This is a genomic window from Pelagibacterium nitratireducens, from assembly GCF_037044555.1.
Taxonomy (GTDB): Bacteria; Pseudomonadota; Alphaproteobacteria; order Rhizobiales; family Devosiaceae; genus Pelagibacterium; species Pelagibacterium nitratireducens.
Window position 1 is genome coordinate 662,501 of the sequence record NZ_CP146275.1, and the last position, 56,046, is coordinate 718,546.

The window sequence follows — 56,046 nt, forward strand, 5'->3', positions numbered from 1 at the left end:
TGCACGAATGGCGTAACGACTTCCCCACTGTCTCCAGCATCGACTCAGCGAAATTGAATTCCCCGTGAAGATGCGGGGTTCCTGCGGTCAGACGGAAAGACCCCGTGCACCTTTACTATAGCTTCACGCTGGCATTCGTGTCGGCATGTGCAGAATAGGTGGTAGGCTTTGAAGTGGGAACGCCAGTTCTCATGGAGCCGCAATGTGAGATACCACCCTTATCGTCATGGATGTCTAACCGCGGTATAACAGTACCCGGGACAGCGTGTGGTGGGTAGTTTGACTGGGGCGGTCGCCTCCCAAAGAGTAACGGAGGCGCGCGATGGTGGGCTCAGACCGGTCGGAAATCGGTCGTTGAGTGCAATGGCATAAGCCTGCCTGACTGCGAGACTGACAAGTCGAGCAGAGACGAAAGTCGGTCATAGTGATCCGGTGGTCCCGCGTGGAAGGGCCATCGCTCAACGGATAAAAGGTACGCCGGGGATAACAGGCTGATGATGCCCAAGAGTCCTTATCGACGGCATCGTTTGGCACCTCGATGTCGGCTCATCACATCCTGGGGCTGGAGCAGGTCCCAAGGGTACGGCTGTTCGCCGTTTAAAGTGGTACGTGAGCTGGGTTTAGAACGTCGTGAGACAGTTCGGTCCCTATCTGCCGTGGGTGTTGGAATATTGAGAGGAGCTGTCCCTAGTACGAGAGGACCGGGATGGACGAACCTCTGGTGGACCTGTTGTGGCGCCAGCCGCAGTGCAGGGTAGCTAAGTTCGGACGGGATAACTGCTGAAAGCATCTAAGCAGGAAGCCTCCCTCAAAACCAGTATTCCCTATCAGAGCCGTGGAAGACCACCACGTTGATAGGCTGGGTGTGGAAGCGCAGCAATGTGTGAAGCTTACCAGTACTAATAGCTCGATCGGCTTGATCGTTCTCATTTACCTATAACCGCAACACCCAAACGTGTTGCAGATCAATAAAGACCAGTTTCCCCAGCGAGTTTTATCGATCTGGTGGCTATGGCGAAGTGCCCAGAACCCGATCCCATTCCGAACTCGACCGTTAAACACTTCAGCGCCAATGGTACTGTGTCTTAAGGCACGGGAGAGTAGGTCGCCGCCAGATCTATAAAACCCGCTGGAAAACCCTTCTCAATACACAATCACAAAAAGCCCCCGGTCACCCCGGGGGCTTTTTGCGTTCCAATAAGACCACCCAGTCCCAAACAAACCGAGCAAGCCATCAACGCCCCGTTTCATTTGCGTGCATCGCGCACCGCAGCGCGAGGCGGTACGATAGTGAGGTTGGCAATGGCGGAAAACCGGCTTATTGCGGGCCTACGAATGAGACCACCCAGAGGACATACAATGGCCCGCTACCATTCCTACGACCCCGCCGAGGGCCATGGACTGCCCCATGATCCGATCAAGGCCATCATCGCTCCACGGCCGATCGGCTGGGTATCCTCGCTCGACAAGAATGGGCACCCCAACCTCGCGCCCTACAGCTTTTTCAACATCTTCTGTTCGGCGCCGCCCATCCTTATCTTCGGCAGCGAAGGGCGAAAGGATTCGATCAACAACATCGAGGCCACCGGGGAATTCGTCTACAATCTGGCGAGCCGGAGGCAGGCCGAGGCGATGAATATCAGTTCGGGGTCGTTTGCTCCCGGCGTCGATGAGTTCAACGAGGCCGGACTTGAAAAGCTTGCGTCCGAGACCGTCGGGTCGCCACGGGTTGGTGGAGCGCCGGCGAGTTTTGAATGCAAGCTGCTCGAGGTCAAGGCGCTGGTCGATCTGGATGGAAACCGTCTGGAGCGCGAACTTGTGATCGGGCAGGTGGTGCGGGTTCATATCGATGCAGACTACCTCACCGATGGCCTGTTCGACATTGAAAAGGCAGGGACAATCGCCCGGTGCGGCTATCGTGGCGACTATGTGGAGGTCACATCGGTCTTTGAGATGCTGCGACCGGTAGTCGGACGGTAAGGCTTCCTTAAGCGCTGTGGCCGCACCTGCCCTTATCCTGTCCAAAATTGGTCGCGATCGTGCGGCAGGACAGGCACTCGATACAGTTTTCTTCAAATCATCACGGCTGCAATGAAAGTTTCACGTCGCCATTTTATGGGCACCGCTGGTGCGTTTGCGCTCGCCGGAGGCCTGTTCCCAAGCGCAGCGCAGGCCGTATCTCTCATGGATCCGTTCAACCTGCCTACGGCGGTCGATGGCGGGGTGATGAAAATGGGGGATGGTATAGCCTATGCCGGCGGCCCGCGTGGCAAGCTCGATGTGTATGTGCAGCAGAACCCCAAGGGCAACGCACCGGTCGTGATGTTCATCTATGGCGGCGGCTGGAGCCGGGGAGAGCGTTGGGAATATGATTTCGTGGGTCGCGCGTTTGCGTCGCGGGGCTTTGTTACGGTCATTGCCGATTATCGGCTGGTTCCCGAAGTCACCTATCCTGCCTTTCTCTACGATATTGCGGTCGCGGCCAAATGGGTGGAAGACAATATCGCGACCTTCGGGGGTAATCCCGACAAGCTGTTTTTGGCCGGACATTCGGCGGGAGCCTATAACGCGGTGATGCTGGGGCTCGATCCGACCTTCCTGCGCGAGGCGGGATCGACCCTCAAGGTGCGCGGCATCGCCGGTCTTGCCGGCCCCTACGATTTCTATCCATTCGAATTCAACGAGGTGCGAGAAGCGTTCGGCTATGCGCCCAACCCCGAGGGCACTCAGCCGGTTCGGCTTGTAACTCCAGCAGCACCGCCGATGTTTCTGGCGGCGGGAAATCTCGATCTGATCGTCAAGACCGACAACACGACGGCTCTTGCTGCAAAGCTGCGCGAAAACAACGTGCCGGTCGATGAGCGCTATTATGACGGGATCGGGCATATGGAGATCGTTACCGCTCTGGGGGCGATGCTGCGCTGGCGCGCGCCGGTGCTCGACGATGTCGTCAACTTCTTCTCCAGCCTCGGGGCGCTCGACGCTTAAGGCGGTCAAACCGGCTTGGGGACCAGACTGAATGAAACCATGTGGCCCGTTCAAACGTAACAAGGGCATGGATTTCAAAACGCGTGCCCTTGTCTGGGCGGGAGCACTGATGATGGGGGCGATTTCGGGGCTTTTCGGATTTGCCAATGCGTTTTCGCCCGTCGGTGTCTTCAACGCGCTGGTTCCCAAGGATGGCGGTGTTACAATCGAGCGCAACATACCGTTCGGTGTTCACCCGCGGCAAAAGCTCGATATCTATCGGCCCACCAATGACGCGACCGGACTTCCGGTCATCTATTTCAGCTATGGCGGCGGCTGGGAATCCGGCGACAAGGAAGAGTACAGCTTTGTCGGCCGGGCGCTGGCGGCCCGTGGCTATGTGACGGTCATCGCCGACTATCGGCTGGTGCCCGACGTTGTGTATCCCGACTTTGTCGCCGACAACGGGTTGGCCGTTCAATGGGTCACCGACACGATCGGGAGCTATGGTGGCGATCCGGGCCGAATGGTTCTCATGGGGCATTCGGCGGGCGCTTATAATGTCACGATGCTGGCGCTCGATCCCAAGTTCGGGGTCGATCTGTCAAATGTCAGGGCCATAGTGGGGCTGTCCGGGCCGTACGATTTTTATCCCTTCGACGTGTCGCAATCGCAGAACGCGTTCGGCGATTTTCCACAGCCCGAGCAAACCCAGCCGGTCAACCTTGTGTCGCGAGATCTGCCGCCGGTTTTTCTGGGGCACGGGGACAAGGACGAGACGGTTTTTCTGCGCAATTCGGTGACACTGGCCGAAGAGATGACCGAGTCCGGTATCGATGTGTCACTCCAAATCTATGAGGGCGCCAATCACGCCGATACGCTGGTCTCAATGGCGATGCCACTGCGCTGGCGATATCGGGTGCTTGATGATGTGCTGGCGTTTCTCGACGCCAACGCCGTCTCGGGCCCGATTTCCTAGCGTTTGAGGAAGCGCTCCAGGCGCTCAAGTCCCACAGCGATCTTGTCGGGCCCGGCGGCAAAGCACCAGCGCAGCCAGCCCTCCCCCTCCGGCCCGAAGGCGCTGCCGGGCGCCAGACCCAGGCCATAATCGGCGACGAGGGTTTTGGCCGTCGCCATGTCGTCGGGTTCGCCGTCGATGCGGAAAAAGGCGTACATGGCGCCATCCGCCTCGGGGATTTCGATGCGGCCCATATGCGAAAGGCCATCGAGCAAGGCGCTGCGCGATGCGGCCAGGCCGGACCTGAGCGCGGCGACCGTTTGTTCTCCTCTCGGGTCGGTCAGCGCGGCAAGGCCGCCCCTCTGGATGAAGGATGGGGCACAGGAGGTATTGTATTCAATGACTTTGGGGACGTCGGACATCATAGCCTGGGGCAAGGTCAGCCAGCCCAATCGCCAGCCGGTCATGCGCCAGGACTTGGAAAAGGAATTGACGCGGACGATGCGGTCGTCGGGCTCGGCGTGCCGGAGCATAGACGGCGCTGCGTCGCTGCCGTCAAATATCAGCCGTTCGTAAACCTCGTCGGTGAGGACCCAGATCCCGTGCTTGCGGCAATGCTCGAGGATGGTTTTCTGCGCCTCCCGATCAAGGGTGAACCCGGTTGGATTGTTGGGCGCATTGATGATCACCATCCGTGTTTGGGGGGTGAGCGTATCGAGCAGGCGCTCGATATCCAGAGACCATTTTCCATCTGCAACGCTCAAGGGAAAGCGGACGATTTCGGCACCCAGAAGCCGTGGGGCTTCGGCGATATTGGGCCAGATGGGAGTGATGACAACGACCCTGTCCCCGGGCGAGACGATGAGCTGGTTTGCGATCATCAGGGCCGACACGCCCGAACCGGTAATGGCGATCTGTTCGGGGCTGGAAGGTATGGCTTGCAGCCTGCTTTCATAGCCGGCAACGGCCTCGCGCAGTTCTGGAAGGCCAAGATTGTGAACATAGAAGGTCTCGCCATCGGCCAGCGCCTTCTGTGCCGCCTCGCGGATGAAGGGCGGCGTGACCTCGTCGCCTTCGCCGAACCAGAAGGGTGCGATGTCGGTCCGGCCCATGCCGGCGTTGGCGATATCGCGGATACGCGAGGATGAGAGGGCCGAAACCTGCGGTCGGGCAGTGGCGGACATGGTGGTCTTTCGCTCAGGTGTTGGTTTGACGGCGGGCACCGATGATGGTGGCGGCGACGACGCCGATGGCAACGATTGCAATGATGATGGTGGCCAGTGCGTTGACGTCAGGAGAGACGCCGAGGCGGATTTTCGAGAAAATCACCATGGGCAGGGTGGATGACCCGGGCCCTGAAACGAAACTGGCGATTACCAGATCGTCGAGCGATAGCGTGAAGGCCAGGAGCCACCCCGAAATCAGCGCGGGCGCGATGATGGGCAGGGTGATGTCAAAGAAAACCCGTAAGGGTGTGGCGCCCAGATCCATTGCCGCTTCGTCGAGCGAGCGGTCCATGTCCACGAGGCGTGAGCGCACGACCACGGTGACATAGGCCATGCAGAATGTTGAGTGGGCAATGGTGATTGTCGTAAAGCCCCTTCCGCCCGGCCAGCCAATCAGGGCTTCCATGGAAACGAACAACAGCAGGGCCGAAAGCCCGGTTATGACTTCAGGCATGACAAGGGGCGCTGAGACCATGCCGGTGAGCGCCGTCTTGCCGCGGAACTTGCCGAGCCGGGTGAGGGCGATGCCGGCCAGCGTGCCGAGCACCGTGGCGATGGTGGCGCTGACGGCAGCGATCTGCAGGCTCAAGAGCCCGGCCGCGACAACCTGGGAATCGCCAAACAGCGAGGCGTACCAGCGCAGGGAAAATCCCGTCCATACCGTCACCAGCCGGCTTTCGTTGAACGAGAAGACAACCAGCGAAACGATGGGCGCGTAGAGGAACACAAAGCCGATAACCGCCATAATCGTGGTGAAATATCCGCGCTTCATGCGTCCTTCTCCACCACGGCATTTTGAGCACGGCTCAAGAGCATGATCGGGACCACGAGGATGACCAGCATGACGATGGCGACGGCCGAGGCCACGGGCCAGTCGCGATTGGCGAAAAACTCGTCCCAAAGCACACGGCCGATCATCAGCGTATCGGCGCCGCCCAAGAGCGAGGGAATGACGAATTCGCCGATGGCAGGAATAAAGACCAGCATGGAACCGGCAATCACGCCGGGCATGGAAAGTGGAAGCGTGACCGTCAAAAACGTCATAAAGGGCCGCGCGCCCAGATCGGCCGAGGCTTCGATCAGGCTCTGATCGAGTTTGACCAGAGCCGTATAGATCGGGAGGATCATGAAGGGCAGGTAGGTATAGACGATGCCCACAAAGACAGCGCCTTCGGTCTGGAGCATGGTGATCGGTTCATCGATGATGCCGAGCCCGACCAGCGCGTTGTTGATGATGCCGTTGCGGCCCAGAAATCCCATCCACGCATAGACCCGCAAGAGGAACGACGTCCAGAAGGGCAGGATGACCAGCATGAGCAGCAGGTTGCGGTATTTGTCGTCGGAGCGTGCAATGAACCATGCCATGGGGTAGGCAAGGACCAGCGAAATGGCTGTCGAGATTGCGGCGATGCGCACCGAGTTGATGTAGGCGTTGGCGTAGAGCGCGTCCTGGAGAATGAACAGAAAGTTCGAAAAATGCAGGGTGATCGAAAGCGACCCGTCGGCGCCCCAGATGAACATCGGCAGATAGGGCGGCTGGCCCAGTGCAAAAGCGCTGAGCGCGATCTTGAAGACCACCAGGAGCGGAATGAGGAAGAATACCGCCAGCCACAGCGTCGGCGCGATAATCACTGCGGAGCGTCCGGAAATGCCCAGCCGGTACAGGCCGTTGGCAATGAAGGTCCACGCCCTGCGCCGGGGCTGCATTTCCCCCATGCTCACGAAGTCAGCACCGCGCCGGCATCAGCCTCCCAGGAGACGAATACCTTTTCGTCCCAGCTGATGGATTCGGGGGCGTAGCGGGAAGAATTGGTCTGAGAGACGTGGATGCGCTTGCCACTGTCGAGAACGATGCGGAAAACGCTCATATCGCCGAGATAGGCAACGTCTTCGACTAGCCCGTGGGTGATGTTTGCACCGCCTTCGGGGCGTTCACGCGAGAGCACCATCTTTTCAGGGCGGATGGCGTACCACAGGGTCTGCTCGGGAGCGCAATCGACGCCGTGCGACACATAAATATCGCAGCCGGCCTCGGCCGAGGAATCGATGCGGATATGGTCGTCCTCATCTTCGGTGACCACGCCTTCGAACATGTTGACCGAGCCCACAAACCCCGCGACGAAGCGGGTGTTGGGAAACTCATAGATTTCCTGAGGTTCGCCGATCTGGGCGATCTTGCCATCGTTCATGACACCGATGCGGGTCGAGAGCGTCATGGCCTCTTCCTGGTCGTGGGTGACCACAATAAACGTCACGCCGAGGCTTTCCTGGATCTTGACCAGTTCATACTGGGTCTCCTCGCGCAGCTTCTTGTCGAGCGCGCCGAGGGGTTCATCGAGCAGGAGCAGTTTGGGGCGCTTGGCCAGCGAGCGGGCCAGGGCGACGCGCTGACGCTGGCCGCCCGAGAGCTGGTGGGGCTTGCGTTTGGCGAAAGGCTCGAGCCGGGTGAGCTTCAAGAGCTCGGCCACGCGGTCGGAGATGTCGGAGCGTCCCATGCCCTGGCGCTTGAGGCCGTAGGCTATGTTGTTTTCGACGCTCATATGCGGAAAGAGCGCATAGGACTGGAACATCATGTTGATGGGGCGGTGATAGGGGGGCACGTTGGCCATGTCCTGACCATCGATCTCAATGGTGCCCGTGGTGATCGATTCAAAGCCGGCCAGCATGCGCAGAAGCGTCGATTTTCCCGATCCCGATCCGCCGAGCAGGCAGAACAGCTCGCCCTTGTAGATGTCGAGGGAGACGTCCTCGACGGCATAGACGTCGCCGAAGGTCTTGGTGACGTTGCGGATGCGCACAAACGGCTTGGCGCCCGCATCGCGCCAGGGGCGCGCATCAGCGGCGATTTGAGGCTTTTTCAAAAGAGGATTTCCCCATCCCCGAACAAGAAGAATTGGCAGGGCACCATAATGCGCCCTGCCATGCAAGATATCGTCGCTCAGACGCCGGTCTTGATGCGGGTCCAGGCGCGGGTCAGAAGCCGATCATATGAGGGCGAGCGGGCCTTGAGCGGGAAGAGATTGGCCATCACCTCTTCGGTCGGATAGATCGCCGGGTCATTGAGGACTTCCGGATCGACGAGTTCATCGGCCGCTGCGTTGGGATTGGCGTACCAGACGTAGTTGGTGATGTCGGCGGCGATCTGTGGCTCGAGGATGAAATTTATGAAGGCGTGAGCCGATTCGGGGTTCGGCGCATCGGCGGGAATGGCCATCATGTCGAACCAGATCGAGGCACCTTCCTCGGGAATGACGTAAGCGATTTCAACGCCTTGGTCGGCCTCGGCGGCGCGATCTGCGGCGATGAAGATGTCACCGGAATAGCCCACTGCCAGACAGATTTCGCCATTGGCGAGATCGGAGATGTACTGGGAGGAGTGGAAGGAGCGGATATGGGGGCGGATCGAGCCGATCAGCTGCTCGGCCGCTTCAAGGTCTTGGGGGTCTTCGGAGTTGGGATCGAGGCCGAGATAGTTGAGTGCGGCAGCGACCATTTCGACCGGTGCGTCGAGGACCGAGATGCCGCAATCGGCCAGCTGGGCGGCGATTTCGGGGTCAAAGAGCAGGTCCCAGCTTTGAAGCGGGCCGTCTTCGCCCAGACGCTCGGTGATGGCGCCGATGTTGTAGCCGATGCCGGTGGTGCCCCACATGTAGGGGACCGAATACTGGCTGCCGGGATCGTGCGCCTCGACGATTTCCATGATGGCGGGGTCGAGGTTTTCGATGTTGGGGATCATGGACTTGTCGAGCGGCTGGAACAGGCCGATGGGGATCTGGCGCTCGAGGAAAAAGCCCGAGGGAACAACGACATCGTAGCCCGATGAGCCAGCCAGAAGCCGGGCTTCGACGATTTCGTTGGAGTCGAAGACGTCGTAATTGGTGGCGATGGAGGTCTCGGTGGTGAACTTTTCGAGGGTGTCCTCGGCGATGTAGTCGGACCAGTTGTAGATGTTGACCGTCTGGTCCTGCGCAATGGCGGCGGTGGCCAGCAGGGAAGCGGTAAGGCTAAGGAAAATCAATGGCTTGTGCATGGTGACGGAGGTCCCTTTCGAAAAGAAAAAGAGATGGTGACAATGTCGTGCGACTGCTCCGGAGTTCGCTCTTGGCGGCGTCAACCACACGGCACTCCCTTCGCCGCTTCACCAATCGGATACGAGGATCAAACCCCGCGCGCGGACCCGACCGCTAGGCATAAAAAGGTCGATTTCCGCATTACAGGCAAGCGCGATCCCTGAAAAGCGAAATTGTGGGCAATGGACGTCTCAGGCACCGAAATCTTTCCATGCATGCATCGTGGGGTCAACAATTGGCGCAAAAGCTATGGACTTGAGCGTTCGGAGCCACAAGATTGCGAAACATTGACACCTTAATGACGGTGCATGAAAAAGCCCCCGCACCGGAAGCGATGCGGGGGCATAAAATGCCAATCGATTTGTCGCCTATTCGGCTTCGTTGGCTGGTTTGGCGTTGAGCTGGCCGTATTTTTCCACGCCGATCTTGTCGAGCAGATCGAGCTCGGTTTCCAAAAAGTCGGTATGGCCTTCCTCGTCGGTCAGCAGGTCTTCGAACAGGCGCTGGGTGACGTAGTCGCCGAGGTCGTTACACAGCTTGCGGCTCTCGCGATAGGAGGCGATGGCGTCAAGTTCGCCGGCCAGATCGGCCTCGAGCACTTCCTTGATGTTCTGGCCGATGCGCAAGGGCGCGACGCGCTGGAGGTTGGGATGACCCTCAAGGAAGATGATGCGGTCGATAAGCTTGTCGGCGTGGTGCATCTCCTCGATGGATTCGGCCCGCTCCTTTTCGGCCAGGCGCTTGAAGCCCCAGTCGCTGAGCAGACGGTAGTGAACCCAATACTGGTTGATGGCTCCCAGTTCGAGAAAGAGCGCTTCGTTAAGCCGCTCGATGATCTTTGCGTCGCCTTTCACTTTCACCTCCTTGGCGCGTGGATTTGCGCAGGGTTTTCATTTTCGACCTGACGTCTACCAGATTGGCGGCGTTCCCGGCCAGTTTGAGGTGATAAGTTTCGGTGACCTTCCCGATAATGTCCACAATGTTCGGCACGCAGCCGCAACATTGTCCGCGCTTGCCCAACTCGCGATAGATGTGAGCGGGCACCACGAGCTGCCAGGGGTCCTCGTCGAGAATGTCGACGACGATGTTTTCGATGTCGGTTGTCGATATCAGATTGCACTGGCAAACAAGCATGGCGAACGTATTGTGAGGTGAACACTCAGGTTTGACCCCCCATACATACGGCCTTAAAGGTGATTGTCAACGTCAGCTTTGGTCGCAGGGGTGAAAAATACCGTTCACTCCTGCGTGTCGTCGGGTGCCTTGGGGCGGTCCTTGTTCCAGGCGATGAAGAAAATATAGACCGCGTATGCGCCCAGCCCGCCAAACATCAGCGCCCAGCCGAAATTGCCGTGATAGATGTCGACCGCGGCAATGGTGGCCGGGATGGCGACCATGAGCACGCGGCGCCACATGGGGCGAAACCAGGGATGGTCGGCGTCATTGTTCATAAGGGCCTCCAGATGGGCGTTCCTGCGCCTTAACCTTCAGGGTTGAGATAGCGCCAAAGCGTCTCGGCGCGCCGGGCGGTTTCATCGAGCATGCAGCTTGCGTGCGCAATGGAGCGCATGGAGCCGTTGCCCCAGAAATCATACTCAAATCCGCAGCTCTGGTCACGATAGGCGATCCAGGTGCGTTGAGCCTGTTGAAGCGTGGTGAACAGGTCTGCGTCGAGGGTTTCCCCGAGCTTGGTGTAGCTGGTGTTGAGCCGGCTGTCCCACCAATCGGTTTCGCGTGCCGTGCATTGGACCATGCCGATGGTCGAATAGCCGCCCTCCTCGGTGTCCATGCACACATTCGATGCGGCGCCGATGCAATCGGTCTGTTTGCTCGAAGGATCGGAGAGGTCCGCCAGACATGCCGTCATCAGGTCGGCATCCGCAGTGGTGAAAGTGGTCGAGTCCTGAGCGGTGGCGGGCAGGGCGACGAGCATAAAAACGGCAATGGTCAGTGCCTTCATGGGATTGTCCTGTCAGTTCGTTGTCAGCAGATGTGGTGGGGACCCTAGTGCGGTGTTATGCGGGCGACCAGCCAGCGGGCGTTGGAAAAATATTCGCGGTGGAGCAGCAGCCCGACTGTGCCGATGGTGACGATGATGGCGAGCCAGCTCGAAACGAACCAGGCGACCATCGGAATGGCGAAATAATAGGACCGGATGCCGGAATTGAAACGCTGGGCGGCCATGGCGTTGATGCGGGCGACGGTTCTGATTTCCTCGGCCGGAGCGGGCTTTGTGTGATCGAACGCGCCGATCAGGATGCAGAAATGGTTGAACTGGCGCAGCGACAGGGTGAAGGCGAGAAACGCGTAAACGAACAGGAACAGCAAGACCACATTGTGCATCTGCAGGTCCAGCTCGGTATAGGCCGGGCCCAAGGTTATCGATGACAGCGCGGGCAGAAAGTCCTGCAACTGGCCGATGACGGTAAAGAGCGCCAGGATCAGGAGCGCGGTGGTCGAGGCAAAAAACGAGACCGAACTCATGATGTTGCCCGACAGGATGGCATCGAGCGGGGAATCGCGGCGGGCGGCCTGGGTGACCCAGTTGAAGCGCTGCTCGTTCATCAACGCCGACAGCGACGGGCGGCTTTGGTCCAGTAGGCGCGACGCAAAACCGTAGAAATAGAGCGCCAGAAGCGGAAGCATGGACGCGAAAAGCGCAAAGCCGTTTATCTGCACCAAATCATCACTCCCGTTGTCTTTTGGGCTGACGATAGCGTCTGTGTCGCGCTGTGGCGACAGCAAATCATCGCAAGGTTGGGTCAGGGGTTGATCCGGTGACATCGCCCCAGGAGGGGATGGTGCAAATTCCGGTGCGGTGTGACCGCGAGGTCCGTGGGCAACCATTTCCGCGGTGCCAGTTGCGAGGCAGCGGATCCCCGGGTCAAGCTCGAGGATGACGATGGGGGTGGGGTTTGCGGCGGGGATGGAGCCGAGAGGGGGCAAGCCTCATATGACAGTGGAGTGAAGACCGAGCCCGACCACCATCGCTGTCCCGGACGCGATCCGGGACCCAACAGCCTTGCCGGTGCTCCGGTGCCGGTGGCAAGGCACATGGACCCCGGCTTTCGCCAGGGCAGCGCAGGGAGATTTTGGTCAGTCGGTGCGGTGGCGCAGGCGGGCGAGCAGGAGGATGACGAACAGCGCGGCGGTGGCAAGGGCAAGGAGCGTTGCGGGCAGCGGTGAGAGGGTGGCAGGGGATAGCCCGGCCATTTCCCCGATCCAGAAGGCGGGCACGATGGCGGCGAGGTAGCGCCAGGGTGGGGCTATCAGCGCAGCCAGGGGGGCGAGCAGGGCCAGATTGATCAGCTTGGTCAGGGCGAGCCCTTCGACCCTGTTGGCGGAAAAGGCGAGAAGGAAAAGGGCGGTGAGAACGGCGTGGCTGGCGGTTATTATCGCCATCAAGAAAGCCGTCGTCCAAGGCAGGTCGGGCAACACGAAAAACCCGATGCCGGCGGACACGATCAGCGTGAGGATGATCGTTACGACAAGGCGGTAGGCGATGAAGCCGTTGCGACCGACAGGGGTGGTTTCGAGCGCCATCAGAACCGCCTCGTCGCGATCTTCAAGCAGCATGAAGCCGGTGACCCAGCCGAGCATGGCACCGGGCATGAGAACGGCCAGGGCGCCAAGCATGCGGGCCACGCCCGTTATGCCGAAGGTTTCGTGCGCCGCCGTCTCGGCCAGCGGACCGAAAATCACGATCAGGGGGACGGGCAGCAGGCTCATGACGATGCCGATCATGAGCATGGGATCACGCGAGACGTTGAGCGCGTCGGCGCGCAGCAGACCGGCGATGGTGCCAGGGAAGAGGTTCATTTGCGGCCCAGCTCGGATTGAAGCACCTGGTGGGCGTAAAAAAGGGCGGCGGTGGCTGCGAGCAGGGCCGAGGCGTACATGGCGACAAGGTCAAGGCGGGTGGCACTGCCATAACCAAGGGCGGTCAGGGTCAGCCGGAACTGGGCCACCGGAGGGAAGGCGAGCAGGGGCGCGGGCAGAGGATCGACAAGCGCCAGCCCCGCGGGAACGAGCACCGGGCCCAAAAACAGTGCCGAGCCCAAAAGGTAGGCGTTGACGGTTTTGAATCGCAGGGCAATGGGCACCCCGATGCCGATGTAAAACAGTGAGGTGAGGACGACGGCAACCAGAAGCTGCGGCCAGTTCACGGCTCCCGATTTTGCCACCCCCAGAACGATGACGGCAGCAAGCGCCAGAGCGGTGAGCGTTATGGTTTTGGCCAGCAGATAGGTGTGGGCCGAAACCGGGGAGATCGACAGAGCGGCACGAACCCCCTCGCCCTTTTCGAGCAGCATGAGGCCGCCGAGAAAGAAAAAGCCCAGAGCCGAAGGATCGGAAAAGATCACGAGCGCTACCGCCCAGTCGGGCAAATGAGGACCGGCGAAAACGAGAAACGCGCCATAGAGCGCGATGACCGTGCCGTAGGCGGCGTGAATGCCGTAGCGGTATTGCAGCCGCAAATCATGGGCCACAAGGGTGGGGATCCCGTTCATTGTCTGCCACCGGCGACGGCGACGAAAATATCGTCGAGGCTGGCTTCGCGCGTGTGCAGCGAAACGATGTCGCCGGTCTGCAAAAGGGCCTGGAAGGCGGAATCGGTTGCCAGCCCGTCCATGGCAAAGGTCTCGGTGACCAGGGTGCCGTTGCGGCGGGCGGTGGCCACCAGTTCGGGCTTTCCAAAGCGCACCATGAGATCGGCGGGGGTGCCTTCGAGCGCTATGGCTCCATCGACCAGAAAGCCCACGCAATCGCAGATCTGTGCGGCCTCGCTCATATTGTGGGTGGTGAGAAACACCGTCTTGCCGCGGGCGCGCAGGTCCGAAATCAGCTGGCGGGTGACGCGGGCGCGGGCCGGGTCCTGCCCGGTGGTCGGCTCGTCCAGAAACAGCAATTGAGGGTCGTTGAGCAGGGCGCGGGCGAGATTGAGCCGCATCTTCATGCCCTTGGAAAAGCCCTCGACGCGCTGGTCGGCGGCATCGCGCAGATCGACCATATCGAGCACCGCCTCGGGCGCGAGCGGGGCATCGGCATAGAGGGCTGCGAAAAGGGCAAGGTTTTCGCGCGCGGTGAGCCGACCATAGAGCGCGGGCAATTCAAAGCTCACGCCTATGCGTTCGTAAAAGGCGCGGCCGGAGCGGGCGGGCGCTTCGCCGAACACGTTGGCGGTGCCGCCATAACCACGCAGCAATCCCATCAGGATTTTCTGGGTGGTGGATTTGCCGGCGCCCGAAGGGCCCAAAAGGCCATAGACCGAGGCGGGGGGAACTTCAAACGAGACCCCGTTCAGGGCCGGGGCCGAGGCGCCCTTATAGGTAAAGCTCAGGCCCGAGACCGAAATCATGGCGCGCTGGCGGTGAGTTTTTGCACGAAGATTTCGCGAAGGATTGTGCAGCTTGCCGCGAACTGGCCGGCGCTGAACAGGGACTTTTGCAGCACCAGGCTAACCAGAAGGGTGAGGATGGCGGCGATATCGTGCGGGTCGACGTCCCCGATCAGACCCTCGGATTTGAGCCCGGCGCAGAACGTTTCGATAAAGCGCAGGTCCTTTTCTTCCTCATGGGCCAGGCGCGCTGGGGGCGTTTTGCGCAGGAGTGCGGCAAAATCGTCGGGAACGGCGATGATGGCCACCAGGGGATCGGACATGAGCTTTTCGACGAGCTGATCGAAGAACCGCCCCGCCCGGTCGGCGACCGGACCGTCGCATTGGGAGAAAAAGGCAATGATTTCTGCCTTGTGCATCTGGTCGCGCTGGTCGGCGATGGCCAGAAACAGCGCTTCCTTGTGCTCGAAGAATTTATAGAAAGTGCCTTTGGCAACGCCCACGTCCTTGCACACATCTTCGACCCGCATGCCGCGCAGACCGTATTGGGTGAAATGGGCAAGACCGGACGCGAGAAGCTGGGTGCGGATCAGCTCATTGTCGGCGGCTGTGAAATGGCGGGGCATGGTGAGTCGCTATGACGAATTGCGTCATTTGGTCATAACATGAAAACCCACAAGCGGCAAGCCGGGAGCGGCCGGCCGCCCGGGGTGCGTCAGGCGACGGTGCGCGGGTACAGGCGGTGAAGGTCTTCGATGGCCGCAATGATCTGGGGTGAGAGCACCAGATCGTGGGCGGCGATGTTGGATTTCAGCTGGTCCATGGAGGTGGCGCCGATGATGACCGAGCCCATGAAGGGGCGGGTGAGACACCAGGCGATCGCCATCTGGCAGACATCGAGGCCGTGCTGTTGGGCGAGCTCGATATAGGCCTTTGTGGCGGTTTCCGATTGCGGGTTGAGCCGCCACATGGTGCCCAGGGCGCCGCGCGTGCCGGCCGGCATCTGCCCGTCATTGTATTTGCCGCTGAGCAGGCCGCCCGCAAGCGGGGAATAGGCGAGCAGATCGACATCTTCAAAGGCACAGATTTCGGCCAGGTCGTGGTCGAAATGGCGGCGCACAAGATTGTATTCGTTCTGGATGGTGGCCATGCGCGGCAGGCCGTGGGTTTCGGCGAGCTTTATGTATTCGGACGTGCCCCAGCTGGTTTCGTTGGACAGGCCGATGGCGCGGATTTTTCCGGCCTTGACCTGGGCGCCCAGCGCTTCGAGGACTTCGAGCAGGTTGTCGCGGATGGCCTGACGGTCCTGGCCATAGGGATCAAAGGTCCAGGATTTGGAGAAATTGTAATGCTCCCTGTTGGGCCAGTGGAGCTGGTAGAGGTCGATGTAATCGGTCTTGAGGCGTTTGAGGTTGGCTTCGAGGGCGAGAACGATCTGTTTGCCGTCCATGGGGCGGCCATCGCGGATCCAGGCATTGCCCGGCCCGGCGATCTTGGAGGCGAGCACCCAATCGGCGCGGCGGCCGTTGGCGGCGAACCAGTTGCCGATGATGGTTTCGGTCGACCCTTGCGTTTCGGCGCGGCCGGGCGTGGAATAAAGCTCGGCGGTGTCGAGAAAATTGACGCCGTTGTCGAGCGCATAGTCCATCTGCGCGTGGCCCTCGGCCTCGGTGTTCTGTTCGCCCCAGGTCATCGAACCAAGGCAGATGCGGCTCACGGAAATGCCGGTGCGACCGAGCGTGCGCTGTTGCATGAGGGAAATCCAGGTGGTTGAAAACTGCAGAAAAAACGAAAGGGCAGAGCCTCTGACCCATGTGTAACCGGGGTGAATACAAAGCGCAATCTCGGGGACAGACGAACGCAGTTCGGCGCGTGTCAAAAAAATGTCGTGTTGGCGATCACAAGGGGTATGCAAACGCAATTTGCACCCCTATATAGGCGGCGTCCAAGCGGTTCGCCCGGCGCACCGCATTCGACGGACATCATTGGCGCGGGGTGGAGCAGCCCGGTAGCTCGTCAGGCTCATAACCTGAAGGTCGCAGGTTCAAATCCTGCCCCCGCAACCAATTTGACTTGCCATGACCCCGCCCGACCGGCGGGGTTTTGTCGTTTGGGGCAATGGAAAGGGATGCCGGCGAGATTGCCGAGCCTGCACCCCCGGCCTGCGGCCTTGATCCGGGCGCAGGTCCATGGCGGCCCTTGTCCACGAGCAAACAGCAAGCCGTGCACCTTTGCAGCAGTCTGCGCGCCGCGCGGAGCGGCTCGACGCGCTAGCGTGGGAAAAGGACAAGCATTTTCATGGATCCCCAATGAGCAACAACGCTGGACCTGAACACGGCGACCACGGCTATCCGACGGGCATGATGGTCTGGCTGTTGCGAGCGGAAGCGCTGGCGATCCTGGCGGCAAGTACCGCACTTTTCTTCCTGCTTGGCGGAGACCTCTTGATATTTGCCGTGCTGTTTTTTGCTCCCGACCTCGGTTTCCTCGGATATGGGGCTGGCAGGAAGGTGGGCGCGGTACTCTACAATACGGTCCACAGCTACGCGTTGCATTCGGTGCTGGCCGTCGCCGGCGTTCTGAGCGGCCACGAAATCTTATGGCAGGTGGCCCTTATATTTGTGGCTCATGCCGCCTTCGACCGGAGCCTTGGCTATGGGCTGAAATATGCCGCCGGTTTTCGCTACACCCATTTGGGGACGATCGGCGCAAGCGGGAACTGAACCCTGGATCGCGACCGCAAAGCCGGCTCCGCTTTGTTGGACACACCCCAGAGCCCGCAAGATCGGCACCTTGAGGGCAGCTTCCGCGCCGCAGCAGGTTCGCCGATCCGCTAGATTTTCTGACGTGAACGGCCGGCGCGTGTTCCGACCAGATGCGATCGCGGCTGCGCACATCCATGGATTTCAAGATCCGCTCAACCTGGCTTGCAAGGAGACATCCAATGGCAACCATCACAACATCTGACGGCACCACCCTGTTTTACAAGGACTGGGGGCCGAAAGACGCGCAGCCCGTCGTGTTCCATCATGGCTGGCCGCTCAGTGCCGACGACTGGGACAATCAAATGCTGTTCTTCCTGTCCGAAGGCTATCGCGTCATCGCCCATGACAGGCGCGGTCATGGCCGGTCCGACCAGACCGACACCGGCAACGACATGGATACCTACGCGGCAGACGTAGCCGAACTGGCCAAGGCGCTGGACCTGCGCGACGCCATCCATATCGGTCATTCGACCGGGGGCGGGGAAGTGACGCGCTATGCGGTGCGGGCCGAACGCGGCCGGGTGGCCAAGATCATCCTGATTGCCGCCATCCCGCCGGTGATGGTCAAGTCCGACACGAACCCCGACGGCGTGCCCATGGATGTCTTTAACGGGCTGCGCTCGGCCCTCGAGACAAACCGCGCACAGTTCTATCGCGATCTGCCGAGCGGACCCTTTTATGGCTTCAACCGGGAGGGCGCGACGGTCAGCCAGGGCCTGATCGACAATTGGTGGCGCCAGGGCATGAATGGCGGCGCAAAGGCGCACCATGACTGCATCGCGGTGTTTTCGGAAACCGATTTCACCGAAGACCTCAAGGCCCTCACCATTCCCGTGCTGATCATCCACGGCGAGGATGACCAGATCGTGCCGATCGAGAACGCAGCGCACAAGGCCATCAAGCTGGTCAACGACGGCACGCTCAAGACCTATCGGGGGCTTTCGCATGGCCTGTTCGCCACGCATCCCGAGGTGGTGAACCCCGACATGCTGGCCTTTATCCGCGCCTGAGACGGGCTGGCCGAGCCCGATCGGCGGCCGCGCCGTTCTTTGCGACCGCCGAGAGCCCGCTTCCGTGCCTGCCGCGCTTGCCGCCGGTAGTGCGAGGCTTGCATTGCGGTATAGTCTTGGCCTTCAAGGCAAATGTGTTCGGTGCACACGGAAGAATTGGCATGCGGTGCTCGATGCTGGGAGATAACGCGTGCAAACCATGAATGTCATCGGGGTCGCGATCGCCGGTCTGGGGGGCGTGGGGCAGGCTACGGCCAATTTGCTCCTGGCCCGCCGGCAGCGATACCGCGAGGTCCATGGCGTCGAAATCCGCCTTGTCGCGGTCTGCGGATCGCGATCGGGGCTGGCCGATCCGGACGGGCTCGAGCCGGAGCGCCTGGACAGGCTGGAGCCCGGTCTGACCGGTCCCGATTTCATCGCGGCGAGCGGCGCGGACATTGTCATCGAGGCGGGGCCGAGCGATTTCCGGACCGGTAGCCCCGGACTTGGGTATCTTGGTTCCTCGCTTGCCGCCGGGCGCGACACCATCGTTGTTTCGAAGGGTGCGCTGGTCCACAGCGGGCCCAAATTGCGGGCCCTGGCGCGTTCTTCGGGCGCGATGCTCAAACTCAGTGGCGCAGCGGCGGCGGCGCTGCCCACGATCGACCTTTTGGAGCACAGCCTGAAAGGGAGCGCGGTTCTTGAAATCGAGGGCATCGTGAACGCCACCACCAACTATCTGCTCGATGCGATGATGAACCTCAATCTCGGCCTGGAGGACGCGCTGGCCCGCGCCCGGGCCGGCGGGTTTGCCGAAGCCGACCCGCGCAATGACATCGAAGGTTGGGACACCGCCAGCAAACTCATCCTCATCGCAAATTTCGGTCTCGATGCCGACCTGACGATGGACGATCTGGTCGTCGAGGGCATCGGGTCGGTTGGGGCGAGCGATATCGAGACGTGGCGAAAGCAGGGTCTTGTTCCCAAGCTTGTCGGAAGGCTTACGCGCGCGGACGGCACGATGCGGGCGGGGGTCGGTATCGGGACATATCCGCTGAGCGATCCGCTCGCGCATGTGTCGGGAAAGAACAAGGCGATCCGGATCACCACCGACGCGATGGGCGAGACGATCGCCATCGGATCGGGAACCGAGCCTCTCGCCACCGCGGCCGCTGCGCTCAAGGATCTCGAACACATCCTGAGCGCAAGAAGGGCTCGGACCACCGGCACCTGGAGAGGCGCGTCATGACACCGAGGACAGTTCAGGCCATTCGCCATATAGGCTTTGAGGATCTGGGCAGCTTTGCGGACCCTTTGCGGGCGGCCGGCTACGACATCGAATACATCGATGTGGCCGAACGCGATCCGGCAGGGCTCGACCCTCTCGCGGCCGATCTCCTCGTGGTTCTGGGTGGTCCGATCGGCGTTTACGACCACGATGGCTATCCGGTCGTCACCGACGAGATCGACCTGTTGCGGGCGCGGCTGGCGGCCGACCTGCCGACGCTGGGTCTGTGTCTGGGCGCGCAGCTGATGGCGGCAGCTCTTGGTGCGCGTGTCTATCGCGGGCCCGTCAAGGAGATCGGCTGGTCGGCGCTCGATCTGTCGGACGCGGCAGCGACCGGTCCTCTTGCCGTGCTGCACGAGGTGCCCGTGCTTCACTGGCATGGCGACACGTTCGAGCTGCCCGACGGCGCTACCGTGCTTGCATCGACGCCGCTCTGCGCCAATCAGGCCTTTTCGCGCGGACCGAACGTGCTCGGTCTTCAGTTCCATCCCGAGGTCCAGGGCGCGCGGTTCGAGCATTGGCTCCTGGGTCATGCAAGCGAGCTGGCCACAGCAGGAATCGACCCGGGCCCGTTGCGCCGGGATGCGCAGCGATATGCCAGCAACCTGGAACAGGCCGGCGCTGCATTGCTGAGCGACTGGCTGTCGCGCCTGAGGCGTTGACCCGACCGGCAATCCCTGGCGCCGCATGGGGTGCCGCCGCCCGTTACCGGGAAGCGGCGAAACGCACCTGGTCGCGGACCGCCCGACGATACTCGGTCGGGCTCATGCGCTGGTGCTTTATGAAAACGCGGGCAAGCACCTGGTTGGATGAATATCCCACCTCCTGGGCGATCTCGGTGACCGAGAGATCCGTCGTCTCGAGCAGTTGGCAGGTTTTCTCCATCCGCAATTGGGTCAGATAGACCCGGGGCGGAACGCCGATGCTCTGTTTGAACATGCGCGCAAAATGGAATGGCGAGAGGCGTGCCTCGGCGGCCAGCTCGTCAAGGCTGATGTCCTGGGAAAGCCGCGCCCGCATCATTTCCAGACAACGCCTTTCCGCCCACGGGGCGAGGCCGCCCCTTGCCGGAGCGAACGGTGCCCCGCCCAACCGGCTCAGTTCGGCGAGGATCTCGCAGCCTGCGGCCCGCATCCAAAGACGCGATGGCGCACCTTCGTCTTTGCAGAGCCCCCACAGGTTACGCAGCGCTGACCGGATCGGCGACGAGTCGAACACTCGGCCATAGTTAAAGCAGGTGTCGAAGGAGAACCGGCCGTCGGTGGCCTCGTCAAGGACGCCCTGCCAGTGCGCCAAGGGAAACGTCAGGCTGCGAACCTGATGGCTTTCCTCCATGACCGCCGTGGTGGCAAAGTTCGGCGCAGCCAAATTGAGGAGGCCTTTTCTGCTGGTCACATCAAAGCGACCTCCTCCCAGATCTGACCTGACACGGCCATTGCCAAGTATGTCCTCATACAGAACGATATCGGGAAGGGCCGGGCGCGACATGTCCCCGGCGGGCTGGGCCACCTCAAGCATTTCAAGGACTCCGCCTGGGGATTTCAGCGTGCGTACGTAGGATGCATGCAGGCCTTTGCTTTGCAGCTGGGTGAAAGACGAATGGGCCGACACGGTCATTGTGGCGTCTCCGATGCTGCAATTGCCGTTCCCGGCGCCTGGCGCACCGGATCGCGGACCGCCCGACGGTAATCGGTCGGGCTCATGCGCTGGTGTTTCATGAAGACGCGGGCGAGCACCTGGTTGGATGAATACCCAACCTCCTGGGCGATCTCGGTGACCGGAAGATCCGTCGTCTCGAGGAGCTCGCAGGTCTTGTCCACTCTCAGCCGTGTCAGATAGACCCGGGGCGGCACACCCAGGCTCTGTTTGAACATTCGCGCGAAATGAAACGGGGATAGTCGCGCTTGCGCTGCGAGGTCATCGAGGCTGATGTCCTGGGAAAGCCGGGCGTGCATGAATTCGATGCATCGTTTCTGAGCCCAGGGGGCCAGGCCGCCGCGCGTCGAAGCGAGTGGCGTTCCGGCCATCTGGCAAAGTTCGGCCAGGATCTCGCAGCCCGCGGCCTGGGCCAGCAGGCGCGAGGGTGCACCTTCCTCGTCACAAAGGCGCCAAAGCTGGCGCTGCGCGGACCGGATTTTTGAGGAGGTGAACGTCCCACGGTGGAGGGCGCCGAACTCGAGACGGGATGGCTGGCCCGCACCGTCGTCCAGGAGCCGGCTCCAGTGGGCGATTGGAAACGCCATGGAGCGAATCCGGTGGTTGCTGTCGACGCTGATCGAATTGGCGAAGTTTGGCGCGGCCAGCAAAAAGTCGCCCGCCAGGGTCCTGGTGCTGAACCGCCCCGAGCCCAAATCGGCGTTCAAGCCGAAGCCGCCGATCAGATCATAATGGAGGACAAGCTCGGGCACGGCGGGGTCCGACATTTCGACCGCAGGCATGGCGGTCTCCATCAGATTGAGGAAGCCGCCGGGAGATTTGATCATGCGTATATAGGGCGCAAAGGGGCCCTCGCGGAACCACTGGACAAAGGAGGAATAGGCAGGCACGGTCATGCTATGTCTCCCATGCGTCTTGCAGGCTTCAGTCTGAGTCCGTCGCCGGTTGCGCTCCGCGCGGATCGATCGGCGGCCGCGCGGGTCGATACAACCGTTCCGCATCAGGACACTCGACACAGATCTGCAAATACCAGATGAACGTCGTTTCAACCCCTTTTCATGCACCGGTCGAAACGCTACCGTTCCATCCATAATGAAGAGATAATGGATGGAGCGCAAGTCTATCGACCAAATCAAGAGACGCAAGCCGAGCGGGGCGGCGGTCATCCGGCCCGAACTGACCAAGGCGCTGTTCAGGGCGTTGTTCGAGGAGTGGGCACAGTGCGGCTATGGGGCGGTGAGCCTGGAGCGCGTGGCGGCGCGCGCGGGTGCCGGCAAGGCGGCCATCTATCGGCGGTGGCCCTCAAAACTCGAGTTCGTGTGCGAAGCGATCCAACGCGTCGGCCTCACTCTGTCCGACTTTGACGATCACGGCTCGCTCGGTGCCGATATCAATGCCTATCTTCGGACAACACGGGCAGCGTTTCGTCATCCGCTGGCCCGCAAGATCATTCCAGACGTCGTTGCCGAGCGCATGAGAACGCCCGAAATTGCGGTGACGCTGAACAGTCTGGCGGCCGCACGTCGGGCGTTTGGAAGTCGAATGCTCGATCGCGCCATTGCCCGCAAGGAGCTGCAACCGGCGCTCGACAGAGAGCTTGCGCTCGATCTTCTCATATCGCCTCTGTACATGCGCATGATCGTTCATTCGAAAAACACGGCAATGGCCGAGATCGACAGGCAGGCAATCGCAATCGAGGCCGCAATCAAGGCCTGTTGAGCCGGCGGCCCCATCAAGCCAGTGCGGCCGAGCGGCCCATGGATCCGGCCGGTCTGGAACGAGCGGCCATCGATCTCCGATCTCTGAGCAAATCATCGCAAGAACGGCATCGTCGCCGCAGGGGCTGCGACGCCCTGTCGGCGCAGTTCGCTAGCCTGTCGGGCGAACGGACGGCACGCGGTGTGGACCAAGGGAAGGATTTGCGATGCCTGGGCACGATGAGCGGAACTCACGCCTTACGACAACGGCCGGCGCCCCGGTTGCCGACAACCAGGACAGTCTGACGGCCGGCGATCGGGGCCCGGTTCTCATGCAGGACTGGCAGTTGATCGAAAAACTGGCCCACCAGAACCGCGAGCGGATTCCCGAGCGGGTGGTCCACGCCAAGGGCTGGGGTGCGCATGGCGTTTTCACGGTGACGGGCGACATTTCGCACCTGACCTGCGCCAGGGTGCTGCAGCCGGGGACACAGACCCCCATGATCGCGCGGTTCTCGACGGTCGCCGGCGAGATGGGAGCGGCCGATCATGAGCGCGATGTCCGTGGCTTTGCGCTCAAGTTCTATACGGAAGAGGGGAACTGGGATCTGGTGGGCAACAACACGCCGGTGTTTTTCGTGCGTGATCCGCTCAAATTCCCCGACTTCATCCACACCCAGAAGCGCCACCCGCGCACCAATCTGCGCTCGGCGAGGGCAATGTGGGATTTCTGGTCGCTTTCGCCCGAAAGCCTGCATCAGGTAACGATCCTGTTTTCCGACCGCGGCCTGCCGGCCAGCCCGATGCACATGAATGGCTATGGCAGCCATACCTACAGCCTGTGGAACGACACGGGCGATCGGGTCTGGGTCAAATTTCACTTCAAGACCTGTCAGGGCCATCGCCACTACACCAACGCCGAGGCGGAGACGGTCGTGGGGAAAACCCGTGAGGGGTATCAGGAAGCGCTGTTCGGCGCGATCGAGGACGGCAACGCTCCGCGATGGATCGTGCAGGTCCAGATCATGACACAAGCGCAGGCGGACGCACTGGCCTTCAATCCGTTCGACGTGACAAAGGTCTGGCCCCATGCCGATTTTCCGCCGGTCGAGATCGGCATGCTCGAACTCAACCGCAATCCCGACAACTACTTTACCGAGATCGAGCAGCTGGCCTTCAGCCCTTCAAACGTCGTGCGCGGCATCGGCCACTCGCCCGACAGGATGCTCCAGGGCAGGATTTTCGCCTATGCGGACGCCCATCTCTACAGGCTGGGCACGCATTACGAGGCCCTGCCGGTCAACCGGCCCCGATGCCCCGTGCACCATTATCACAAGGACGGGGCGATGCGATTTTTCGAGAACGCGCCCAACTCCGACGCCTATTATGAGCCCAACAGCTTCGGCGGCCCGATCGAGGAGCGCTCGTTCGCCGAGCCGCCGCTCAGGATCGAAGGGCCGGCCACCCGGTTCGATCATCGGGCGGAGAACGACGATTTCAGCCAGCCCCGCGCGCTGTTTGTGCTGTTCGACGACGGCGAGAAGGTCAGGCTTTTCGCCAACATCGCCGCGGCGATGAGCGGCGTTCCCGATTTCATCATCGAACGCCAGATCGAGCTTTTCGCGCAGGTTCATCCCGATTTCGGCGCCGGCGTCTGTGCCGCTCTGGATGCGGTGGATCCCCAATTCTGACCACGTCCGGCGGGTCCACCCCGCCCGCCGGACCGTGCGCCGACGAGAGCGCAAAGCCCGCCCCGCGCTCTCGTCGGTCCCCAAGGGGACGGACAGGCTCTGGTGGTCAGCTTCTGCGCATCAGGATCATCTTTTCCTGGGTCATGTCGCGCATGGTGTAGGGAATGCCGCCGGTGCCGTATCCGGATTCCCTGCGACCGGCGAAAGGCATCCAGTCGGTGCGGAAGGCGGTGGGATCGTTGATCATCACCGCGGAGGCATCGAGACGGTCGGCAGCGCGCAGGGCAACATCGATGTCCTGTGCGAAAACGCTTGCCTGGAAGGCGGTCGGCAATGCGTTGGCCTGACCGATAGCCGCGTCAAGGTCAGTGTAGCGATAGACCGCGACCATCGGGCCGAACACCTCCAGCACCGACACCCTGGCGTCCGCGGCCGGATCGAGCAGGACCGTGGGCTCAAGGGTCGTCCCGGAGAGGCGCTTGCCGCCGGCGGCCAGCGTGGCCCCGCCCTCGAGCGCTTCAGCGATCCACCGTTCGACCCGGTCGGCTTCACGCGGCAGGATGAGCGGGCCGACTTCGGTATCGCCGAGGGCGGGGTCGGCGGTGCGCAGTTTTTCCACGCGGGCGACGAGCCTTTGGGTGAAATCATCGGCAATGTCGGCATGGACGAAGATGCGCTGCGTCGACACGCAGACCTGTCCGGCATGGTAGTAGCCGCCTTTGACGATGGGCTCGATCACCCTGCCGAGATCGGCGCTGCGGTCGACGATGGCGGGTGCGGCGCCGCCATGCTCGAGCGCCGAGCGCGTGCCGGGGGCAAGCTTGGAATGCAGCGACCAGCCGACCCGGGACGAGCCAATGAAGCTGAGGAAGGCGATGCGGCTGTCGGTGGCCAGACTTTCGGCCAGTGCGTTGTCTTGCGTGATGAAGGTCTGGCACCACGGCTCGGGCAGGCCCGCCTCGCGGACGAGCGCCACGAAGTCGATGCAGGAGAGCGGGGTCGTGGCGGCCGGCTTGACGATGACCGGGCAGCCCACCGCGATGGCCGGGGCGACCTGATGAACGATCAGGTTCAGGGGATGGTTGAAGGCGGAAATCGCCGCGACGATGCCGATGGGCTCCCTGGTGGTGAAGGCCCAGCGGTTCTCGGCGGCGGGCGAGAGTCCCATGGGGATCTCGCGGCCGGCGAAATTGCGCAGCTCGTCGGCAGCGTTGTGGACCCCATCGATGGCGCGGTTGGTCTCGATGATGGCATCGGGCAGCGGCTTGCCGCCTTCGCGGGCGATCTGCATGGCAAGATGATCGCGCCTGCCTTCCATCAGCGCGGCCAGCTTGCGCAGGATTGCGATGCGCCGGTGGGGCTTCAGCCAGCCGTCGCGATCGGCAAAGACCCTTCCCGCCGCCTGCAGTTTGCGCTCCAGCGCGGCGGCATCGTCGGTTTCGATTTCGGCGATCGGCGCGCGATCGAATGCCTGCACGACTGTCAGCATTGTTGGTCTCCCTTCGCTCGATTACGCGAGTTGCACATCGGGCCTGCGGTTGCGCAGCTCGTCGACGAGAACGCGGGTGTTCTCGGAATAGTCGATCGGCACATCGACCAGGTGGACGCCGCCGCCGGCAAAGGCGGCCTCGAGCGTGGGCACGAGATCCTCGACCGCGCTGACGCGGGAACCCTTTGCACCATAGGCCTGGGCGTAGCGCACGAAATCGGGATTGCCGAAGCTCATGCCGAAATCGGGAAAGCCGTCGACCGCCTGCTTCCAGCGGATCATGCCATAGGCCTTGTCGTTGAGGATGACCACCACAAGGTTCAGCCCGAGCCGCACCGCCGTTTCCATCTCCTGGGAGTTCATCATGAAACCGCCATCGCCGCACACTGCCATGACGCGTCGGTCGGGATAGAGCATTGCCGCCATCATCGCCGAGGGCAGGCCGGCGCCCATCGTGGCGAGCGCATTGTCGAGCAGCAGTGTGTTGGCGACATGGGTGCGGTAATTGCGGGCGAACCAGATCTTGTACATGCCGTTGTCGAGGCAGACGATGCCGTCTTCCGGCATCACCTGTCGGACATCGTGGACGATGCGCTGCGGCGTGGGCGGGAAGCGCTCTTCGGTGGTGCGGTCGTTGATGCGGGCGAGGATACGCTGACGCAGTTCGAGCATCCCCTCGTCGGGCGAGAGTTTTCCCTCGAGCCGCTCGGCAAGTCCTTCGATCGTGGCCCCGATATCGCCGATCACCTCGAAATCGGGATGGTAGACCTGTTCGACCGTGGCGGACTGGTAGCCGACATGGATGACCTTCGGTCCGCCCGCGCTTTTCATGAGGAAGGGCGGCTTTTCGATGGTGTCGTGACCTATCGCGATGATCAGGTCGGCACGATCGACAGCCTCGTGCACATAGTCGCCTTCCGAAAGCGCCGCAGTGCCCATGTAGAGGTTCGAGCCGCCGGTGACCGCGCCCTTGCCCATCTGGGTGTTGAAGAAAGGCAGCCTCGTGCGTCTCACGCATGCCGAAAGCGCTTCGACCAGCGCGGGCCGGTTGCCCACCGCGCCGATCATCACGAGCGGGCGCTTGGCGGAAAGGATCATTTCGGCCGCGCTCTCGAGTGCGGCGGCGCTGGCTACAGGGCGGTCAACCGTGTGGCGCGCCATGACCGAGATGTTTGCGACCTCGGCGCCCGCAACATCCTCGGGCAGTTCGAGATGCACCGGTCCCGGCCGCTCCTCCATGGCGACGCGAAAGGCGTCGCGCACCGTCGAGGGTATGGCGGCGGCACTGACGATCTGGCGCGTCATCTTGGTCAGCGGTTTCATCGAAGCGACGATATCGACGATCTGAAAGCGGGCCTGCTTTGCGCTCATCACCGGCTTCTGACCGGTGATGAGGATCATCGGCATGGCACCGAGATGGGCGTAGGCGGCGCCGGTCGAGAAATTGAGCGCCCCCGGGCCGAGCGTGGCGAGGCAGACGCCGGGCTTGCCGGTGAGCCGACCATGGGTCGCCGCCATGAAAGCGGCGGCCTGCTCATGGCGGGTCAGAACCAGCTCGATGCCGGAGGTCCGCAACGACTCCAACAGGTCGAGATTTTCTTCGCCGGGCACGCCGAAAATGCGTTCAACGCCTTCGTTTTCGAGCGCTGCGACAAGAAGGTCCGATCCTTTGGGCATTTTTGGGTCCTTTATGTTGGCCGTTTGGAGGGAACGCACGGCAAAAACGGGTAGCCAAAGCGGTTTAGAGCCAAGGGTTTGATTGACTCAAATCCCTGGCTCTAAACCCTTGTCTTGTCGCGTGTCGGAACCGCAAAACCCTTCTCACTCTTGCTGGACACGCTCTAGCCGACAACGATGTCGGAATATTGAGGGTGGCGGGCATAATAGGCACCCATGAAAGAGCAGCGCAGGACGACTTTGTCGCCGCGCGCCCGGATCGTATCGAATACACCCCGGGCGAGCCGGGAGCCGACCCCCTGGCCCGTGAACCGGTACGGCACATCGGTATGGGTGAGGATCAACCGGCCATCCTCCATGCGATAATAGGCGGCTGCGATTTCACCATCGCTGCCCTCTATCGGCAACTCGAAACGATGTGCGGCGGGATTGTCTATAACGGTGCTCATGTGTTGCCCCGGGCCTGTGGATCGCCGGCGTCCTGAGGGCTATCGGACATTTGCGACGTCTTGTGGGCATCCTGGACGATGGAGGCGACTGGCGCGCCTGTCCGACCATAAACTAGTCAACGCCGCAGGCTCTGCGGTGCAGCATCTGCCTGGTTGGTGCCGTTCTTGCTTCCTTCTTGCGCCTTGGCAGGGACCAGGCTTGAGTTGGTCCGGCAACTTGGAGACGGTGCCACCAAAGCGAATGCGTGACGCCAAACTGCCTGGAATTTATACAATGGCATTGCTTTCGGCGGCACGCTAGAGCGCGCTCCAGTTACACTGCGTAGCGAAACGGGGAACGCTGGATGGACACTGACGATTTGCGGATATTTGTGGAAGTGGCCGATGCCGGAGGCGTATCGGCTGCCGCGCGTCGGCTTGGCGTGTCCAAGTCGGTGGTCAGCCGTCGCCTTTTCCGGCTCGAGGCGGAGCTTGGCGTCCAGCTTCTTGCCCGAACCACGCGCGGCGCGGCGCTGACCGAAGCGGGGGTTGCGTTTCGCGACCATGCGGCAAGAGTGGGCGCGGAGATCGATGCGGCCAGGGAAACGATCCAGCCTTCCGGTGATCTTACCGGCCGCCTGCGTATCGCAATGCCCCTCACATTCGGTCCGACCCATCTCGCTCCGGTTCTGGCGGATCTGGCGCGCCGCCATCCAAGACTTCACATTCACTCATCTTACAGCGACCGCTTTGTCGACCTCATCGCCGAGGGTTTCGATTGCGCGATCCGGGTCGGCTATATGCAGGACTCCAATCTGGTTGCCAGGCGTGTGGGCGCGATCCATGGAAAGTTTCTCGCCAGTCCCAGCTACATTGCCGAGCATGGCGCACCTGAGGCGCCGGCAGAGATCGCTTATCACCAAGCGCTGATGCAGGGCACCGAAGCCTGGCAATTTGTGGACGGCGACAAAATCGTCACCATCAATCCGCAGGGACGCTACAAGGCGGACAACGGCATCGCGCTCGCGGCGGCGGCTGCTGCCGGGTTGGGGGTCGCGTGGCTGCCCGACTGCGTCACCGACACCTATGTCGCCTCGGGCGCTCTTGTTCCGATCATGACACGCTACCCGGTGCCTTCGGCAGGGGTTTTCGTCATTCGGCCGCCAGGGCAGCACCCCTCGCGAAAGATAAGGATATTGACCGAGTTGTTGATCGAGCGCCTTGGTGAAGACCCGTGCCTTGTGGCCGTCGCGCGCTGACGATGGATTGGCGCGTGGGGAGCCTGGCGTTGCATTTGCTGCGACACAGCTCAGCGGGTCACGGCGCTAGCGGCAAGGCTGACTGCCAGATACCACGACGTCCAGGCCAGATCGGACCATGGGGACGGAAAGGATGACGATATGAGCTGGAACCCGGCAATCGAACCAGGCTGCCCCGACGATGTCGGAATCGACGCGATCGAGACCCTCATAGTGCCGCGCTCGCGCGACCTTGGCGATTTTCAGGTCCGGCGCGCGCTGCCCGCGCCGAAGCGGCAGATGGTCGGTCCGTTCATTTTCTTCGATCAGGCCGGACCGGCGGAATTGCTGACCGGGCAGGGCGTGGACGTGCGGCCCCATCCCCATATCGGGCTGGGCACGGTGACCTACCTGTTCCAGGGCGACTTCCATCACCGTGACAGCACCGGCGCCGATCAGGTCATCAGTCCCGGCGCGCTGAACTGGATGGTGGCAGGGCGGGGCGTGACGCATTCCGAGCGCACCTCGGCAACCGCGCGAAGCGGCCCGAACAGCCTGTTCGGGATCCAGACCTGGCTGGCCTTGCCGGACAGCCATGAGGATGTGGCACCCAGCTTCGAGCATCACGGCAAGGCGGCGCTGCCCATGATCGAGGATCGCGGCATTTCGGTTCGGCTTATTCTCGGAAATGCCTATGGCAAGAGCGCGCCGGCCAAGATGCTCTCGGAGACCTTCTATGCCGATGTGAAACTCGATCCGGGAAGCCGGCTGCCCATGCCGGACGATCACGAGGATCGGGGCATCTACATCGTCGAGGGCTCGATCTCGGTGGCCGGACAGGATTTCGCCGCCTCGCAGATGATGGTGTTCCGGCCGGGGGACCGCATCACGGTCGCCGCAGGCGATCAGGGGGCGCGGCTCATGATCCTGGGCGGCGCGACGTTCAACGGGCCACGCTATATATGGTGGAACTTTGTTGCCTCCTCCCAGGAGCGCATCGAGCGCGCCAAGGCAGAATGGCGCGCCGCGAACTGGGGCAAGGGACGTTTCGATTTGCCCGTCAACGACCGCGATGAACACATCCCGCTTCCCGAGTGATGGCAAAAAGCCGAAAGGAACAGCAATGAGCAACTGGCCCCAACTCGACTATCTGAGCTGGCGTGAAACGTGTTCGGCTCTCCACCTCTATTTACAGATCGCCGGAAAGTACCGGCTGGCCCATACGCCGTGGCTCAACCATTCCTGGAACGCGACCTTTTATGTTACCCCGAGCGGTCTGGCCTCTTCGCCCATTCCCGACGGGCCGGGCATCGAAATCCTGTTCGACCTTCGCGAGCACAGGGTCGTGGGCACCTGCGGCAATGGCCGCAAGGCATCGTTTGATCTGGGGGCATCGACGGTCGCGACATTTCATGGTCGCTTCGTGCAGCTGATTTCGGACCTTGGGGGGACCCCGACCTTCAACGGCAGCCCCAACGAGGTGCCGTTTCCGGTTCCCTTCGCCGAGGACGACCGCGACCGGCCCTATGACCGGCAAGCCGTGCAAAGCTTCCACCAGAGCCTGATCGCCGTCGATAGGGTCTTTAACCGCTTTCGCACCGCGTTTCTGGGCAAGTCCAGTCCGGTTCATCTGTTTTGGGGCGCTCTCGATCTGGCCGTCACGCGCTTTTCGGGGCGGCGCGCGCCGCTGCATCCTGCCGGGATCCCGGCATTGCCCGATGACGTGGCCCAGGAGGCCTATGATCGCGAGGTGTCGTCGGCCGGTTTCTGGCCGGGCGGTGGCGGGATCGATTATCCGGCCTTCTATGCCTACGCCTATCCGGCGCCCGGCGGTTATCGCGCGGCGGCCGTGCAGCCCGACGCCGCGTTCTGGCACGAGGGCATGTCCGAATTCGTGTTGCCCTACGCGGCCGTGCAGTCGGCGGCCGATCCCGATGAGACCCTGATGGCGTTCCTCGTCTCGACCTACGAGGCGGCGGCCGATCTGGGCGGATGGGACCGCGATCTTCTCGAATGCGCGCATGGTCAGCCGCGAAAGGTGCGCACGCCGGATGCCGCGCTGGCAACGCATGCGCAGCCGGCCGGCGAGGAGAAGGTCGAGCGGCTGGATGGTCCGTCCAAGGGGCGATACCGTCTGATCATCGATGGCATCGAGGCAGAGATGACCTACAGCCGGGCCGGCCAAGGACTGATCATCATCGACCACACGGAAGTCCCTGCGGCGCTGCGCGGCCGCAAGGTTGGCGAGCGGCTGGTGCGCCAGGCGATCGAGGATGCGCGTCGCGACGGCGTCGCCATCATGCCGCTGTGCCCGTTCGCCAAAGCGCAGATCGGGCGGCATCCGGAGTGGCAGGACGTGTTGCACCGGTGACATTATGAAAATCGAGCGACAGGAGCGATGAAATGAGCGTTGTGAACTATCGGGTCGTCGAACATGACGGCGGCTGGGCCTATCGGGTGGATGGGACCTTTTCGGAAACATTTCCGACCCATGACGCGGCCTTCGGGGCGGCGCGGCGGGCGGCCTGCAAGCAGTTGCAGCCGGGCGAGACCACGGGCATCGCCTGGGAGGACGAGAGCGGCCACTGGCACGCCGAACTCTCGCGCGCCAGCGACAGGCCCCAGGCAAGAGTCCTCGACTGAGGCAGTGCTGCGGTGATGTCCATACCGGCCGGGCAAGCCGGGGCGTGCTAGGACCAATCGACATTCAGCTGATGGCGGCCTGCAAATGGCAGTTTGCTGCGCTTCCGGTGCTCACGTACCCGAACGTACGCTCCGCTCATAGCCCGCGAGCTTAAGCTCGCGGGGCGTTCTTCCCTACAGAAGGTCCACCGGACCTTCTGTAGCCGGTCATCACTCTCGAAAACCGCCATTTTCGGCTCACCCTAAGCTGAATGGCTCTAGTCGAAAAAGGCCTGGTCGTCCGGCTCCAGATAAGGTCTTGCCCGTTCCGGGATCAGGTCCACGCCCATGCCTGGGCGCTCGGACACGGCGATTTTGCCATTGACCACAATGGGATCGGGCAGACCCTCAACGATGTCGTACCACCAGGCGGGGTCGCCGGTGGTGTATTCGAATGCGATGAAATTGTCGGGCAGGGTGGCGCAGACCTGAACGAGGGCGCCCAGGCCGAGCAGGCCATTGGCGGTGCCGTGGGGCGCCATCATGATGCCGTGGATATCGGCAAATTCGGCGATCCATTTGAGTTCTGCAATCCCGCCCACATCCGCCGGGTCGGGGCCGACGACGTGCACGGCATTGCGCTCGATCAGCTCCTTGAAATTGTGCCGCAGATAAATCTGCTCGCCGGTGTGAATGGGCGTGGTCGAGCCACGCGTGAGGTCCCTGTAGCTGCCGGCATCCACCCACGGCGTGTAATCGCCCGACAGAAGATCTTCGATCCACATCAGCGAATATGGTTCGAGACGGCGGGCGAGCTTTATGGCGTCCGAGAGCATCCAGCCCGGACCGCAATCGAGCGCCAGGCCAACCTTGTCTCCTGCCACCTCCTTCATCGCGGCTACGCAATCGACAAACAGATTGAGACCCTTTTCGGTTATCGGGCCGCGGTCAAGGGCGCCATGCAAGGGGCTGGCGGTGGGATCCCCATAGTAGAAATCGGGCACGGCGCGTTTCATGTCCGAGTGAAACCCGATCGGCTGCTTTATGATGGTGAACCCTTCGGGGGACTGCATCATCGCCTTGAGATCGGCCGCATAATCTTGCGGCCGATGGCCGGCCAGCGGAAAGCGAACGGCGCCGTTATAGACCCTGACGCTGTCACGAACCTTGCCCCCCAACAGGCGATGCACCGGAACATTTGCGGCCTTGCCGGCGATATCCCACAGGGCCATCTCTATGACGCTCACGGCGCTGCCCCAGGGTTTGAAACCGCCACGCTGGCGAATTTTTCGCATCACGCGTTCAACCAGCCTTGGATCTTCTCCAAGCAGGGCATCGCGCAGGGCCAGAATGTGGGGTTTGAGATAGGTCTTCCAGGTCTCGGCCTGAGCATAGCCCGAAATGCCCTGGTCAGTGACGATCCTCACCACCGGGCTCTTGCCGATGATGGCGCATCGCAGGTCAACGATCTTCATGGTTTTCTCCCCCAAGCCCTATTCGGGCATGTCCTTTGTCATTGCCTGGGCCGTTTCGAGTGCAGCCAGCCGGATCTCCTCCATGCGGCGGGGCTCGGTCCCGGCCAGAAAGGGGACGCTCAGCGCGGCAACCATGCGCCCGGACCGCGTTCTGACCGGCACCGCGTAAGCGTGGATGGACGGCGCGTTCTCTCCCTTGTCCTGGGCCCAGCCCAGCCGCCGGATGCGGGCGAGTTCACTGCGCAATCTCTTGGGGTCGGTGATGGTCCGGCCGGTATAGGCCGCCAGCGGCTTGATGAGCCAATAATCGAGAACATCACGCTCGAGAGAGGCGAGCAGCAGCTTGCTGGCCGCACCGGCATGAATGGGCATGCGTTGTCCCGGAGCGACGGTCAGCGCATATTCGCGCCGCCCCTGTGCCGCTGCGAGGACGAGGATGCCATCGTCATCGATCACGCTGAGCTTGACGCCCTCGCCGAGGTCGCTGGCCAGCCGATCAAGATGAGGCTGGCAGATGGCCACAAGATCGAGCTCGCTTGCCCTCGAGGCAACATGGGAGGCAAAGGTGAGCAGGCGACGGCCGAGATGGTAGATCCCCGCATCGTCGCGCCGCACCATTTCGTGGTGCTGGAGGGTGTTGACGATGCGATAGACGGTGGTGCGTGGCAGGCCGAGCTCACTCGTCAGGTCACGAATGGTCAGTCCCGCGGGACGCTGCTCGATGGCGGTCAGGACCTCCATCATCCGATCGATCACGGGAATGGTGTGCTTGCTGGCGCTGTCTTCGGCGATTTCGGCCATGCGTCGGGAAACTCCAGTTGACAATCGGTGTTGTCCATCTAGCATAGCGATATGAACTGATAAAGTTCAAATGTGAATTTATCGCCCTGTTTCTGCCCGGAGGAGGCGCAGGGTCTGCAAGGCGGTTCGGGCCGGGATCGAATCCCGACCGGGCGTCACAGTGCCAGGGAGGCCAATCGTTCATGCTGACAGTCAGCCGCATTACCCACATCGCCATCAAGGTGACCGATATCGAGGCCACGCTGGGCTTTTATGTCGGGCAGTTGGGGTTTGAAGAAATGTTCCGTCTCGATCGAGACGGAAAGCTGTGGATCGTCTATCTGCGGATAAGCGACACCCAATACCTCGAGATCTTTCCAGAAGGAGAGGGTGTGGGCGTGCCCGGACCGGAAAGAACGGGATACAATCACATGTGTCTCGAAGTGCCCGATATCGAGGCCGCTGCCAGGGAGCTGGAAGCTGCCGGTGTCGAGCTTGCCAAGCCGGTCGTCGATGGCGCCGATGGAAACCGTCAGGCCTGGATCGCGGATCCGGACGGCCACAGGATCGAACTTATGGAAATGTCGCCCAACAGTTTCCAGGCTGACGCCATTGCGCGGATCAGGGGGGAGTAGCCGGTCATGGCGCGGATCACATATTTGACAGCCATCGATTTTGGCGTGGGCGCGGTCGGCGAACTGGCGGCGGCTGCAAAGGAGCTTTCGGTCAAGAGGCCGCTTGTGGTGTCGGATCGCGGGCTTGCCGGCACCGGGCTGCTCGACACGGTCATGGCGCAATTGCCCGATGCTGTCGCTTTCCTCGACACGCCGTCAAATCCCACTGAACACGCCGTCTCGGCGGCGCGTGCACTGTATGAGCAGGAAGGGTGCGACGGGGTCGTTGCGCTCGGGGGCGGCTCGCCCATCGATCTGGCCAAGGGCGTGGCGCTTACGGCAACCCATGCCGGGGCGCTCGAAACCTACGCGGCCATCTATGGCGGGGTTGAACGGATCACGTCGGCGGTTGCGCCGGTGATCGCCATTCCCACGACGGCCGGAACGGGCGCGGAAGTGGGGCGCGCTGCGCTCCTGACGCTCGAGGATGGCCGCAAGCTCGGCTTTATCAGCCCTTACCTTATCCCGCGTCGTGCCATTTGCGATCCCGAACTCACGCTGGGCCTGCCGCCCGGCCTGACCGCCGCTACAGGGCTCGATGCGCTCTCGCATTGTATCGAAACCCTGTTTTCGCCACGCTTCAATCCAACCGCCGAGGCGATTGCTCTCGATGGTGCGAGCCGGATATGGCGCAATCTCGAAATCGCTTACAAGAGCGGAAACGATATCGAGGCGCGCAGCGAGCTCATGATCGGCGCGCTTCATGGCGGGCTGTCGTTTCAGAAAGGGCTTGGCGCCGTGCACGCGCTCAGCCACGCGTTGGGTGGCTTGTCCGAACCCAAACTCCATCATGGCACGCTCAATGCGTTGCTCATGCCCGTTGTCGTGCGGTTCAACGCACAGGCGGTGGGCGACAAGATGGATCGGCTCAAAATGGCCATGGGGCTCGGGCCGCACGAGGATCTTGCCGATGCGCTCGAGGCCCTCAATGGACGCCTCGATATGCCGCCGGGCCTTGCCGCGCTTGGTGTGCGGCGCGAGCAGTTCGACTGGCTCATCGAGCGCGCGCTTGCCGACCACAGCCACGCCACCAACCCTCGCGAGCCGAGCGCGCGTGACTATCGAGACATGCTCGAAGCGGTGTTCGAACCGCACGTCAGGGAGGCCGGGCAATGAAAATCACGGGGCTGAAGACGTTTGTCGCCAATGTGCAGCGAACCAATTTCGTTTTCGTCAAACTCTATACCGATGAAGGCTTTGAAGGGGTTGGCGAGGCAACGCTGGAATGGAAAACGCTCACGGTCGTCGCCGCGCTTGAAGAGCTCGAGCGCGTGGTGGTGGGGCGCGATCCGTTTACCAGCGATGCGCTGATCGAAGAGTTGCATCGCGACAGCTACTGGCGCACGGGGGCCGTTTTCCGAACGGCGCTGGGGGCGATCGATGCCGCTCTTCTCGATATAAAGGGCAAGGCGCTCAACGTGCCGGCCTATGAGCTTTTGGGCGGGCGTTATCGCGACCGCGTCAAATGCTACGCCAATCACTGGTATTTCGGCGCAACGACCCCCGATCAGTACGCCGACCTGGCGCGCAAAGCGGTCGCGATGGGGTATGGCGCTCTGAAATGGGACCCCTTCGATGCCGCCGATCTGGAGATGACGCGGGCCGAGCGCGCCAAAACGATCGATATCGTTGCGGCCGTGCGCGAGGCCGTCGGACCGAACGTCGATCTCATGCTCGACGTTCACGGACGTCTCAACGTTCCCACGGCCATCGCCATGTGCCGGGCGCTGGAGCCCTATGATCTCACCTGGATCGAAGAGCCTACACCGCCCGAAAACATCGATGCCCTGGCCCAGGTGCGCCGCGCCAGTCCGGTGCCCATTGCGGCCGGGGAGCGCTGGTACGAGCCGTCGCGGTTTGTCGAGGCCCTGCAGAAAGAGGCTGTCGATATCCTGCAGCCGGACGTGTCCCATGCCGGGGGGTTGGCCGAAACCAAACGTATCGCCCATATGGCCCATGCCAGCCTGATTCCGGTGGCGCCGCACAATCCGGTCGGTCCGGTGATGAACGCCATGACGCTTCACACAGCGATCGCCATTCCCAATTTCATGGTGTTCGAGACGGTGTCGGTGGACGTGCCCTGGCGCAAGACACTGGTCCGCGAAACGCTGCAATTTGAGGACGGTGCGCTGCTGGCGCCGACGGCGCCAGGGCTCGGTGTCGAGCTGATCGAAGAGGCCTGCGCGCAGTTTCCCTACGTCGCCACCGACGTTCCGCTGTTCAACGGGACGATCAATACAGCCGGCATCGCCGGCGGGGCGGCCACATTCGATAAAAGCGACGACTGACAGCCCATCCCCGTGCGTCTGCGCAGTTGACAAGCGGGGATTTTTTGCACCATAGTTATCAGTAGAACTGGTTAAGTTCAAATATGAACTGAAATTGGTTTGCCACTTGGGAGAGTGGTTGCGCCGTGGAGGCGGCGGGAGCGGCCATTGCCCGCTCCGGCAGATATCGCCGAACGGTGATCTGGACGGCTCGGATATCGAGCCCAACTGGCGAATGTTTCGCCCAGGGAGGAGAACATGACGATTTTCAGAAAGACCGCCGTCTTGGCGGCAAGTGCATCGACCCTGGCCATGATGGCCGGAACCGCGATGGCCGGGACGGTCACCTGGTGGTCCCCGAATTTCCATGCGCCACGGGCGACCGAGCTCGTCGCGCAATTTGAAGCCGAACATCCCGACATCGATATCGTGATCGAGGAGACGACGTCCGACGGCCTGCCCCAGCGCGTCATCACGGCCCTGCAGTCGGGTTCGGCGCCCGACATCATCGATGTCCAGCACGGCTGGATTGCCGGATATGCCCAGAACGGCCTGGTCATGCCGCTTGACGATATCATCAACGATCCGGACGATTTCATTCCCGCAGCGCTCGATTACGTGCGCTGGGAGGGCGAGACCTATGGCCTTCCCTTCCGGGCCGAAGGTCTGGCGGTGATCTACAACCGCGGTCATTTCGAGGCGGCCGGGCTCGACCCCGACAGCCCGCCCCAGACATGGTCCGAGCTGGTCGAGGCCGCGACCGCGCTGACCGGTGATGGCCAGTATGGCTTTGCGATCACCGGTGGTGGCGAGGTCGGCAACACGATCTTCCGGTCGCTGCCCTTCATCTGGATGAATGGCGGGTCGATCATCTCCGAAGACGGCTCAGAGGCGACCGTCAACCAGCCCGAGGCCGTCGAGGCCGTCAAATTCTATACCGACATGCTCGTCGAGCATGGGGTGTCTCCGTCTTCGACGCTTGAAAATGACGGCACGGCCAACCGTAGGCTGTTCATTGCCGAGGCCGTTTCGATGTATCAGGCCGGCCAGTTCGATATTGCATCGATCGAACAGGAAAATCCCGATATCGACCTGGGCGTGATGGAAATGCCGCATCCGGAAGGTGCCAATACCTCCGCGATCCTTGGCGGCTGGAGCTTCATCGTTCCGACCGACGCCAACAATCCCGAGGAAGCCAAGATCTTCATCGAGTGGATGGCGCAGCCGGAAAACATGGGTGTTTACACCGACACCTTCCCGGCTCGTGAGTCGGCAATGGATATGGAGCGCTTCCAGGACCCGCAGCTGGCCCCCTATCGCGAAGTGCTGCCCTTTACGCAGCCGGTGCCCACGCACCCGGCATGGGTACAGATCACGCAGGCCTATTTCGATGGCATCCAGCGGATTCTGATCGGACAGCAGGACGCTCAGGCCGCGATGGATGATGCGGCTCTCGATATCCAGGATCTCCTGGACCAGTACTGAGCCTTTCAAGGGATGCCGGCCTGGCTGGCCGGCATCCCGTTCCAATCAAATCTGGAGCATGTCGTCATGGGACGGATATCCCCGGGCCTTCTTTTTGCACTGCCGGCACTGATCGTGCTGACCATGCTGGTTGCCTACCCCGTCATGTATACGGGTCTGCTCAGCGTCACCGATCAGCAGGGCAATTTCGTTGGCATCGATAATTTCCAGCGGGTCCTGGGGGCGCGCACCACGCCGATCGCCTTCACCAACACCTTGTGGTGGGTCGGGGGCTCGGTCGTCCTTCAGGTCGTGCTCGGCACCGCAACGGCCATCCTTCTCAACGAGAAATTTCCCGGACGTGGTATCTTGCGCTCGATCGCCGTCATTCCCTGGGTGGTGCCCGGCATCGTGGCGGCGCTGACCTGGGCATGGATGTTTCATACCGAGTTCGGCATCATCAACTACATGCTGACGGCGCCCGGCATCATCGATGAGCCGGTGGGCTGGCTCACCAATCCCGATACGGTGATGCCCGCAATGATCGCGATCAACGTCTGGAAGCTGTTTCCGTTCGTTTCCATCATGGTGCTCGCAGGCCTGCAATCGATCCCCAAGGATCTCTACGAAGCCGCGCGGGTCGACGGGTCCAACTTTCTCGACGAAACCTGGCATGTGACCCTGCCGCAGGTGCGTCCGGTCATCCTCGCCGTCACGCTGCTGCTGGTGATTTGGGCGCTCAACCACATCACGACGATCTACGCAATCACCCGAGGCGGCCCGGCCAATCTGACCCTGATCACGCCCATCCAGATTTTCCGTCTCGCCTTTGAATCGGTCCAGTTCAACCAGGCTGCCGCCTTGTCGGTCCTGTTCTTTGCAGCGGTGATGATCATCGTGGCCATCTACATCAGAGTGTCATCGGCCCGAGAGGAGAAGGCGCTGTGAAACGGTCCAAAGCAAGTCTTGCCCTGATCTATGTCTGTGCCGCGCTCGTGGCCGCGGTGTGTCTGTTCCCGTTCCTGTGGATGTGGATGTCGTCGATCAAGGAGTTGCGCGAACTTTACACCATTCCCCCGGTGTGGTTCCCCGCGATGCCCACCCTGGAGAACTACCGCACGGTTCTGTTTGAATCCAATGTGCCGCGCTATTTCCTCAACAGCCTGATCATCTCGTTCGGCGCGACGGGGCTGGCGTTGTTCATCGCCATATTCGCCGCCTACGGGTTTGCGCGGTTCAAGTTCAGGGGCAAGACGTTTTACCAGTCCTTCGTTCTGATCGGTCAGCTTCTGCCGACGGCCGCCATCATCGTGCCGCTGTTTGTCACCCTGCGCACGCTGGGGCTGGTCAACACCTATCTGGGACTGATCCTGGTCTACATGATCATCACGCTGCCCTTGGCCGTGTGGATGCTCACGAGCTATTTCCGCTCGATCCCGGTCGAGCTCGAGGAGGCGGCCATCATCGACGGTTCCTCGCGCATCGGGGTCCTGTTCAGGATCACCCTGCCGCTCTCGATCCCCGGGATCATCGCGGTGCTGGTCTATTCGTTCGTCACCACCTGGAACGAGTTCATCTTCGCGCTGACCTTCGCCACCGATTCCTCGGTCAAGACCCTGCCGATCGGGCTGGCCGAATTCACCACCGAGTTCAACACCGACTGGGGCGCGGTCATGGCGGCGTCCATGATCATGACGGTCCCCATCGCCGTGCTGTTTTTGTCCATGCAGCGCATGTTCGTCGGCGGCATGACGGCCGGAGCCACCAAGGGCTGAACCGGCCAATTTCGAGACGTTTTGAGGAGTTCGCAACAATGATCGCAACAACCGCCCATGGCATCCCCAAACTCGGGCTCGGCACGTTCGGGCGCACGGGCGAGGACGGCGTTTCAGCCCTTCTCGATGCGCTTGAGATCGGGTATCGCCACATCGATACGGCGCAAAGCTACGATACCGAATCCAGCGTCGGCGAAGCGGTTCGCCGATCCGGGCTGGCGCGCTCGGAGGTCTTTATCACCACCAAGGTCGCCGATACCAACCTGGCCAAGGCCGATTTCCTGCCCTCGGTCGAAAAGAGCCTTGAGACCCTTGGCGTGGACGGGGTCGATCTGTTGCTGATCCATTGGCCATCGGACAAGGATGCGGTGCCTTTCGAGGATTACATGCTTGCCCTCGCGCACACACAGGAGAAGGATTGGGCGAAACGCATAGGCGTTTCCAACTTTCCGATCGCCCTGCTCGAGAAGGCCGAGACGCTGCTGGGTGCCGGTGCCTTGAGCACCAACCAGGTGGAACTGCACCCTTTCCTTCAATCGCCCAAGCTCACGGCCTACGCCAAAGAAAAGAGCCTGCCGCTCACGGCCTATATGCCGCTGGCCAAGGGCAAGGTCAGCAAGGACGCCGTTCTGGAAAGAATTGGCGAAAAGCATGGCGTTACAGCCGCCGCGATCTCTCTGGCCTTCCTGATGGCCGAGGGTCATGTCGTCATCCCCGCCTCGTCCAGTCCGGACCGTTTGCGGGAAAACATGACGGCGATCGGGGTCACGCTCGACGCCGACGATATGGCGGCGATCCGGGCGCTCGATCAGGGTGGCCGCATGATCGATCCCGACAAGGCGCCAGAATGGGACGATTGAACGCCATTTCACACCAAGCCAACGCGACAGACGGGAACTGACAATGGGTACGGTATCGATAAAGGAAGCGCGAAAGGCGTACGGTGCGGTAGAGGTTCTGCACGGGGTCTCGCTCGACATAGCCGACGGTGAATTTGTCATACTGGTCGGCCCTTCGGGCTGCGGGAAATCCACGCTGCTGCGGATGATCGCCGGGCTCGAGGAGATTTCGGGCGGCACGGTTTCCATCGCGGATCGGGTCGTCAACGATCTGCCACCCAAACAGCGCGACATCGCCATGGTCTTCCAGAGCTATGCGCTCTATCCGCACAAGACGGTCGCCCAGAATATGGGGTTTTCGCTCCATCTGGCGCGCACCCCCAAGGATGAGGTTGCGCGCCGGGTTGACGATGCAGCGCGTATCCTGGGGCTCGAAAAGCTGCTCGATCGCTATCCGCGCCAACTCTCGGGCGGGCAGCGTCAGCGCGTGGCCATGGGCCGGGCCATCGTTCGCGACCCCGAAGTGTTTTTGTTCGATGAGCCGCTTTCGAACCTGGATGCGAAATTGCGCGTTGCCATGCGCACCGAGATCAAGGCGCTTCATCAGCGGCTGGGGACCACGACGATCTACGTCACCCACGATCAGATCGAAGCGATGACCATGGCCGACAGGATCGTGGTTATGCATGACGGCATTGTCGAGCAGATCGGCACCCCGCTCGAACTCTACGACGAACCGGCCAACCTGTTTGTCGCCGAGTTCATCGGTTCGCCGGCCATGAACATCGTCGAAGGCCGCATCACCGATGGCCAATTCGTCGCGCGCGATGGGACGACCGTTCCTCTGGGCCAGACGCGCGGCGCGGTCGAGGGCCAGGCGGTCAAGCTGGGCATCCGGCCGGAAGATCTGATTCTTGACGATGCCGGTCTGGCCGGCACGATCATTACGATCGAACCGACCGGCTCGGAAACCCACGTCACACTCACCGTTGCGGGGACCGATATCAGCGGGGTGTTCCGCGAGCGCATTTCGAACCGTCCGGGCAGCGCGTTGCCAGTGCGGTTCAATTCCGACAGGTTGCATCTTTTCGATGCCGAAACCGGCGTCAGGCTCAGCGCGTGAGGCAAAAATGACTGCGATCTATCCCGATCTTGAAGGCAAGACCGTCCTCGTGACCGGCGGTGCCAGTGGCATCGGCGCCGCCATTGTGCGCGCCTTTGCCGCCCAGGGCGCCCGTGTCGGTTTTTTCGATATCGACCGGGCCGAAGGCGAAGCGCTCGAGAGCCAGCTAAGCGGGTCGGGTCAGTCGGCGCGATTTTTCGCCGTGGACATCACAGACATTGCCGCCCTGCGTAAAGGCATTGCCGATCTGCGGAGCGCATTGGGACCTATAGCGATCCTGATCAACAACGCCGCACGCGACGACCGCCACCCGGCGCTCGATGTCACGCCCGAGGACTTCGACGCCTTAATGGCGGTCAATTTCCGCCACCAGTTCTTTGCCTCCCAGGCGGTGATCGAAGACATGCGCGGACTGGGCGGGGGATCGATCATCTGCATGAGCTCGATTTCCTGGTTGGCCGGTTTTGGTGGCATGCCGCTCTATACGGCCGCAAAGGCAGGCATACTGGGCCTTGTCAAATCCCTGGCCCGCGATTTCGGCCCCGATGATATCCGGGTCAACGCCATTTCTCCGGGATGGATCATGACCGAACGGCAGATCGAGAAATGGCTCACGCCCGAGGCCGATGCCATGCGCGAGGACCGTCAGGCTCTCAAGCGCCGGCTCATGCCCGACGACATCGCGCGGCTGGCGCTGTTCTTATGCTCAGAGGACGCCTCGGCAATCACCGGTCAGAACCATATCGCTGACGGCGGCTGGATCTGACGGCGCCGACAGACACACATTTAGAGGAAAGGCACGCCGTGCAAGCTCCATCGGAAATCAAGGACATAACACGTCCCGCCAAACACATCTGCGACGCACTGGCAACAATCGGATCGGCGACGGCCAGCAGCGAACTCTCTTTCATGGGCATTCGAAACCCGCATATGCGCGGACCCAATGCGCTGCGCCAGGGCTATTCGGTTGCCGGACCCGCCCTTACCCTTCAATGCATGCCCAAGCGCGAAGACATCTATGGCGCGGGGGAATACGAGAACCCCGAACTGCAGCTGCATCGCCACGTGCTCTATCCCGCGCAGGCGGGGGACATGGTCGTTGTCGATGCGCGCGCCGATATGGCGAGCGGAATCTTTGGCGAAATGATGCTGACATTCCTGGCCGGTCGCGGCGGCTCGGGCATCGTCGTCGATGGCTGCATCCGCGATTCGGCCAAGGCAAAGGAACTCGATCTGGGCATCTGGGTGCGGGGCGTGACGCCCAATTATCACGCCCAGACCGAAATCATTCCCTTTGCCGTCAACGTGCCGGTGGCGTGCGGCAATGTCCTGGTCATGCCCGGAGACATCATTGTCGCCGATGACGACGGCGTCGTCTCGGTGCCCGTCGCCATGGCCGAGGAACTGATCGAGCGCTGCAGCCATCACGTTGAGTGGGAGGAGTTTTCGCGCCTTCGCCTCTCGCAGGGCGGCGATCTGCGCAAATATTACCCCTTGAGCGAAGCGGCCGAAGACGAATATCGCGCCTGGAAAGCCGCGCAGGGCGCCAAGGGCTGATCCTCCAGTCATCGGAGACGATTTATGTATCGCAACATGAATGGTTCGACGCACGTGCTGTCCGCTGCCGAAATTGCCGTGCCCGCCATCCCCGAGGACGAGCGCGTCTGGGTGCCGCAGGCCGAGGGCGTGTGGTTTCGCCCGCTCATGCTCAACACGCTGGCGGGGCAGTGGTGCAATCTTTTGCGGGTGCGGCGCTCCGGCGTGCTCTCGCGTCACCTGCACCCCAATCCCGTGCATGGCTATGTCATCAAGGGACGCTGGCACTATCTCGAGCACGACTGGGTCGCCGAGACCGGCTCGTACGTCTTTGAACCGCCCGGCGAAATCCATACGCTCGTGGTGCCGGAAGAGTGCCCGGAAATGATCACGTTCTTCAACATCACCGGCTCGATGATCTATCTCGATTCCGACGACAGGCACACGGGATATGAAGACGTGTTCTCCAAGATCGACATGTGCCGCGAACACTATGAATCGGTGGGACTGGGCGCTGACTACCTCGACCGGTTCATACGTTGAGCCCGACGATGGCAACCGATCCGGTCAGCTTTTCATGGGCGCAGGAGTGGTATGGCGGCCGTCGCGTCCTGGTGGTGGGCGGCAGCTCGGGGATTGGCGCGGCGATCGCGCGCGGGTTTGTTGCGGCCGGGGCCAATGTCACCATCACAGGCGTCAGCGACCGGGAAATCGAAGCCCTGTCGTCCGATCCTCAACTGTCCGGCGCGGCCGCCATGACGCTCGATGTGCGTGATGGCGCAGCTGTCGAAACCGAGATCGGGGCCATGGGCGCGCTCGATTGCCTCGTCAATTGCGCCGGGATCATCCGGCGCGGCGAAGAGCTCGACCCGGCGGTTTTCGCCGAAACTGTCGAGGTCAACCTTAACGGTTCCATGCGCTGCTGCGCGGCGGCGCGGCCCGCTCTGGCCAGATCGCCGACCGGGGCCATTCTCAACATGGCTTCAATGCTTTCGTTTTTCGGAGGCGGGCTTGTGCCCGGATATGCGGCCAGCAAGGGCGGCATCGCGCAACTGACCAAGTCGCTGGCCATTGCCTATGCGTCCGACGATATCCGCGTCAACGCCGTGGCGCCCGGCTGGATCGCAACGCCTCTTACCCAGGGTCTGCGCGACGACCCCGAACGCTCCCGCACCATTCTCGAGCGCACGCCGATGGGGCGATGGGGTCAGCCTCACGATGTGGCCAGCGCGGCCCTGTTTCTATGCTCGCCGGCTGCCGCCTTCATCACCGGCGCTATCGTCACCGTCGATGGCGGCTATTCCGCCATGTAGCCCGAAAATCAAGGACATTCCAATGCGCCCCACCGATCCCACGCTCGAAGAGCTGATCTCCCAACACCAGAGCCTCGTTCTCGAGCACTTCGATTATGCGATCGCCTGGGCTATCGGCGCGCATATCCGCGATGTTGCAACACGCCAGAGCATGCCGATTGCCATTGAAGTCTCCCATGGCAATGCTCCGGTCTTTCTGGCGCTCATGCCCGGATCCACGCCCGACAATATCGATTGGGTGCGGCGCAAGCGGGCTGTGGCGGTGCGCTTTCACAAGAGCTCGCTCTATATGCGCATCGAGGCCCAGCAAAAGAACTGGGATTTTTCCAAGCGCTGGCGCATTCCCGAGGCCGACTATGTCGCCAGCGGGGGCAGCATTCCCATCACCGTGCGCTCCGCAGGCGTTGTCGGGGCGGCCACTGTCAGTGGCCTGACCGATGTTGACGATCATGCCCTGGTGGCCGATGCGCTCAGGGCCGTGCAAGCGGGCGGTAAGTCCTGAAGGTCAACCGTGCCGACCGCCCTGGTCAATCATTCAACCCCATTTAGAGGAGCCACCAATGGGCAGGGACGAAAAAATCCGCTGGGGCATCTTGTCCACAGCAGGCATTGGCATCAATCACGTCATTCCCGGATTGCTCAAATCGCCTCATGCCGAGGTCGTTGCCATTTCATCGCGCGATGGGGGGCGGGCACGGGCCGTTGCCGATCGGTTTGCCATCCCAAGAGCATACGGCAGTTATGAGGCGTTGCTGGAAGACCCTGAAATCGATGTCGTTTACAATCCTCTGCCCAACCATTTGCATGTCGATTTTACACTGGCGTCGGCCAGCAAGGGCAAGCATGTGCTTTGTGAAAAGCCTATCGGGATCACCGCCGAGGATGCCCGACGGCTGCGGTCGGTGCCGGACGGCATCCTGATCGGGGAAGCCTTCATGGTGCGCCATCACCCCCAGTGGAAGCGGGCCAGAGAGATTGTGCGGTCCGGCGAGTTGGGGGAGATCAAGGCGATCCGGGCCCTGTTCGCCTATCACAATGTCGAACCGGACAATGTGCGCAACCAGGCCGAGATCGGTGGCGGAGGGCTGCTCGACATCGGCTGTTATGCGGTGACGGCGGGGCGGTATTTCTTTGAGGCTGCACCTGAGCGCGCCCTGGCACTGATCGATCGCGATCCCGGTTTCGGCACCGATCGGCTCGCCAGCGTGCTGCTCGATTTCGGCAGGGGGCGGCAATTGAACTTTACCAGCGCCACCCAGCTGGTACCGGCCCAGTCTCTCGAGATCCTTGGGCCATCGGGCCGCCTCGAGCTCGAAATTCCGTTCAATCCGCCGGCCGATCATCACACCGCGATTGTGATCGACAAGGGGGAAAGCCTGGGAGGCGAATTGGCGCGGCGGGAGATTTTGCCGGCCTGCGATCAGTATACCGAGCAGGCCAATGCCTTTGCCCGGGCGATTGCCGCACAAGAGCCGCTTGAGCACGATGTGGCCGATGCGATCGTCAATATGGCGGTGCTCGATGCCATTTTTGCCAGCGAACGCACCAATAGCTGGGCGTCAGTGCAAAGCTAGCGGCACCTGGCATTCAGGAACAGGCCCGCGCAACCGGAATAGTTGGCGGGCCTTTTGTTTAGAGTATCCGTCTTGATCAAGCGCTTTTTGGCTGCCAGTTGCGGTCCTGTTTGATGAGAGCGTTTGCGAGTTCGATGAGCTTTCGCATCAGGGCAGTCAGGGCGAGTTTTGGGGGTTTTCCTGCACCGATCATGGCGTTGTATTTTTGTTTGAGGTCGGGATTGTATCGGGCTGCGACCAGAGCTGGCATATAGAGGGCGTCCCGCAGGATCTTGCGTCCACCCTGAATGAAGGCCTTTCCGCGCCATTGTCCCGACTGCCGTGTCATGGGGGCGAGACCTGCGAGGCTTGCGGCCTGTTTTGAGGTCATGGTTCCGACTTCGGGGCATTCGACCAGGATGGCAGCCGCGGTGATCGGCCCCACTCCGGGAATGGACCGCACGATATCGAAGGCCCGGGCCCGGTTGGGGCACTGGCGCACGAGCCGTAGCACCTCACCGTCCAACTCGGCGAGTTGCCGCTTGATCTGATCGAGCCTTGACTTGGTCTGGCGCCTGGTCAGGGCCAAGGTCTGTGTCTTTTGCCGGTTCAACAGGCGTGTACGGTCCTTGATAAGCGCCATGCGCGCGATCTGCAATTCTTTGAGAACGTGTTGATTTTCAGGCTGGGGTCCATTGGGGATAAGATCGAATGCGACGCCCATGGCAGCCAGCATACGCGCATCGACGGCATCGGTCTTGGCCCGGGTTCCCCGTGCCTGGGCAAATCGGCGTGCCTGCAGGGGATTGACCTTGACCAGGGGCAGGCTTGCGGCCAATGCGCGCTCGAAGACTGCGTGATAGGGACCGGACGCTTCATAGACGATCAGATCGGGGCGTTGTGCCCCAATCCAATTGCGCAGGGCGCGCAGACCGGTGGGGGAATTGGCAAACCGGGCCGTCTCACCGGTCTTGGCGCGATGGGCGTCGAGATTGGCTTTCGAGATATCAATGCCGATGCTATCCTTGGTCATCTTCGCGTGTCCTATGCTTGTCCTAGAGGGCTTTACGCCGCTCTGTATCCGTTCAGGCCTCAGGCGAAGACGGCGGTCGATCACACTCTAAAACGGTCCATCACGACCAAGCCATCACCGATCCAACCGCCGCCAGTGCGCGCCATAAAGCAGATGGCGCCCACTGGCCCTTTAATCGCACAAGAGCCGGATCTGTCATAAGACAAGCCGGTCAGGATTTGATTGACTCAAATCCTTGGCTCCAAACCCTTGTTTTGTCGCGAGTCCGAACCGCAAAACCGTTTCCATCCCCGATCGCGTCGAGGACATGCTTTTGCTGGACGCGCTCTAGCGCAACACGCCTGGCCGGGCGGTTGGTGCCTGCCTTTTTGCACCGGTTTGCGCATTTGAAACGCTATCACGCACGGCGCGATCCCTTGGGGCCGCTTCGCTCATGTCGACCATGGGTTTGAGCCGGGTCGCTGGCCGAGGTTCAGTCACGTTGAGATGGACGGCAGGACCGTCAATGAACTGAAACCCCGCTCGTATCGCCGCGCTGGCTACCCCCAGGGTATTGGCACTGTGTGCATAACTGGCAAGACTTGCCTGGTCTGCCATCTGGACAATTTTGCGCAGGCGCTGCGAGGAGCAGGTTCCGCCGCTCCCCAGTGTGCTCAGATCGAACGAAATGCCAAAAATATCGCCAAGTTCAAATATTGGCAAAAGCGCGCCGTCTTCGGTTATCTCGGCAACGATGCGGTCGGTGGTGCCGCTTACCCGGTCTCGCAATGAGAGAATGTCGCTTATAGTCACGCCATTGCCGATGCCACGAAGCTCAAGCACGATGCGATTGCGATAAATGGCAGGCACTGAGGCCAGAATCTTGAGATAATCCCGCGCAGTATCGGGATCAAGAAATGTGCTGAAAGTGAGCGGCACGAGCAGTGAAACAGACGCATCAGACCTGAGGGAGCCGTGAAGCCGCTCAACCCCACGGGCGAGGATCATGCAATCGAGTTCCCCGCGCATTTTTTGAACCTGATCGTTGTCAGCTATGGTTCTCATCCTGGCCAAAGCGCCGCTGACAGAAGCGGTATCGGCCTGGCATCGATTGAAGGTCGTTACGTGGGTGGAGACCTCCCATATGGGCGCAAAGAGCAGTTGAAAATCCTTAATGGTGGTTCGCCGCTGAACCGCTACAGCGACCTCCAGCTCTCCCTGAATTCTCTCGAGCGTCGCTGCCAGGCGATCAGCCAGCCCACGCCCCCTGCCAGCCAGATCCTTGGGGTCCACTTCGGTGACAAACCGCTCCACGGAGGTCTGCTCTTCGATCTCGGGGAGTTCATCGAGCAGCCGCGCGCGTATCGCGCGTGCAATCAGGCTTGCCTTGTGCATCGCCTGCTCGCGATTGAGCGAGGCAAAACAGATCAGAAAGCGCGTTTCGCTTTCAGGTTTGAAGAAATCCTGATCGGAAAGATACCGCTTAATCTCTGCTGTGGCTATCGCAAGCGCTTGATCGGCAAGCCTGTTCCACTTGGCTCCCAGACAGGTTCTGACTTCATCAAGACCCAGAAGCTCCATGGAGCCGGTAACGAGCGGCCTTTCAGCGGTGCCCAGGTTCTCAACGAGATTTTCGAGATCCCGTTCGAAAACGGCAGCAACCGGGCTGTCGGCTTTCGCTGGTTGCGGATTTTCCCGGCCTATTCGGGCATTTTCCGAAATGGGTATCGGAGCTGATCCCGCTGCGTCCGCGGCTAGCAGCATTTTGAGGCTTTGAATTAGTTTCATTCGCTTCCTCAATGATCAAAGAAGCGTCCCCGCAAAAAACCTCGCATGATATCTCTGACCACTTCGTTAAATGTGGCCCTGTGTTTGTATAAGCCGCCGAACACAGGCTCTGGACGCGCTCTAGGCGACGGCCTGTTCGAGGCGGGCTTTTTGGCGGGTCGGGGCCAGCTCCAGGCGTTTGCCGGTCTGGGCGTCGAACAGGTGCAGGGCGGTGGTGGGGATATGAAGGCCGACGATATCACCCTCTCCGATCTCAACTTCCGGGCCGACGACAACGGCAAATTCGGTGTCGGCGAGCGCGCAATAGGCGACACGGCTGCCGCCGAGTTCCTCGATCAGCTCGATCTGGGCGGGAAGGCCCGTTTCCCTGGAGCAAAGGGTTATGGCTTCGGGGCGAGCGCCGATGGTGATGCGGCCCGGCGTGCCGGGGAGCGCGGTGGGCAGGCGGAAATGCTGGGTGGGAGCGATATCGAGAGCGAGGGTGGTCGCGTCGAGCATTTCGCCCCCGGTCATGTTCATGGCCGGGGCGCCCATGAACTGGGCGACGAAGGTCGAGGCGGGGTTCTTGTAGATTTCGCCCGGCGAGCCGATCTGCTCGACATGGCCCTTGTTCATGACGATGAGCTTGTCGGCCAGGGTCATGGCCTCGACCTGGTCGTGGGTGACAAAGATCGAGGTGGCGCCGAGGCGCTTGTGGAGTTTCTTGATCTCGATGCGCATCTGGACGCGCAGCTTGGCGTCGAGATTGGAGAGCGGTTCATCGAAGAGGAACACGGCGGGTTCGCGCACGATGGCGCGGCCCATGGCGACGCGCTGGCGCTGGCCGCCCGAAAGCTGGCCGGGGCGGCGGTCGAGATAGTCTGTGAGGCCCAGAACGGTGGCTGCGTCGCTGACGCGGCGCGCGCGCTCGGGCTTTGGAAGCCGGGCGATCTTTAGGGGGTAGCCAATGTTTTCGGCAACCGTCATGTGGGGATAAAGCGCATAGTTCTGGAACACCATGGCGCAGCCGCGATCGGCGGGGTCGATGTCGTTGATGATCTCGTCGTCGATGGCGATGTCGCCCGCGGTGATCGCTTCCAGCCCGGCGATCATGCGCAAGAGGGTGGACTTGCCGCAGCCCGAGGGGCCGACGATGACGACGAACTGGCCGTTGTCGATCTCGATGTCGATGCCGTGGAGAACCTGTTTGCCGTCGTAGGATTTCCTGACGTCAGAGATGGTGAGGTGAGCCATTTCAATCTCCCGCAAGACGTGCCCGGAGCCGGGCGATGGTGGTGTCCGAAAGCCCGATGGACCGCAGATAGGCGGCGACCGAGCCATAGGTGGTTTCGATATGGGCGATGGTGAGCGCCATGGTTTGGGGCTCGGAGGCCAGGAACGGCATGAAGCGTTCGGGGTCTATGCCGCGGGCGCGGGCGCCTTCGACAAGCTCGTCGATCATGGGTTCGATCATCTGGGCGGTGAGCGCGTAGTCCTCGACGATCAGGGTGGTTTCGACCCCGGCGATGGTCAAGAGCAGGGCGGCGATGACCCCGGTGCGGTCCTTGCCGGCGGTGCAGTGGAACAGCACCGCGCCATCGCCGGCTTCGGCGATCAGGGTGAGGACGCGGGCGATGGTTTCGCCGCGCTCATCGAGTGCCTTGAGATAAAGGGTGAGCAGAGCGTCTTCGCCCGGGGTGACGGTCGGGGCGAGATCGGCAAACAGGGAAACGTTGTGGTAGCTGACGGCCGGGTGACCGGCGAGGGGATTGGGCTGTTCGGCCAATTCATGATCGTGGCGCAGATCGACAACGGTGGTGACCCCGGCATCGATGAGCATGGCGACATCGTCGGCATCGAGCCGGTGCAGGGCATCGGCGCGCAGCACGCGGCGCCAGAGGGTTTCGGCGTCGGCAATCGGATAACCGCCCAGGTCGCGGACGTTGTAGGCACCCTTGACGGGGATCGAGCGGGTGAGCGGGGAATTCATCTTAGCGTATTCCTGATTTCATGAAGGACTGGATGACCTGGCGCTGCAGGGCGATGTAGATGGCGAGCACGGGAAGGCTGGCCATTGTGGAGGCGGCCATGAGCGGGCCCCACTGGGTGCCCTCCGATGTCATGAACATCTGGATGCCGATCTGGATGACGCTGTTTTCGGCCGAGCGGGTGAGCAGCAGGGGCCAGAAATAATCGTTCCAGGTCGAAATGAAGATGAGGATGGCGAGCGACGCGAGGATGCCGGTCAGATTGGGGGCGAGCACGTCCCACAGGATGCGCCAGCTGCGCGCGCCATCCATGCGGGCGGCCTCGATCACCTCCTTGGGGAAGGAGCGCATGGTCTGGTAGAGCAGCATCACCGCCAGGGCGGAGGCGACGTTGGGCAGGATCAGCGCGGGCAGGGAATCGAGCAGGCCGAGCCGGGCGACGATCAGGTAATTGGGGATCATCACCACCTGAAAGGGCACCAGCCAGGTGAGCGCGATCAGCGAATAGACGAGCTTGTCGAACGGGAACCGCCAGCGCGCGAAGGCATAGGCGGCGAATAGGCCGGTGGCGAGCTGGATGATGGTGACGATCACCGAGACCAGAAGCGTGTTCCAGAGCATCTGGAGCACGGGAATGGCGTTGAGCGCGTAGATGTAATTGTCGAGCGAAGCCGAAGTGGGCAGCAGCGCGGTCTCAAAGATCTGGTTGGCGGGGCGCAGGGAGGTGACGACCATCCAATAGACCGGGAACAGGCAGAACAGCGACAGCACGGCCATCAGAGCGTGGCCAAGGCCGGTGTTGAGCCGGCGCGAGGCGAGAGAGCGGGTGCGGCGGCGCGGCCGGGCGGCCGGCACCGAAAGCGGGGCGGTCAGTGTGTCAGTTGTCATAGAACGAGTACCTCTCCATAAGGCGGAAGAGCACGAAGGCCAGCGCGCCGAAGCCGAGGAACAAGATGACGGCGGCGGCCGAACTCCAGCCCACCGACATCGAGGAAAATCCAAATTCCCAGAGCACGTAGAAGATGTTGGTGGTCGAGCCGAGCGGACCGCCGCCGGTCAAAACGTTGATGTAGGAAAAGCTCCACTGGGCGCCCAGCAGAATGGTCATCATCACAAGAAACAGCACGGTGTTCATGAGCAAAGGGAGCCGGATGTCGCGGATGATCTCCCATCTGGACGCGCCATCCATGCGGGCGGCTTCGATGAGCGAGGGATTGATGTTGGCGTTGGCGGCCGAAAGGATCAGCGTTGAAAACCCGATCAGCTTCCAGCCGGTGAGAACGATGATGGTCCAGATGGCAATGGCGGGATCGGCAAGGAACCGCACGGGCTCGCCGCCGAGCCCGGCGATGGCCTGGTTGACCATGCCGTGGCCCGGATCGAGCAGCCAGCGCCAGACGGCGGCGGCCACGACCGGAGCGATGATCATGGGCACGAAGATTATGGCGCGATAGATGTTGCGCGCCCGGTCGGGCAGGTCATGAGTGTAGATGGCGATGGCCAGCGGGATGATGACGGCGAGCGGCAGCAGCCCCAGAACGTAAATGCCGGTGTTGCGCACGGCCTGCCAGAATTTGGGCAGGGCAAAGATGTTGGTGAAATTGGACAGGCCGACAAATTGCGGTGCCGTGGTGGGCAGCATGTTCCATTGGTAAAGGCTGAGCCGGAAAGCATCGAGGAGCGGCCAATAGACCCAGATGGCAAGCCCGAGCGCGGCGGGCAGGAGATAAAGCCAGGGCGCAATGAGATAGCGATCGTCGGCCCTCAGGCGCCGCTTGCGCTTTGGAAGCGTCAGGAGAGTATTTGCTGAGATGTCGGCCATGAGCGAGCACCGCGAAATCGTGAAGGGATGGCCGCGAGGGTGATGCCCACGCGGCCGGGGGATCAGGGCATCAGGGACTGGGCGTTGGCCTGAGCCTGGGCCAGCGTGGCCTCGACATCGGCGCCGCCAAAGATGGCCATTTCCATCGCATCCATCATCAGCGAATTGATCTGGCGGTAGTTGGGGCCGGGGTAAGCGACCCAGGGCTCGAGCCGTTCGAGCTGGTCGAGATTGGGCTGGACCAGGGGGTGGTCTGCAACCCAATCGCCCAGATAGGCGGGGTCGGTGACGATGTCGGTGCGCAAGGGGACGTAACCGATCTGGGAGGTGATGGTGGTATAGGCCTCACGCGAGGTCATGAACTTCATCAATTCCCAGGTGGCGCGCTGCTTGAGCGGATCGGCGGTGTGAATGACGAGGCCCGAACCCGAATTGGTGGGGGAGGCGGGACGATCGCCAAAGCCGGGCATTGCGGCCGAGCGCAGCTCGAATTTTCCGTCCGAGCCGGCGATGAGGTAGGCCTGGAGCACCGAGGAGGTGAGGTACATGGCGAGCTGACCCGCGGCCATGGATTCCATTGACGAGCCCAGATCGGTGGCGCCGTAAACGCCGGCGTCGTGAAGGTCGCGCATCATCTGCACGGCCTGGACGGCCTCAGGTTCGGCGAAGGTGAGCGTTGTGCGGTCCTGGGACAACGTGCGTCCGCCATTGGAGAGGATGACGCTTTGCAGCACCCAGTCATCGCCCCCCGAACCGGCCCCGACGATGGCCGCTTCAAAGGGGCTGGCATCGGTCTGTTCGGCGATGGCAAGGCCGGCTTCGCGCAGCGCGTCCCATGTTGAGGGAGGCTGGTCGGGATCGAGCCCGGCGGCACGGAACAGATCGGCGTTATAGAACAGGACCGGGGTCGAGAAGGTATAGGCGAGCGCATAGGTCTTGCCGTTAAGGCGCCCCAGATTCAGCCCGTTTTCGGACATGCCCTCGAAATGGGCGGCGAGTTCCTCGGCGGGGACGATGTCTTCGAGCGCGACGGCGCCGAAATTGTCGATCGTATAGGCCAGATCGTCGAACACTGTCTGGGTGACGTCCGGGCCGATGCCGGCGGCCAGATCGGCCTGAGTGCGCGACACCATTTCGGTGGATTGAACCGGCACCGCATTGACGGTGATGTTGGGATTGGCCGCCTCGAAGTCCTCGATCATGCCGCTCGTGGCTTGGGCTCCGATGCCTGTGGAGGCGAGGTTGTAGTTGTAATAGGTGATTTCGACGGGTTGGTCGACGGTGGCCGGCATGGCCTGGGCCCAGATGGGCGTTGCGAAAAGCGCCGTCGAAACGGCGAGGGTGGCGATGGCTGAACGGGGCAGCATGGGATGTCCTTTTCCGGGCCGCGCGGGGCGGTCATAGACAATGGAAACGGGGGCCGGCGGGGGCTGCCGCCGGCCGGGCTGTCAGGGCATCAGAGCCTGGGCGTTGGCCTGGGCATCGGCCAGCGTCGCTTCGACATCGACGCCGCCATAGACGGCCATTTCAGCGGCATCCATCATCAGGCTTACGATCTGGCGATAGTTGGGGCCGGGCATTGAATCCCAGGGCTCGAGAATGGCGAGCTGGTCGAGATTGGGCTGGATGAGGGGGTGATCCTGGACCCAATCCTTGAGGTAGCGCGGGTCATCGACGATGGCCGGGCGGAGCGGCAGATAGCCGATTTCGGAGGTGATGATTGTGTAGCCATGCTCGGAGGTGAGGAACTTCATCAGCTCCCACGCGGCGCGCTGCTTGAGCGGATCCTGGGCCAGAATGGTCAGCCCGCTGCCCGAATTGTTGGGCCGGACCGGCTTGTCGCCGAAGCTGGGCATTGTGGAGGCGCGCAATTCGAAATTGTCCTGCGCGCCGGCAACAAGTGAGCCCTGTATAGCGCTGGTCTGGAGGTACATGCCGATATTGCCGGCCGACATGCCTTCGAGGGCCGCGGTGATGTCGAGGGGTTCGAAGGCGCCCGCATCATACATGTCGCGCAGCATCTGCACGGCCTCGACGGCCTCGGGCTCGGCGAATTTGAGCGTCGTGCGATCACGCGAGAGGACTTCGCCGCCATTGGACCGCACAACGCCCTGGAAGAGCCAATCCATGGCGCTGGGGCCGAAGATGCCGGCGGCAAAGCCGGCCTTGTCGGTGTTTTCCTGGATGGCCAGAGCGGTTTGGAGGACTTCGTCCCAGGTCTTGGGCGGCTGGTCGGGATCGAGACCGGCGGCGCGGAAGATATCGGCGTTGTAGAACAGGACTGGCGTGGAAAAGGTATAGGCCAGAGAATAGGTTTTGCCGTCGAGGCGTCCCAGATCGAGCCCATTGGGCACCATGCCCTCGAAATGGGCGTCGAGTTCGTCGGCGGGCACGATGTCCTCGAGCGCTACGGCACCGAAGTTGCTTGCGGTGAAATCGAGGTCGGAAAACACCATCTGGACCAGATCGACGGGCTGCCCGGCGGCCAGGTCGGCCTGAACGCGGGCCTGGAAATCGCCCGCCGCGGCGCCGATGCCTTCGACGGTGACGTTGGGGTTG

Annotated in this window: 56 protein-coding genes, 1 tRNA gene and 2 rRNA genes (2 of these 59 only partly in view); 30 read left to right on the plus strand and 29 right to left on the minus strand. The window is 61.8% G+C overall.

Annotated elements, in window-relative coordinates; all coding sequences use genetic code 11:
* From V6617_RS03445 to V6617_RS03465, 5 genes are all read left to right on the plus strand, one after another.
* Window positions 1-924, plus strand: a 23S ribosomal RNA gene (locus tag V6617_RS03445); it begins 1,806 nt to the left of the window's first position.
* Window positions 925-1,001: 77 nt separating this feature from the next.
* A 5S ribosomal RNA gene (rrf, locus tag V6617_RS03450) occupies window positions 1,002-1,117 on the plus strand.
* Window positions 1,118-1,359: 242 nt separating this feature from the next.
* A complete protein-coding gene (locus tag V6617_RS03455; protein ID WP_338609110.1) occupies window positions 1,360-1,980 on the plus strand; it encodes a flavin reductase family protein in 621 nt (206 codons plus the stop codon).
* Window positions 1,981-2,184: 204 nt separating this feature from the next.
* Window positions 2,185-2,988 (plus strand): alpha/beta hydrolase, encoded by an 804-nt coding sequence (locus V6617_RS03460; RefSeq protein ID WP_338609112.1) that lies wholly within the window; start codon window positions 2,185-2,187, stop codon window positions 2,986-2,988.
* A gap of 67 nt (window positions 2,989-3,055) precedes the next feature.
* Window positions 3,056-3,946, plus strand: a complete 891-nt coding sequence (locus tag V6617_RS03465) for an alpha/beta hydrolase (RefSeq protein WP_338609114.1) — start codon at window positions 3,056-3,058, stop codon at window positions 3,944-3,946.
* Here V6617_RS03465 and V6617_RS03470 read toward each other — a convergent pair.
* The 14 genes from V6617_RS03470 to V6617_RS03535 form a co-directional block, all read right to left on the minus strand.
* Window positions 3,943-5,109, minus strand: coding sequence for a pyridoxal phosphate-dependent aminotransferase (locus V6617_RS03470; protein ID WP_338609116.1), 1,167 nt, complete (start codon window positions 5,107-5,109; stop codon window positions 3,943-3,945). The two genes, V6617_RS03465 and V6617_RS03470, sit on opposite strands and share 4 nt — an antisense overlap.
* A 13-nt stretch (window positions 5,110-5,122) precedes the next feature.
* Window positions 5,123-5,923: an ABC transporter permease subunit gene (locus tag V6617_RS03475; RefSeq protein ID WP_338609118.1), complete on the minus strand. Its 801-nt coding sequence runs from the start codon at window positions 5,921-5,923 to the stop codon at window positions 5,123-5,125.
* The gene (locus V6617_RS03480; protein WP_422394820.1) at window positions 5,920-6,867 is read right to left on the minus strand and encodes an ABC transporter permease subunit; all 948 of its coding nucleotides are present in this window, start codon (window positions 6,865-6,867) and stop codon (window positions 5,920-5,922) included. Before V6617_RS03480 ends, V6617_RS03475 begins: the two co-directional genes overlap by 4 nt.
* Window positions 6,868-6,869: 2 nt before the next feature.
* Window positions 6,870-8,012, minus strand: coding sequence for an ABC transporter ATP-binding protein (locus V6617_RS03485; RefSeq protein ID WP_338609120.1), 1,143 nt, complete (start codon window positions 8,010-8,012; stop codon window positions 6,870-6,872).
* A 77-nt stretch (window positions 8,013-8,089) separates the two neighbouring features.
* Window positions 8,090-9,181 (minus strand): polyamine ABC transporter substrate-binding protein, encoded by a 1,092-nt coding sequence (locus V6617_RS03490; RefSeq protein WP_338609122.1) that lies wholly within the window; start codon window positions 9,179-9,181, stop codon window positions 8,090-8,092.
* A 408-nt stretch (window positions 9,182-9,589) separates the two neighbouring features.
* Window positions 9,590-10,075, minus strand: coding sequence for a bacterioferritin (gene bfr, locus V6617_RS03495; RefSeq protein ID WP_338609123.1), 486 nt, complete (start codon window positions 10,073-10,075; stop codon window positions 9,590-9,592).
* 384 nt (window positions 10,076-10,459) lie between these two features.
* Window positions 10,460-10,672, minus strand: coding sequence for a DUF3329 domain-containing protein (locus V6617_RS03500; protein ID WP_338609124.1), 213 nt, complete (start codon window positions 10,670-10,672; stop codon window positions 10,460-10,462).
* A gap of 29 nt (window positions 10,673-10,701) precedes the next feature.
* Window positions 10,702-11,181, minus strand: coding sequence for a lysozyme inhibitor LprI family protein (locus V6617_RS03505; RefSeq protein ID WP_338609125.1), 480 nt, complete (start codon window positions 11,179-11,181; stop codon window positions 10,702-10,704).
* 44 nt (window positions 11,182-11,225) lie between these two features.
* Window positions 11,226-11,900 carry a DUF599 domain-containing protein gene (locus V6617_RS03510; RefSeq protein ID WP_338610620.1) on the minus strand — a complete coding sequence of 225 codons (675 nt, stop codon included), beginning with the start codon at window positions 11,898-11,900 and terminating at the stop codon, window positions 11,226-11,228.
* A gap of 417 nt (window positions 11,901-12,317) precedes the next feature.
* A complete protein-coding gene (locus tag V6617_RS03515; protein WP_338609127.1) occupies window positions 12,318-13,040 on the minus strand; it encodes a hypothetical protein in 723 nt (240 codons plus the stop codon).
* Complete coding sequence (locus V6617_RS03520; RefSeq protein WP_338609128.1) at window positions 13,037-13,732, minus strand: hypothetical protein; 696 nt, start codon at window positions 13,730-13,732, stop codon at window positions 13,037-13,039. Before V6617_RS03520 ends, V6617_RS03515 begins: the two co-directional genes overlap by 4 nt.
* The gene (locus V6617_RS03525; RefSeq protein WP_338609129.1) at window positions 13,729-14,580 is read right to left on the minus strand and encodes an ABC transporter ATP-binding protein; all 852 of its coding nucleotides are present in this window, start codon (window positions 14,578-14,580) and stop codon (window positions 13,729-13,731) included. Before V6617_RS03525 ends, V6617_RS03520 begins: the two co-directional genes overlap by 4 nt.
* Window positions 14,577-15,185, minus strand: a complete 609-nt coding sequence (locus V6617_RS03530) for a TetR/AcrR family transcriptional regulator (RefSeq protein ID WP_338609130.1) — start codon at window positions 15,183-15,185, stop codon at window positions 14,577-14,579. The genes V6617_RS03525 and V6617_RS03530 overlap by 4 nt, the downstream gene beginning before the upstream one ends.
* A gap of 89 nt (window positions 15,186-15,274) precedes the next feature.
* On the minus strand, window positions 15,275-16,312 hold the full coding sequence (locus V6617_RS03535; RefSeq protein ID WP_338609131.1) for an aldo/keto reductase: 1,038 nt from the start codon (window positions 16,310-16,312) through the stop codon (window positions 15,275-15,277).
* Between the two features lie 236 nt (window positions 16,313-16,548).
* On the opposite strand from V6617_RS03535, the gene V6617_RS03540 reads away from it, so the two are divergent.
* The 5 genes from V6617_RS03540 to V6617_RS03560 all read left to right on the plus strand — a co-directional run bounded on the left by V6617_RS03540 (window position 16,549) and on the right by V6617_RS03560 (window position 20,263).
* Window positions 16,549-16,625, plus strand: a tRNA-Met gene (locus V6617_RS03540).
* Window positions 16,626-16,748: 123 nt separating this feature from the next.
* The gene (locus V6617_RS03545; RefSeq protein WP_338609132.1) at window positions 16,749-17,282 is read left to right on the plus strand and encodes a DUF4260 domain-containing protein; all 534 of its coding nucleotides are present in this window, start codon (window positions 16,749-16,751) and stop codon (window positions 17,280-17,282) included.
* 221 nt (window positions 17,283-17,503) lie between these two features.
* Window positions 17,504-18,334, plus strand: coding sequence for an alpha/beta hydrolase (locus tag V6617_RS03550; protein ID WP_338609134.1), 831 nt, complete (start codon window positions 17,504-17,506; stop codon window positions 18,332-18,334).
* Window positions 18,335-18,533: 199 nt separating this feature from the next.
* On the plus strand, window positions 18,534-19,562 hold the full coding sequence (locus V6617_RS03555; protein WP_338610621.1) for a homoserine dehydrogenase: 1,029 nt from the start codon (window positions 18,534-18,536) through the stop codon (window positions 19,560-19,562).
* On the plus strand, window positions 19,559-20,263 hold the full coding sequence (locus tag V6617_RS03560; RefSeq protein ID WP_338609135.1) for a glutamine amidotransferase: 705 nt from the start codon (window positions 19,559-19,561) through the stop codon (window positions 20,261-20,263). Before V6617_RS03555 ends, V6617_RS03560 begins: the two co-directional genes overlap by 4 nt.
* Window positions 20,264-20,306: 43 nt before the next feature.
* Here the strand turns inward: V6617_RS03560 and V6617_RS03565 are convergent, their stop codons facing one another.
* Together V6617_RS03565 and V6617_RS03570 are read right to left on the minus strand one after the other, a co-directional pair.
* The gene (locus tag V6617_RS03565; RefSeq protein ID WP_338609136.1) at window positions 20,307-21,218 is read right to left on the minus strand and encodes an AraC family transcriptional regulator; all 912 of its coding nucleotides are present in this window, start codon (window positions 21,216-21,218) and stop codon (window positions 20,307-20,309) included.
* The gene (locus tag V6617_RS03570) at window positions 21,215-22,153 is read right to left on the minus strand and encodes an AraC family transcriptional regulator (RefSeq protein WP_338609137.1); all 939 of its coding nucleotides are present in this window, start codon (window positions 22,151-22,153) and stop codon (window positions 21,215-21,217) included. The genes V6617_RS03565 and V6617_RS03570 overlap by 4 nt, the downstream gene beginning before the upstream one ends.
* 211 nt (window positions 22,154-22,364) lie before the next feature.
* Between V6617_RS03570 and V6617_RS03575 the strand changes: the two genes are divergently transcribed.
* Together V6617_RS03575 and V6617_RS03580 are read left to right on the plus strand one after the other, a co-directional pair.
* Window positions 22,365-22,976 (plus strand): TetR-like C-terminal domain-containing protein, encoded by a 612-nt coding sequence (locus V6617_RS03575; RefSeq protein WP_338609139.1) that lies wholly within the window; start codon window positions 22,365-22,367, stop codon window positions 22,974-22,976.
* 205 nt (window positions 22,977-23,181) lie between these two features.
* Window positions 23,182-24,645 (plus strand): catalase, encoded by a 1,464-nt coding sequence (locus tag V6617_RS03580; RefSeq protein WP_338609140.1) that lies wholly within the window; start codon window positions 23,182-23,184, stop codon window positions 24,643-24,645.
* Between the two features lie 106 nt (window positions 24,646-24,751).
* Here the strand turns inward: V6617_RS03580 and V6617_RS03585 are convergent, their stop codons facing one another.
* The 3 genes from V6617_RS03585 to V6617_RS03595 all read right to left on the minus strand — a co-directional run bounded on the left by V6617_RS03585 (window position 24,752) and on the right by V6617_RS03595 (window position 28,260).
* A complete protein-coding gene (locus tag V6617_RS03585) occupies window positions 24,752-26,134 on the minus strand; it encodes an aldehyde dehydrogenase family protein (protein ID WP_338609141.1) in 1,383 nt (460 codons plus the stop codon).
* A gap of 21 nt (window positions 26,135-26,155) precedes the next feature.
* Complete coding sequence (locus V6617_RS03590) at window positions 26,156-27,811, minus strand: acetolactate synthase large subunit (RefSeq protein WP_338609142.1); 1,656 nt, start codon at window positions 27,809-27,811, stop codon at window positions 26,156-26,158.
* A gap of 164 nt (window positions 27,812-27,975) precedes the next feature.
* Window positions 27,976-28,260 (minus strand): GNAT family N-acetyltransferase, encoded by a 285-nt coding sequence (locus V6617_RS03595; RefSeq protein WP_338609143.1) that lies wholly within the window; start codon window positions 28,258-28,260, stop codon window positions 27,976-27,978.
* Between the two features lie 344 nt (window positions 28,261-28,604).
* Between V6617_RS03595 and V6617_RS03600 the strand changes: the two genes are divergently transcribed.
* The 4 genes from V6617_RS03600 to V6617_RS03615 all read left to right on the plus strand — a co-directional run bounded on the left by V6617_RS03600 (window position 28,605) and on the right by V6617_RS03615 (window position 32,120).
* A complete protein-coding gene (locus V6617_RS03600; protein ID WP_338609144.1) occupies window positions 28,605-29,498 on the plus strand; it encodes a LysR family transcriptional regulator in 894 nt (297 codons plus the stop codon).
* 141 nt (window positions 29,499-29,639) lie between these two features.
* Window positions 29,640-30,575, plus strand: coding sequence for a pirin family protein (locus V6617_RS03605; protein WP_338609145.1), 936 nt, complete (start codon window positions 29,640-29,642; stop codon window positions 30,573-30,575).
* Between the two features lie 25 nt (window positions 30,576-30,600).
* On the plus strand, window positions 30,601-31,848 hold the full coding sequence (locus V6617_RS03610; RefSeq protein ID WP_338609146.1) for a DUF5996 family protein: 1,248 nt from the start codon (window positions 30,601-30,603) through the stop codon (window positions 31,846-31,848).
* A gap of 32 nt (window positions 31,849-31,880) precedes the next feature.
* Window positions 31,881-32,120, plus strand: a complete 240-nt coding sequence (locus V6617_RS03615; protein ID WP_338609147.1) for a DUF2188 domain-containing protein — start codon at window positions 31,881-31,883, stop codon at window positions 32,118-32,120.
* 257 nt (window positions 32,121-32,377) lie between these two features.
* Here the strand turns inward: V6617_RS03615 and V6617_RS03620 are convergent, their stop codons facing one another.
* Both V6617_RS03620 and V6617_RS03625 read right to left on the minus strand, forming a co-directional pair.
* Window positions 32,378-33,574: a mandelate racemase/muconate lactonizing enzyme family protein gene (locus V6617_RS03620; RefSeq protein WP_338609148.1), complete on the minus strand. Its 1,197-nt coding sequence runs from the start codon at window positions 33,572-33,574 to the stop codon at window positions 32,378-32,380.
* Window positions 33,575-33,592: 18 nt separating this feature from the next.
* Window positions 33,593-34,375 carry an IclR family transcriptional regulator gene (locus V6617_RS03625; protein WP_338609149.1) on the minus strand — a complete coding sequence of 261 codons (783 nt, stop codon included), beginning with the start codon at window positions 34,373-34,375 and terminating at the stop codon, window positions 33,593-33,595.
* 182 nt (window positions 34,376-34,557) lie between these two features.
* On the opposite strand from V6617_RS03625, the gene V6617_RS03630 reads away from it, so the two are divergent.
* The 14 genes from V6617_RS03630 to V6617_RS03695 all read left to right on the plus strand — a co-directional run bounded on the left by V6617_RS03630 (window position 34,558) and on the right by V6617_RS03695 (window position 46,919).
* A complete protein-coding gene (locus V6617_RS03630) occupies window positions 34,558-34,989 on the plus strand; it encodes a VOC family protein (protein ID WP_338609150.1) in 432 nt (143 codons plus the stop codon).
* Between the two features lie 6 nt (window positions 34,990-34,995).
* Entirely contained in the window at window positions 34,996-36,144 is a 1,149-nt protein-coding gene (locus tag V6617_RS03635; RefSeq protein WP_338609152.1) for an iron-containing alcohol dehydrogenase, read from the plus strand.
* Entirely contained in the window at window positions 36,141-37,316 is a 1,176-nt protein-coding gene (locus tag V6617_RS03640) for a mandelate racemase/muconate lactonizing enzyme family protein (protein WP_338609153.1), read from the plus strand. Before V6617_RS03635 ends, V6617_RS03640 begins: the two co-directional genes overlap by 4 nt.
* Before the next feature lie 237 nt (window positions 37,317-37,553).
* The gene (locus tag V6617_RS03645) at window positions 37,554-38,780 is read left to right on the plus strand and encodes an ABC transporter substrate-binding protein (protein ID WP_338609155.1); all 1,227 of its coding nucleotides are present in this window, start codon (window positions 37,554-37,556) and stop codon (window positions 38,778-38,780) included.
* A 66-nt stretch (window positions 38,781-38,846) separates the two neighbouring features.
* Entirely contained in the window at window positions 38,847-39,707 is an 861-nt protein-coding gene (locus tag V6617_RS03650) for a sugar ABC transporter permease (RefSeq protein ID WP_338609156.1), read from the plus strand.
* Entirely contained in the window at window positions 39,704-40,534 is an 831-nt protein-coding gene (locus V6617_RS03655) for a carbohydrate ABC transporter permease (protein WP_338609158.1), read from the plus strand. Before V6617_RS03650 ends, V6617_RS03655 begins: the two co-directional genes overlap by 4 nt.
* 38 nt (window positions 40,535-40,572) lie before the next feature.
* Entirely contained in the window at window positions 40,573-41,394 is an 822-nt protein-coding gene (locus V6617_RS03660; RefSeq protein ID WP_338609160.1) for an aldo/keto reductase, read from the plus strand.
* Between the two features lie 43 nt (window positions 41,395-41,437).
* Window positions 41,438-42,496: a sn-glycerol-3-phosphate ABC transporter ATP-binding protein UgpC gene (locus V6617_RS03665; RefSeq protein WP_338609162.1), complete on the plus strand. Its 1,059-nt coding sequence runs from the start codon at window positions 41,438-41,440 to the stop codon at window positions 42,494-42,496.
* 7 nt (window positions 42,497-42,503) lie between these two features.
* Window positions 42,504-43,262 (plus strand): SDR family NAD(P)-dependent oxidoreductase, encoded by a 759-nt coding sequence (locus V6617_RS03670; protein ID WP_338609164.1) that lies wholly within the window; start codon window positions 42,504-42,506, stop codon window positions 43,260-43,262.
* A 38-nt stretch (window positions 43,263-43,300) separates the two neighbouring features.
* Window positions 43,301-44,053 carry a ribonuclease activity regulator RraA gene (locus V6617_RS03675; protein ID WP_338609166.1) on the plus strand — a complete coding sequence of 251 codons (753 nt, stop codon included), beginning with the start codon at window positions 43,301-43,303 and terminating at the stop codon, window positions 44,051-44,053.
* 24 nt (window positions 44,054-44,077) lie between these two features.
* Entirely contained in the window at window positions 44,078-44,575 is a 498-nt protein-coding gene (locus V6617_RS03680; protein ID WP_338609168.1) for a 2,4'-dihydroxyacetophenone dioxygenase family protein, read from the plus strand.
* 8 nt (window positions 44,576-44,583) lie between these two features.
* Window positions 44,584-45,345, plus strand: coding sequence for an SDR family NAD(P)-dependent oxidoreductase (locus tag V6617_RS03685; RefSeq protein ID WP_338609169.1), 762 nt, complete (start codon window positions 44,584-44,586; stop codon window positions 45,343-45,345).
* A gap of 22 nt (window positions 45,346-45,367) precedes the next feature.
* Window positions 45,368-45,847: a heme-degrading domain-containing protein gene (locus V6617_RS03690; protein WP_338609171.1), complete on the plus strand. Its 480-nt coding sequence runs from the start codon at window positions 45,368-45,370 to the stop codon at window positions 45,845-45,847.
* 58 nt (window positions 45,848-45,905) lie between these two features.
* A complete protein-coding gene (locus V6617_RS03695) occupies window positions 45,906-46,919 on the plus strand; it encodes a Gfo/Idh/MocA family oxidoreductase (RefSeq protein ID WP_338609172.1) in 1,014 nt (337 codons plus the stop codon).
* Between the two features lie 76 nt (window positions 46,920-46,995).
* Here V6617_RS03695 and V6617_RS03700 read toward each other — a convergent pair whose 3' ends face one another.
* From V6617_RS03700 to V6617_RS03735, 8 genes are all read right to left on the minus strand, one after another.
* Window positions 46,996-47,931 (minus strand): IS110 family transposase, encoded by a 936-nt coding sequence (locus V6617_RS03700; protein WP_338607403.1) that lies wholly within the window; start codon window positions 47,929-47,931, stop codon window positions 46,996-46,998.
* A 327-nt stretch (window positions 47,932-48,258) separates the two neighbouring features.
* Window positions 48,259-49,491, minus strand: a complete 1,233-nt coding sequence (locus V6617_RS03705) for a hypothetical protein (RefSeq protein ID WP_338609173.1) — start codon at window positions 49,489-49,491, stop codon at window positions 48,259-48,261.
* A gap of 327 nt (window positions 49,492-49,818) precedes the next feature.
* Window positions 49,819-50,931, minus strand: a complete 1,113-nt coding sequence (ugpC, locus tag V6617_RS03710; protein WP_338609175.1) for a sn-glycerol-3-phosphate ABC transporter ATP-binding protein UgpC — start codon at window positions 50,929-50,931, stop codon at window positions 49,819-49,821.
* A 1-nt stretch (window position 50,932) separates the two neighbouring features.
* Window positions 50,933-51,667 carry a tyrosine-protein phosphatase gene (locus V6617_RS03715; protein WP_338609176.1) on the minus strand — a complete coding sequence of 245 codons (735 nt, stop codon included), beginning with the start codon at window positions 51,665-51,667 and terminating at the stop codon, window positions 50,933-50,935.
* 1 nt (window position 51,668) lies between these two features.
* Window positions 51,669-52,553, minus strand: coding sequence for a carbohydrate ABC transporter permease (locus tag V6617_RS03720; protein WP_338609177.1), 885 nt, complete (start codon window positions 52,551-52,553; stop codon window positions 51,669-51,671).
* Window positions 52,543-53,487 carry a sugar ABC transporter permease gene (locus V6617_RS03725; RefSeq protein ID WP_338609178.1) on the minus strand — a complete coding sequence of 315 codons (945 nt, stop codon included), beginning with the start codon at window positions 53,485-53,487 and terminating at the stop codon, window positions 52,543-52,545. The genes V6617_RS03720 and V6617_RS03725 overlap by 11 nt, the downstream gene beginning before the upstream one ends.
* Window positions 53,488-53,549: 62 nt before the next feature.
* Window positions 53,550-54,854, minus strand: coding sequence for an ABC transporter substrate-binding protein (locus tag V6617_RS03730; protein ID WP_338609179.1), 1,305 nt, complete (start codon window positions 54,852-54,854; stop codon window positions 53,550-53,552).
* Between the two features lie 81 nt (window positions 54,855-54,935).
* Window positions 54,936-56,046, minus strand: partial view of an ABC transporter substrate-binding protein gene (locus V6617_RS03735; protein ID WP_338609181.1) — the 3' portion only. It continues 191 nt past the right edge of the window; the window shows 1,111 of its 1,302 coding nt (coding positions 192-1,302); the start codon falls outside the window, past its right edge — the gene reads right to left on this strand; it ends in the stop codon at window positions 54,936-54,938.

Excerpts from the sequence above, each read along its gene's own strand:
- V6617_RS03645 (WP_338609155.1), top strand. The coding sequence starts at position 37,554 with ATGACGATTTTCAGAAAGACCGCCGTCTTGGCGGCAAGTGCATCGACC.
- V6617_RS03670 (WP_338609164.1), top strand. The coding sequence starts at position 42,504 with ATGACTGCGATCTATCCCGATCTTGAAGGCAAGACCGTCCTCGTGACC.
- V6617_RS03535 (WP_338609131.1), bottom strand. The coding sequence starts at position 16,312 with ATGCAACAGCGCACGCTCGGTCGCACCGGCATTTCCGTGAGCCGCATC.
- V6617_RS03680 (WP_338609168.1), top strand. The coding sequence starts at position 44,078 with ATGTATCGCAACATGAATGGTTCGACGCACGTGCTGTCCGCTGCCGAA.
- V6617_RS03665 (WP_338609162.1), top strand. The coding sequence starts at position 41,438 with ATGGGTACGGTATCGATAAAGGAAGCGCGAAAGGCGTACGGTGCGGTA.
- V6617_RS03515 (WP_338609127.1), bottom strand. The coding sequence starts at position 13,040 with ATGAACCTCTTCCCTGGCACCATCGCCGGTCTGCTGCGCGCCGACGCG.
- V6617_RS03525 (WP_338609129.1), bottom strand. The coding sequence starts at position 14,580 with ATGATTTCGGTCTCGGGCCTGAGCTTTACCTATAAGGGCGCCTCGGCC.
- V6617_RS03615 (WP_338609147.1), top strand. The coding sequence starts at position 31,881 with ATGAGCGTTGTGAACTATCGGGTCGTCGAACATGACGGCGGCTGGGCC.
- V6617_RS03475 (WP_338609118.1), bottom strand. The coding sequence starts at position 5,923 with ATGAAGCGCGGATATTTCACCACGATTATGGCGGTTATCGGCTTTGTG.
- V6617_RS03630 (WP_338609150.1), top strand. The coding sequence starts at position 34,558 with ATGCTGACAGTCAGCCGCATTACCCACATCGCCATCAAGGTGACCGAT.
- V6617_RS03620 (WP_338609148.1), bottom strand. The coding sequence starts at position 33,574 with ATGAAGATCGTTGACCTGCGATGCGCCATCATCGGCAAGAGCCCGGTG.
- V6617_RS03660 (WP_338609160.1), top strand. The coding sequence starts at position 40,573 with ATGATCGCAACAACCGCCCATGGCATCCCCAAACTCGGGCTCGGCACG.
- V6617_RS03600 (WP_338609144.1), top strand. The coding sequence starts at position 28,605 with ATGGACACTGACGATTTGCGGATATTTGTGGAAGTGGCCGATGCCGGA.
- V6617_RS03560 (WP_338609135.1), top strand. The coding sequence starts at position 19,559 with ATGACACCGAGGACAGTTCAGGCCATTCGCCATATAGGCTTTGAGGAT.
- V6617_RS03575 (WP_338609139.1), top strand. The coding sequence starts at position 22,365 with ATGGAGCGCAAGTCTATCGACCAAATCAAGAGACGCAAGCCGAGCGGG.
- V6617_RS03695 (WP_338609172.1), top strand. The coding sequence starts at position 45,906 with ATGGGCAGGGACGAAAAAATCCGCTGGGGCATCTTGTCCACAGCAGGC.
- V6617_RS03700 (WP_338607403.1), bottom strand. The coding sequence starts at position 47,931 with ATGACCAAGGATAGCATCGGCATTGATATCTCGAAAGCCAATCTCGAC.
- V6617_RS03715 (WP_338609176.1), bottom strand. The coding sequence starts at position 51,667 with ATGAATTCCCCGCTCACCCGCTCGATCCCCGTCAAGGGTGCCTACAAC.
- V6617_RS03705 (WP_338609173.1), bottom strand. The coding sequence starts at position 49,491 with ATGGAGCTTCTGGGTCTTGATGAAGTCAGAACCTGTCTGGGAGCCAAG.
- V6617_RS03720 (WP_338609177.1), bottom strand. The coding sequence starts at position 52,553 with ATGACAACTGACACACTGACCGCCCCGCTTTCGGTGCCGGCCGCCCGG.
- V6617_RS03590 (WP_338609142.1), bottom strand. The coding sequence starts at position 27,811 with ATGCCCAAAGGATCGGACCTTCTTGTCGCAGCGCTCGAAAACGAAGGC.
- V6617_RS03545 (WP_338609132.1), top strand. The coding sequence starts at position 16,749 with ATGGCGGCCCTTGTCCACGAGCAAACAGCAAGCCGTGCACCTTTGCAG.
- V6617_RS03610 (WP_338609146.1), top strand. The coding sequence starts at position 30,601 with ATGAGCAACTGGCCCCAACTCGACTATCTGAGCTGGCGTGAAACGTGT.
- V6617_RS03505 (WP_338609125.1), bottom strand. The coding sequence starts at position 11,181 with ATGAAGGCACTGACCATTGCCGTTTTTATGCTCGTCGCCCTGCCCGCC.
- V6617_RS03690 (WP_338609171.1), top strand. The coding sequence starts at position 45,368 with ATGCGCCCCACCGATCCCACGCTCGAAGAGCTGATCTCCCAACACCAG.
- V6617_RS03625 (WP_338609149.1), bottom strand. The coding sequence starts at position 34,375 with ATGGCCGAAATCGCCGAAGACAGCGCCAGCAAGCACACCATTCCCGTG.
- V6617_RS03570 (WP_338609137.1), bottom strand. The coding sequence starts at position 22,153 with ATGACCGTGCCTGCCTATTCCTCCTTTGTCCAGTGGTTCCGCGAGGGC.
- V6617_RS03480 (WP_422394820.1), bottom strand. The coding sequence starts at position 6,867 with ATGGGGGAAATGCAGCCCCGGCGCAGGGCGTGGACCTTCATTGCCAAC.
- V6617_RS03530 (WP_338609130.1), bottom strand. The coding sequence starts at position 15,185 with ATGCCCCGCCATTTCACAGCCGCCGACAATGAGCTGATCCGCACCCAG.
- V6617_RS03555 (WP_338610621.1), top strand. The coding sequence starts at position 18,534 with ATGAATGTCATCGGGGTCGCGATCGCCGGTCTGGGGGGCGTGGGGCAG.
- V6617_RS03455 (WP_338609110.1), top strand. The coding sequence starts at position 1,360 with ATGGCCCGCTACCATTCCTACGACCCCGCCGAGGGCCATGGACTGCCC.
- V6617_RS03580 (WP_338609140.1), top strand. The coding sequence starts at position 23,182 with ATGCCTGGGCACGATGAGCGGAACTCACGCCTTACGACAACGGCCGGC.
- ugpC (WP_338609175.1), bottom strand. The coding sequence starts at position 50,931 with ATGGCTCACCTCACCATCTCTGACGTCAGGAAATCCTACGACGGCAAA.
- V6617_RS03730 (WP_338609179.1), bottom strand. The coding sequence starts at position 54,854 with ATGCTGCCCCGTTCAGCCATCGCCACCCTCGCCGTTTCGACGGCGCTT.
- V6617_RS03465 (WP_338609114.1), top strand. The coding sequence starts at position 3,056 with ATGGATTTCAAAACGCGTGCCCTTGTCTGGGCGGGAGCACTGATGATG.
- V6617_RS03685 (WP_338609169.1), top strand. The coding sequence starts at position 44,584 with ATGGCAACCGATCCGGTCAGCTTTTCATGGGCGCAGGAGTGGTATGGC.
- V6617_RS03605 (WP_338609145.1), top strand. The coding sequence starts at position 29,640 with ATGAGCTGGAACCCGGCAATCGAACCAGGCTGCCCCGACGATGTCGGA.
- V6617_RS03585 (WP_338609141.1), bottom strand. The coding sequence starts at position 26,134 with ATGCTGACAGTCGTGCAGGCATTCGATCGCGCGCCGATCGCCGAAATC.
- V6617_RS03520 (WP_338609128.1), bottom strand. The coding sequence starts at position 13,732 with ATGAACGGGATCCCCACCCTTGTGGCCCATGATTTGCGGCTGCAATAC.
- V6617_RS03490 (WP_338609122.1), bottom strand. The coding sequence starts at position 9,181 with ATGCACAAGCCATTGATTTTCCTTAGCCTTACCGCTTCCCTGCTGGCC.
- V6617_RS03640 (WP_338609153.1), top strand. The coding sequence starts at position 36,141 with ATGAAAATCACGGGGCTGAAGACGTTTGTCGCCAATGTGCAGCGAACC.
- V6617_RS03470 (WP_338609116.1), bottom strand. The coding sequence starts at position 5,109 with ATGTCCGCCACTGCCCGACCGCAGGTTTCGGCCCTCTCATCCTCGCGT.
- V6617_RS03550 (WP_338609134.1), top strand. The coding sequence starts at position 17,504 with ATGGCAACCATCACAACATCTGACGGCACCACCCTGTTTTACAAGGAC.
- V6617_RS03595 (WP_338609143.1), bottom strand. The coding sequence starts at position 28,260 with ATGAGCACCGTTATAGACAATCCCGCCGCACATCGTTTCGAGTTGCCG.
- V6617_RS03460 (WP_338609112.1), top strand. The coding sequence starts at position 2,185 with ATGGATCCGTTCAACCTGCCTACGGCGGTCGATGGCGGGGTGATGAAA.
- V6617_RS03500 (WP_338609124.1), bottom strand. The coding sequence starts at position 10,672 with ATGAACAATGACGCCGACCATCCCTGGTTTCGCCCCATGTGGCGCCGC.
- V6617_RS03725 (WP_338609178.1), bottom strand. The coding sequence starts at position 53,487 with ATGGCCGACATCTCAGCAAATACTCTCCTGACGCTTCCAAAGCGCAAG.
- V6617_RS03650 (WP_338609156.1), top strand. The coding sequence starts at position 38,847 with ATGGGACGGATATCCCCGGGCCTTCTTTTTGCACTGCCGGCACTGATC.
- V6617_RS03635 (WP_338609152.1), top strand. The coding sequence starts at position 34,996 with ATGGCGCGGATCACATATTTGACAGCCATCGATTTTGGCGTGGGCGCG.
- V6617_RS03565 (WP_338609136.1), bottom strand. The coding sequence starts at position 21,218 with ATGACCGTGTCGGCCCATTCGTCTTTCACCCAGCTGCAAAGCAAAGGC.